This window comes from Rothia sp. HMSC069C04, assembly GCF_001812895.1.
In the GTDB taxonomy this organism is placed as follows: Bacteria; Actinomycetota; Actinomycetes; order Actinomycetales; family Micrococcaceae; genus Rothia.
The window spans coordinates 310,419-368,089 of record NZ_KV810736.1 but is presented as its reverse complement, the minus strand read 5'-3'; the positions used below and the strand labels follow the sequence as shown (position 1 = coordinate 368,089).

Below are 57,671 nucleotides of genomic sequence, written 5' to 3'. Positions count from 1 at the left end.
TGCAAACGCGTGGGCGGGGCTTTCAATACCGGTGTCGGTGGCGCTGCCGTGAACCCAGAGGCGGTAGCGGGTCGCGTCATCGCCCAGCTGGCGGACGGCGTGGTCGAAGAATGCGCTACCTACGCCTTGTCCGCGGTATTCGGGGGCGACGGCTGCCTCAATCACGCCGGTGTCTTCGTCGTTGGCGGGGGTGAGCGCCACAAAGACGGCAGCGAGGGTGCCGTTATCCTCGGCGACAAAGAAACGCGGAGGGGTCAGGGTGCTTTCGCGGAGTGCCTTACTCAGCTCAATGCGGGTCTGCTCAGAGAACGCCGAGACGCCGTCATGGCGGGCAACCTTCTGCGCGAAGGAATCGAAGCGTTCCAGCAGCTCTTCGGTGAGCTGCGGTTCTGCGTAGACCGGGGTGCTTGCAGTGGACAGGGTGGAGGAATCGGGTGTCTGGTTGTGTACCATCATCGCCTTCTTTCGTAGCCTTCTGATTCAACTCTACCGGGGATAGTTGCTCTTTGGAGAGTTTGTTCTCCGTCCTGGGCGAATATGACAAGAACCGGAACATTTACGCATTCTGGTACTCGGTGCAGTACCGGGGCAACTGGCAGAGTGGGTACACCAATTGAGTGGTTGGCGCCGCGAAATTTAGCGGGTGCTATTGAAGGAATACCCCACATTACGCACGGTCGAAATCATCTGCTCGTACTCGGTGCCGAGCTTGGAACGCAGACGACGCACGTGCACATCCACGGTACGGGTGCCGCCGTAGTAGGAGTCGTAACCCCACACTTCGGAGAGCAACTGGGCGCGGGAGAAGACCCGTCCGGGGTGCTGCGCCATGAATTTGAGCAGTTCAAACTCTTTGAAGGTCAGGTTCAGTGCGGTACCGGAAAGATGCGCGGAGTACGCCTGGGCGTCAATCACGAGGTTGCCTGCGCGTACCACTCGTTCCTGCTGGTTTTCTTCTTCAGCGGTTGCTTCCCTTTTGATGGCAAGACGCAGACGCGCATCCATTTCGGAAGGGGAGGCCTGGTCAGAGACAATATCGTCCACCTGCCAGGAGGCGGCAACAGCCGCCATGCCACCTTCGTTCAGGAGTGCGATGAGCGGCAACTGTACGCCGGCGGCGCGCAGTAGCTGGGCGCAGTGGCGTGCTTTAACGAGGGCGGTGCGGGCATCGACCATGAGCAGGTCGAATGTCTCGGTTTCGAGAGCCGTATGGGCGGTGTCGAGGGGGAAAACGTGTACCTTGTGGCTGAGTAGACTCAGCGAGGGAATCATATCCTGCGCGGCGGTATCGCTCAGAAGCGCAATACGGTACACACCCTCTCCTTTCCCAGGTATTTCCCGTGTAAAACTTTTGGCTCTTTCTAGTGTACTAGCCTGCCTGTGTTGTAGCTGTGGGAGCTGGTGTAGCCTGCGGCCGAATATCGTATTCCGGACTGTTCGTACAGGCTTCTCAGCTGGCTATGATAGGGCACCTACCCGGATTCTGCGGGGCTAATATTTTGCTGGCGCCGGGTGGGGCGTATGCCTGCTGAGAATCGTGCTGTTCACTATGTTTCTGCCGCTGATTCTGCGCCCTTTCGGGGCGGGTCTATGGTAGGTTTAAGGCATGGAAAACAATCTTATGGCTCTTGAAGCTCTCTTCATGTCGCTGATGGCTATCATCTCCGTGTGCATCGGTATCGGTGCATTCGCAGTGTTGCGTGGCCTCTTCAGCGGTCAGAAGTAGTCTTCCCGCACAGAGCAGAAGCATCGCCCACACAGGGCTTTAGGCGGTCGTACGGTTCGTACCGCCTCGCCAATGACGGCGTGAACCCCCACCCGGTCCCCTCCGGTTGGGGGTTTTCTTTATGCTGCCCGCCGTACCGTTTACTCTGCAGACGGCGGTGCTACCCCGTGCCGTGAGCGAACGAACAGGCTACTGTTGTACGCAGGGTACTAAAATGGAAGGTATGGCTATTGAAATCCCTACCAACCTAACCCCTGAACTTGTTCCCTTCGCATGGCTGCTCGGCACCTGGGAGGGTACCGGAACCATGTGGTACGAAGGCCAGGAGAATACCCCCTTCGGCCAGATTATTACTTTTGAGCAGGATGGTCTGCCCTTCATCGAATACCGCGCTGAATCTTTCCTCCTCGATGACGAGGGTCAGAAGCTGCGTCCCATCACCGTTGAGACCGGTTTCTGGCAGATTGACCGCCCCCTGACTGACGCCGACGGCGGCTTCGGTATCGTTCCCAAGGACGTTATTCCCGCCTTCGCTGACGCTGAGAGCGTTGAGACCCTGCGCAACGAGGACGACGGTTTCTCGCTGCTGGCAACCATCGCGCATCCCGGCGGCATTAGCGAGAACTATGTGGGCATGGTCAAGGGCCCGGTCATTCGCATGCAGACCGGTAACCTGCTCCGTGACGACATCTCCCACGAGTACGCGGGCTCCGTGCGCCTGTGGGGCCTGGTCAACGGCAACCTCATGTGGGACTGGGAGGTCGCAGACGCCGAGGGTAAGCTGCACAAGCACGCCTCCGCTGAGCTTCGTAAGACTTCCTCGATGACCGGCGATTCCCTGGGAACCTCGATGTTCGGTTCCCTGGACGGCGAAGAGCCCACCGGCGAGCCCGGCTCCGAGCCCACCGCCTAATACATTACTTATGTCTGCCCCGCTGAATGGCGGGGCAGACTCTTTGCGTGAAAGGTGCACCTTCCGTGACTGAATCTTCGCTTGAAGCCCCTCAGGCTGAGGCACCCCAGCCTGATGCCGCCCGCCCCGCGAGCCCCCTGCTGGGCCTGCACGGCGCTTTTGCCGCCTCCGGGCTGGACGCCGGCGTCGCCGCACACTACGGCAACCCCATGCTGGAACAGCGCGCCCTCAGCTTTGACCGCTCCGCCGAGGCAAGCGAACCGCTGGTGCTAGTGGACCGCTCCTCCATGGGCGTGGTGCGTGTTGAGGGGCCGGACCGCCAGACCTGGCTGACCTCCATCGCCTCGCAGATTCTGACCGGCATGACCGCCGGGGAGAGCCGCGAGTTCCTGCTGCTTTCCCCTCAGGGCCGTGTGGAGTACGCACCCGCCGCAATTGAAGACGGCGAGGCACTCTGGCTGATCGTTGAGGGCTACCAGGCTCAGCCGCTGACCGATTACCTAAACCGCATGAAGTTCATGATGCGCGTTGAGGTGCAGAACCTCAGCGACGAGTATGCGGTACTGGAGAGCGCCCGCAACCCGATCCAGCAGGACGGCTCGGTGCATCCGGCGCTCGCTGAGTGCAAGCCGCTGGTGTGGGAGGACCCTTGGCACACTCCGGCACCGGGTAGCTACCACTACGATGAGGCGGGTGACGCCCACCCCGGCGCGGACTATGTGCGTTTCTTGAGCATCGTGCCGCGCTCTGTTCTGCCCGCCCTGGCTGAATCTTCGGACGCGCGTTTTGCGGGTCTGTGGGCTGCGGAGGCTCTGCGTATTGAGGCGTGGCGCCCCCGCTATGGCACCGAGGCTGACGATAAGACCATCCCGCAGGAGCTGGATTACACCCGTACGGCGGTGCATTTTGATAAGGGCTGCTACAAGGGCCAGGAGACGGTGGCTCGCGTGCATAACCTGGGTCGCCCGCCGCGCCGCCTGGTGTTCTTGGATATTGACGGTTCGGAGCACACCCTGCCGGCGTCAGGTAGCGAGCTGTTCGTGGAGGGCAAGTCCCGCCCGGTCGGTCGTATTACCTCGGTGGCGTTGCATCACGAGGCGGGCCCGATTGCTCTGGCTGTGATTAAGCGCGGCGTTGACCCGCAGGCGCCTTTGCGTGCGGTTGATGGTGGTGACTTCCTGCCCGATGGTTCGCCAGCGCCGGCGACCGAGTACGCGGTGGCTCAGACGACGGTGGTTTCGCCGGAGTCCGGTGAGGTGGCGCGTCGTTCTTTGGCGGGTCAGGACTTCCTGAAGCGCTAGACGCTCCCGACCCAAAACCGCCTGAACTAGAACCCATCCCAACTAGAACCGCGGAGGCGGACACTCGTTGCGAGTGCCCGCCTCCGCGGTTTTAGTATGAGTGCTCAGCGAGCTTGCTGAGCTTGCTGAGCTTGCGGGGTTTAGCGGCCGAAGAGGACGGCTGCTTCTTCCCAACGTTCCTGAGGTACGGACTTCAGGCCGTCCAGTGCCTCTTCGAGGGGTACGTACTTGATTTCGGTGCCCTGAACGGAGACCATCTTGCCCCACTGCTTCTGTGCGACCATGTCGACTGCGCCCATGCCCAGGCGGGTTGCGAGCACGCGGTCGTAGCCGGTGGGTGCGCCACCGCGCTGGATGTGACCCAGGATGGTGTTACGGGTTTCGACGCCGGTCATCTTCTCGATTTCGTGGGTGATGTACTCACCGATACCACCGAGGCGGGGACGACCGTCCTTCTCGGTACCCTTGTTTGCCATGACGTCGTCGAAGCCTTCGGGGATGAAGCCCTCAGCAACAACAACCAGGGGAGAGCGGCCGCGGTCGTGTACTTCCTTGACCCATTCAGCAACCTGCTCCATGGAGACCTTGACCTCGGGGATCAGGATTGCGTGTGCGCCTGCAGCCATACCGGAGTGCAGTGCGATCCAGCCGACGTGGCGGCCCATGACCTCGGCAACCATGCAACGGTGGTGCGATTCACCGGTGGTGCGGATGCGGTCCATTGCCTCGGTCGCGATGGACACTGCGGTGTCGAAACCGAAGGTGTAGTCGGTTGCGCGCAGGTCGTTGTCGATGGTCTTGGGCACACCGATGACGGGCAGGCCTGCGTCTGCCAGACGCTTTGCGCCTGCGAGGGTGCCTTCACCACCGATAGCGACGATTGCGTCGATGCCGTGGCGTTCCATCATGATTTCGATGTTCTCGGGGCCACCGTTGGGGCCGTCGAAGGGGTTGGTGCGGGAGGTACCGATGATGGTGCCGCCCTGGGATGCCAGGCCGCGGACCTTCTGGCGGGGCAGGTCCATGTAGTCGCCTTCAACGACGCCTCGCCAGCCATCGCGGAAGCCGACGAACTCGTAGCCGTACTTCTTGACACCGTTGAGCACGGCGCCGCGGATGACAGCGTTCAGGCCGGGGCAGTCGCCGCCGGAAGTAAGCAGACCGATCTTCATATTGGCTCCTTGTTGATGTCTGCGCATTGGGGTGTTGTGCGCGCGTATATAACTATGACCTCCGCGATTTTGGCACGGGAATGTGTGCCGGTCGGGAGGTCGTTCTCTTGGTCTCTATTTTAGCGGTGTTTGGGTTGTGTTGGTAGTGGTGGAAAGGCGTGGGAATGCCCAAATCGCGGCATAAAAGTTCAGGTTTTTGAAACCTGTATGTTTGGGTTTGAAACACAAATAGCCGCCGCTTCCCACCTATGGCACCGAAGAGGCAAACGAGGCCTCCGCGCATCCGAAAAGATGCGGGAGGCCTCGAACGTTTTAAAAATATTTTTAAATCTTTGTGGGATTCCCGGTTTTTAGGACATAAAACGGTCAATAGCCCTGTGTTTGATTGTTTTGTGCCGGTTCACCCAACACCTAAACCGCACCTCCCGCCGGGGCAAGAGACGCGGTTCGGAGAGCTGCGAACTAGTCGCGTGCCTGACCGAGGAACTTCTGCAGGCGTGCCAGGCCCTCCGCCAGGTCCTCGTCGCTCAGGGCGTAGGAGAGGCGCAGGTAGCCGCTGGGACCGAATGCCTCGCCGGGAACTACGGCGACCTCAGCCTTTTCGAGGATGAGCTCAGCCAGCTCTGCGGTGGTCTGCGGGCGTACGCCTTCAATTTCCTTGCCGAGCAGTTCGCGTACGTCCGGGTAGGCGTAGAACGCGCCGGTGGGTACGGGGCAGTGCACGCCTTCAATAGCGTTCAGGCCATCTACGATGGTGCGGCGGCGGCGGTCGAAGGCGGCGTGCATGATTTCTACGTCGTCCTGCGGGCCGGTCAGTGCGGCAAGGGCTGCGCGCTGGGCGATGTTGTTGACGTTGGAGGTCATGTGGGACTGCAGGTTGGAGGCTGCGGCGATGACGTCGCGCGGGCCAATCATCCAGCCCACACGCCAACCGGTCATGGCGTAGGTCTTTGCCACACCGTTGAGGATGACGCACAGGTCAGCGAGCTCGGGCACCGCCTTCAGGATGGAGACTGCCTGAACACCGTCATAGGTGAGGTGCTCGTAAATCTCGTCGGTCAGCACGAAAATACCCTTAGACAAAGCCCATTCGCCGATGGCGCGGGTTTCCTCTTCGGTGTAGACGGCACCGGTCGGGTTGGAAGGGGAGACGAAGATGAGCGCCTTGGTGGCGGGGGTGTAGGCTGCTTCGAGCTGCTCGACGGTGACCTTGTAGTGCTGGTCGCTACCGGCGAATACCTCGATGGGGTTGCCGCCGGCCAGGCGGATGCACTCGGGGTAGGTGGTCCAGTAGGGTGCGGGCAACAGGACGTCGTCGCCTTCGTCGATGACGGTTGCGAATGCCTGGTAGACCGCCTGCTTGCCGCCGTTGGTGATGACAACCTGGGAGGGGTCAATCTCTACGCCGGAGTCGCGCAGGGTCTTTTCCGCGATTGCCTTCTTCAGTTCGGGAAGACCGGAGGCGGGGGAGTATCGGAAGTTCTTGGGGTCGTTGAGCGCTTCGCGTGCGGCGTCCACAATGTGCGCGGGGGTGGGGAAGTCCGGTTCGCCTGCGCCGAAACCGATGACGGGGCGTCCCTGAGCCTTGAGTGCTTTTGCCTTTGCGTCGACGGCAAGGGTTGCGGAGGGTGCGATGGCACCGATGCGGCTTGAAATACGCGCCATGGGGCTCTCTTCTCTTTCTTCTTGTGCGCTGCCGGCGTGAAGTCGACAAGGAAATAGGTGATGGGAATGCACGTGTGGGACCAATCTGCGCCTGATGGGCGCGGGTGTGTGCGGCATTCCTCTTATTAGGATACGGTCCACTAGTAGTGATGCGGAACCCTTCGTCAAGGTATCTCAAGAGGTTTTTCGAAAAATATTACATTCTGAAGTTGCATCGGCCCCGAAAGATGGTTTACAGTTAGTTCTGCACCCGCAAGGGTGTAATTGTTTGCCCCTCTAAAGCCCACGGCTTAGGAGGCAATGGAGGAGTAGACAAGTGAGAAGCAACTCTCACACCTGAAGTGAAAACTTCAAAGGGTGGTGGCTCAATTGGTAGAGCAGCGGTCTCCAAAACCGCAGGTTGCAGGTTCGAGTCCTGTCCGCCCTGCTTTTATTGCCTCAATAAATAATTTGTACGCCCGCACCCCGGGCGTACTTTTTTAGACTCAGAAAGGGGCAGAAGAAATGGCATCGTCTGCTACCGCCGAGAAGGTTGTTAAGCCCGGCGCATCGTCGAAGAGCGATAAGAAGCTCGGTTTCTTCGGCCGTATTTTTGCATTCCTCCGTGAAGTTATTGCGGAGTTGAAGAAGGTTACTACTCCCACCGGACGTGAACTGGTTGGTTACTTCTTCGGAGTTCTGTTCTTCGTCGTGGTGATGCTCCTTCTTATTTCTGGTCTGGATTATCTTTTCGGCCAGGGAGCATTCTGGATTTTCGGTAACGGAACCATTCAGCGTAACTAGTACTGGATGCATCCTTATTTGGGGTGCCCCATCAGTGATTTCCCTCAGCGCATTGGTGAGTGGGAGTCCCCTCTAGATGATTAACGATAGAAAGTAGGAGCGACGTGTCCGAGCAGGAACTGGTATCCGAGATTGAAGAGGTCGAGGTAGCCGCTGCTGAGGCTACTGAGGAGTCTGCAGCTATTGAGCAGCAGGCTGAGGAAGCTACCGAGGCTGTCGAGGTGGCTGAAGCAGCTGCTGAGGCGGCTGAGGAAGTCGACGCTCTGGAAGAATTCAAGTCCAAGCTGCGCCGTCAGGCGGGCGACTGGTACGTGGTGCACACCTACTCCGGTTACGAGAACAAGGTGAAGACCGGTATCGAGACCCGTATCCAGAACCTGGAAGCTGAAGATGAGATCTTCGAGGTTCAGGTTCCCATGGAGACCGTGGTTGAGTTCAAGAACACCGTGAAGAAGACCATCCGCCGCGTGCGCGTTCCCGGTTACGTTCTGGTGCGTATGGAACTGACCGACCACTCGTGGGGCGTTGTCCGCCACACCCCCGGTGTGACTGGCTTCGTGGGTCAGGATGCGTACAACCCGGTCCCGCTGCGCATGGACGAGGTTTTCGACATGCTCCTGCCGGTCTTCGAAGAGCAGCAGCAGAGCCAGGGCCTGCCCGTTTCCAAGCCCGTTATCGAGTCCGACTATACTGTGGGCGAGAACGTCCGTGTGAAGTCCGGTGCTTTCGAGGGCATGGATGCTACCGTTTCGGAGATCAAGGGCGAGTCCCAGCAGATTGTCGTGATGATTTCCGTCTTCGGTCGCGACACCCCGGTGACCTTGAGCTTCACCGAGATCGAAAAGATTTAACGCTTCTAGCGTGTGAATATGAGCCTCGCACTGTTGGTGCGGGGCTCATATTTTGTGTCGGCTTTGTAAGCGGCATTAGTTGTGCAGACGAGGTTTAATCTTTCTGCTAGCTGGCGCTGGATTAAGTCGCTGATTAACGCTAGAATATTGGTTTGTGTATGCGCATGTCACGCTTTCATGTGGATGCACGGGTGACCGCGCCACGGTCACCGTCTTGCCGGCGTACGCTCCTGTGCGTCGGTTCCCAGCTAAGAAAAGGACCCTACATTGGCTCCCAAGAAGAAGGTCACTGGCCTCATCAAGCTGCAGATCCAGGCAGGCGCCGCTAACCCGGCTCCCCCCGTCGGCCCCGCACTGGGCTCGCACGGTGTGAACATCATGGAGTTCTGCAAGGCATACAACGCTGCAACTGAGTCGCAGCGCGGTAACATCATCCCCGTTGAGATTACCGTCTACGAGGATCGCTCCTTCACCTTCATCACCAAGACCCCTCCGGCTTCCCAGCTGATCAAGAAGGCTGCTGGCGTTGCTAAGGGCTCCGCTGTTCCTCACACCACCAAGGTTGGTTCGCTGACCGAGGCTCAGGTGCGCGAGATCGCTGAGACCAAGATGCCCGACCTGAACGCAAACGACCTGGATGCTGCTTCCAAGATCATCGCAGGTACCGCTCGTTCCATGGGTATCACCGTCGAGTAATTTCGGCTCGCCGAATAGCCGAGTAATCGGCACCGTAGATTTTTCTACACAGAACTTGTAAATGCCCGTCGTATGGACGGGATGTGGCAGAGCCGAGCGCGGCTCACGAGACCACAACTGCATAAGGAGAAAAGCAGATGGCAAAGCGCAGCAAGGCGTACAAGGCAGCTGTAGCCAAGATTGAAGAGGGTAAGCTCTACACCCCCGCTGAGGCAGTTGCCCTGGCGAAGGAAACCTCTTCCACCAAGACCGACGCAACCGTTGAGGTTGCAATGCGTCTGTCCGTTGACCCCCGTAAGGCAGACCAGATGGTTCGCGGTACCGTGAACCTGCCCCACGGCACCGGTAAGACCGCTCGCGTGGTCGTTATCGCAGCAGGCCCCAAGGCTGCTGAGGCTGAGGCAGCTGGCGCTGACTACGTTGGTTCCGACGAGCTGATCGCAAAGATCGCTGGCGGCTGGACTGACTTCGACGCAGCGGTTGCAACCCCCGACATGATGGGCAAGGTCGGCCGCCTGGGTAAGATCCTGGGTCCCCGTAACCTGATGCCGAACCCCAAGACCGGTACCGTGACCATGGATGTTGCAAAGGCTGTTGCAGACATCAAGGGCGGTAAGATCGACTTCCGCGTTGACCGTAACTCCAACCTGCACTTCATCATCGGTAAGGCTTCCTTCACCGCTGAGCAGCTCGAGGAGAACTTCCAGGCAGCTCTGGAAGAGGTTAACCGTCTGAAGCCCTCTTCGGCTAAGGGTCGTTACATCTCCAAGGCAACCGTTGCTACCACCTTCGGCCCCGGCATCCCCGTTGATCCGGCTGCCGTTGCTGCCTAAGGTATGCACCTGTAGCTTCTAGCGTTAGCTAGTAATCGCCCCCGACGTTTAGGCGTCGGGGGCGATTTTTTATAGGCTTAAAATATGGAGCGACTTGCTGGCTCCGAGTCCTGGCTCCGGCTGGCTTTGGCCTTGTCCGTGTTCCGGGCTGTCGAAACACCTATTGGGGTTGCGTGCCCCCATCCTGCCCTACAACTATGAGAGGTAAAACCTAATGCCTTCTTCCCTTCAGAACGAGCAGAGCGCCCGTCGCGGTCTCAGCGTGCCGGTCAATTATTTTGCGGTGGCGCTGGGCACCGGTGCTTTGGGTGCTGCCTGGCGTACCGGTGCGTCGAAGGGAATGGCACCTGATTGGGTGGGGGAGAGTATCCTGGCTTTTAACGCTGTGGTGTGGCTGCTCCTTGTGGGGTTTTTGATTCATTCGGTGGTGAAGTACCGTGCGTGGGTGCGTAGTTTTTGGGAGCATCCGGCGCGTACCTGCTTCTTTTCGCTGATTCCGGCGACGACGGCGCAGGTGGGTGCGGCTCTCTACCCGTATGCGGAGGTTCCGGCGCTGACTCTGGTGGTGCTGGGAGCTGTGGGGCAGCTGTACTTTGCCTCTCACCGCATTGCCGGTACGTGGCGTGGTGGGTATGTGCCTGAGGCTGCCTCGCCGGTGCTGTATCTGCCGACTGTGGCGACAAATTTTGCGACCGCTACGGCGATGGGTTTTGTGGGGTGGCACGATATGGCGATGCTCTTCTTCGGTGCGGGTCTGATTTCGTGGTTCAGTGTCGAGGCCGCGATTCTGAGCCGCCTGCGCACCCTGGCCCCGCTACCTCAGGGGGAGCGCGGCATTATTGGTATTCAGATGGCGCCGCCTTTTGTGGGTGGTAACGCGTACCTGGCGGCTAATGGCGGTATGGTGGACTGGTTCTTTTTGGTGCTGACCGGTTATGGCATTCTGCAGTTGTTCTTCTTGATGCGTTTGCTCCCGTGGACTCTTGAGGGTGGTTTCTCGATGAGCATGTGGGGTTTCTCGTTCGGTATGGCTTCCATGGCGGCGAGCGGTATTCGCTTGACGGCTGCTGGCTCGCTGGGGTTGGTGGGTCCTGCGCTAACGGTGGCGGGTACGGCTTTCCTCATTTTCCTGTGGGTGGGTACGCTGCATTTGGCGTTGAAGGGGCGTTTGCTGGTACGACCGAGCTAGGGCGCTCACATGAGACTCTGGTGCGAGGTTCGCGCGCTGTTTTATGACGGTGCTTATCTTCTGCACGCGTGCCGGGCACAAGTTTCGGCGATAATGGGGGAATGACTTCTGCATCCTACTCTTCTGCCGCGGCGGAGCCTTTTGAAGGCCTGCGTATTCGAGGTGTCGCTAAGACCTTTGGCACTGATACGACGGTTCTGAATGAGATTGACCTGGATGTGCACCCCGGCGAGCTGATTTCCCTCGTGGGTTCTTCCGGTACGGGTAAGTCCACTCTGCTGCGTATTATTGCCGGTTTGGAGGAGCCGAGCGCCGGTCGGGTGACTTATGCCGGTCAGCCTCTGGAGCGCGGCTCGGTGGGTGTGGTGTTTCAGCGCCCTATTCTGTACCCGCATCTGAGCGTGAAGGACAATATTCTGTTCCCGACCCGGCTGGGCGCGTTCGCCGGTCGGGTTGACGCGGACTACTACCGTGAACTGCTGGAGGCTCTGAAGCTTGAGGGGTTGGAGTCTCGTAAGCCCTCGCAGCTATCGGGTGGTCAGGCTCAGCGTGTGGGTATTGCGCGTGCTTTGATTCGTCGTGCCCCGGTGGTTCTTTTTGATGAGCCGCTGGCGAGTGTGGATGAGCAGATGAGCGCGAGTATCCGTGCGGACATTGTGCGTCTGCACGAGCGCTACGGTTTTACGGGCCTGTACGTGACCCATGATCAGAATGAGGCGCTCATGCTGGGTCAGCGGGTGGCGGTGATGGATGCCGGTTACCTGGTGCAGGTGGATACTCCGGAGCGGTTGCTGGCGCATCCGCATACTCTGCAGGTGGCGAAGCTTTTGGCGGCGCCCGCACTGAACCTTTTGAATCTTGAGGATTCGGAGTCGCTTCCTGCCGGGTGCGAGTTGGCGATTCGTGCGACCGCTTTGTGCCCCGTGGCGGCAGACGCTGCTCATGCTCTGCCGGTGCAGGTGCTCGGTAGCCGCCATCTGGTGGGTGGCATGCTGTACCGCGCGCGTCTGTTGGATGCGGTGTCCCTGCCTCTGGAATCTCGGCGGGCTTCGGTGGATTCTGAGCCGAGTGACCGAGTGTATGCGCGAGTGCGTGCCGGTCAGGAGCTTGAGTTCTTTATTCCCGATGTGCAGAGTGCCACCTTGAGCGGCGCCTCCCCGAACAGTACCTTCCTGAGTGTGGGAGAGCGGGTGCACCTGGGTGTGGCTGCTGAGCGTTGCTTCTTGTTCTCGGGCGGAAAGCGTTTTTACCTCTAAAACGCGTCTTTACTGGCTTTTAGCTGGACCTTTCAGACGGGAGAAAGCGCGGGTTAATCGGCTTAAAGAGGAGCTTTAAGTGATTAACCCCGCTTAATCACGTTTTTAACTTGCGACTCGGGCTTTAACCTGAGATGATGAATAAACCAAAGACCGCCGGTCTAGAACTATGTCCTTTATCACCACCTCGGTGGAGACGAAGAACAGAGTTCTGATAAGAGCAGATTTCACTAGAAATCGCCGCCCGCGTAGGTAACTCGAAGTGAATAGTCGTTGCCCTCGTTCAGGGTGCCGTCTATCGTGCCTCGTACGCCTACGCGTCGGGGCATTTTTTATTGCTTGCAATAAATGCTTCGAGGCTCTACCGGCGACCTTACAAGAATCGGAAGAAGGAACTACCATGGCGACTCAGGAAAAGATCGCTGCAGTATCCGAGCTGAAGGAACTCTTCGAAGCTTCGAACGCAGTCATCCTGACCGAATACCGCGGTCTCACTGTTGCACAGCTCAAGGAGCTGCGCCGCGCACTCGGTGCAGAGACCGAATACGCCGTGGTGAAGAACACGCTGGCTGCTATCGCAGCTAAGGAAGCTGGCATCGACGCATTCGAAGGCCACCTCCAGGGTCCCTCCGCACTGGCATTCATCAAGGGCGACCTGATTGATGCTGCTAAGGGCCTGCGTGACTTTGCCAAGGCTAACCCCCAGCTGATTGTGAAGAACGGTTACTACGAAGGTGCCGCTCTGACCGAGGACGACGTCAAGCGCTACGCTGACCTGGAATCCCGCGAGGTTCTGCTGTCCAAGGTTGCAGGTGGTGCAAAGGCTACCATCGCACGCATCGCACAGGTTGTGGACGCACTGCGCGTCAAGCTGGAGGAGCAGGAAGGCGCAGCTCCCGCTGCTGCCGAGGAGGCTTCGGAAGAGGCATAAGCCCCTTTCGTGCTACTGCACCAGCGCTGAGATACTCAGCAGCGTGAACGCGAATAGCGTGTAACGCACCCTAAATTTGACCGACCCTTTCGGGGTAGGTACTGAAGATTTACACCGCGGGCGTCAGCCCGCACCAGATAGTGAAGGAGCCAAACAATGGCTAAGCTGTCCATCGAAGAACTCATTGCAGCATTCAAGGAACTGTCCCTCGTTGAGGTTTCCGAGTTCGTCAAGGCATTCGAGGAAGAGTTCGACGTCACCGCAGCTGCTCCCGTTGCAGTTGTAGCAGGCGGCGCAGCAGGCGAGGCTGCTGAAGAGAAGTCCGAGTTCGACGTTATCCTGGAGTCCGCTGGCGACAAGAAGATCGCAGTGATTAAGGAAGTTCGTGCCCTGACCTCCCTCGGCCTGAAGGAAGCAAAGGACCTGGTTGACAGCGCTCCCAAGGCTCTGCTCGAGGGCGTTTCCAAGGAAGACGCTGAGAAGGCTAAGGAGCAGCTCGAGGCTGCTGGCGCAACCATCACCCTCAAGTAATCGACTTCTTCTCGATTCTTACGCGGGCGGTGCATCCATTGGATGCGCCGCCTCGCGGCATTTAACAGCCCCGAACCTACTCCGGTATGAAGACTGGGGGAGGTGCGGGGCTTTGTCGTGCCAGCTCTTTTCTCCTGTAGCAAACGGGGTATGTGCCACATAATCGGCAGGTGGCGGTATAAGCCGCTGTGGCCGCCCTGTGCCTCGGATGAGAGAGGCTGAGAGCACTGTGGTGCCTCTCTCCTAGAGCCCGGCAACGGGTCAGAGGTGCCGTATGATGGGATGAGACAACCCAGACATTCCCCTTGCACGAAAACGGATAAGACATGAGCGAGCAGAAGAAAAAGAATCAGAAGTCCTCGCCCCGCCCCGCCCGTGACCTGGCGGCAGAGGCACAGCAGATCCTGGATGCTTTTGGTGCCGGAGTTCGTGAAGATCGCGACTACCCCGCCCTGCACCTGGCTCCTCCGGTCGGCCGCCTGAACGACCCGAACGGCCTTGTCTTTGACGGCAAGCGCTACCATGCTTTCTACCAATACTCGCCCCTGCACCCCGAGCGTATGGTCTACTGGCGTCACGCCGTGAGCGAGGACCTGACCCACTGGACCGATGAGGGTACCGCCCTGGTGCCCGATAGCCGCTACGATTCGCACGGCTGCTACTCCGGCTCGGGCATTAAGGTGCCCGGCGGTTTTGAGTTCTTCTACACCGGTAACGTGAAGGATGAAAAGGGCAACCGCGAAACCTACCAGATCCTTGCAACTGCGGGTGAGGACGCGAAGCCGACCCGTCAGCTGCCCCCGCTGATTTCTGGTCCTGAGAAGGGCTACACCGCGCACTACCGCGACCCGCACGTCTTTGAACGTAATGGCGAGTGGTGGATGGTCATCGGTGCTCAGCGTGAGGATCTGACCGGTGCTGTGGTCGCGTACACCTCTGCTGACCGCCGCGAGTGGACCTTCCGCGGCGAGCTGGGTATTAAGGATAAGAGCCTCAAGGGCACCTACATGTACGAATGCCCCTCCCTGCTGAGCATGCGCGATGAGCTGACCGGCGAGATTCGTGACGTGCTGATTTTCAGCCCGCAGGGCATGCAGCCCCTCGGCGAGAAGTACAACAACATTTTCCAGAGCGGCTACATTGTTGGCTCGCTGGATAACGAGACTCTCAAGTTCACTGTGGAGACCCCCTTCACCGAGCTGGATGCAGGTTTCGAGTTCTACGCACCGCAGACCATCTCCGGTACCGGCCTGACCGCCGACCCGAAGGCACCGCACGATGTATGCGGTGATGCCCCGGTGATGATTGCTTGGCTGGGCAATGCTGACCAGGACGACCTGCCCTCGTGGAGCCACCGCTGGGTGCACATGTTCACCTACCCGCGTGAGCTGCACCTGCGCAACGGCAAGATTTTCCAGCGCCCGGTTCCGCAGCTGAACGACGCGATGAAGATGACCCCGCTGTACCGCGAGGAGGAGAAGGGTAAGCTCGTCGAGCTGAAGAATGCCCTGACCTTCCGTCTGCGCGGCCGCGTGAACGTCTCTGACGAGTGCGTGAAGCTGAAGATCAAGGACACCCACGGCGTGGCACTGAGCATCGTTCTGGATAAGGACTTTGTGCAGATGGACCGTGGCGGTACCCGCTACACCGAGGGTGGCAGCCTGCGCCGTCGAACCCTGAAGCGTTCGAAGATTCGCGAGTTTGACCTGCTTGTGGACGGTTCGGCTACCGAACTGTACGTGGGTGGCAAGCTGGTTGCCTCCATGGGCGCTGAGGTTATGACCGCTCGCACCTTCTTCAAGGGCGATAAGCGCCGCGTCCGCCTGACCGGTGGCGAGGTGCTGTCCCTGGAGTATGGCCGCCTCTAAGCCATTTTCTAGGCGTTGGGAGCCGCCTATGCGGGTAGTTTCCGGTAATTTCTGAATATGTTTGAGAGCTCACTCTCCGTGTGGAGAGTGGGCCCTCGCTTTTAAGAACTTTCCCGTGATACCATGTTTTACATCTGATATGTCAAACGTATGACATATACATGACATGCACACACAGACATGTCACCCCACCCCATTTACAAAGCATCATACGGTGGTGCTCCAAACAAAGGAGAGCGAGCGTGGACCACAAGTCAGTGGCACAGCGCGTGCTGAAGGACGTCGGTGGCGCCGGCAACATCGTTGCAGCCGCACACTGCGCAACCCGCCTTCGCCTCGTCCTGAAGAACCAGGACAAGGTCGACCAGGCAGCAATCGACAACGACGAGGATCTTAAGGGCAGCTTCCTCAATGCTGGCCAGTTCCAGATTATCGTCGGCCCCGGCGACGTTAACGAGGTACACAAGCACCTTATCGCCGCTGGCGCACCCGAAGCATCTAAGGATGATCTCAAGGAAATCGCCTCCAAGCAGGGCAACATCGTTTCCCGCTTCATTAAGACCATTGCTGATATCTTCGTCCCGCTGATTCCGGTTCTGGTCGGTGGCGGTATGCTGATGGCAATCAACAGCGTGCTGACCTCCAAGGGTATCTTTGGTCCCGAGAGCTTCATCGCAATGCACCCCGAGTGGGCTGACTTCGCGGACATCGTCAACCTGCTCTCCGCAGCTCCCTTCGCTTTCCTGCCCGTGCTGGTTGGCTTCTCCGCAACCAAGGTCTTCGGCGGTAATCCTTACCTGGGCATGACCATGGGTGCCGCAATGGTCTCCCCGGCACTGATGAACGGCTACAATGTCGCTGCCTCTCTGGCAGGTGCCGAGGGTAGCGAACCGATGAAGTACTGGAACCTCTTCGGCCTGCAGGTCCAGCAGGCGGGCTACCAGGGTACCGTGCTGCCCATCATGCTGGTTGCCTTCATCCTGTCCCACATTGAGAAGTTCTTCCACAAGGTCCTCAAGGGCACCATCGACTTCATCTTCACCCCGACCCTCACCATCCTTATCACCGGCTTCCTGACCTTCATCTTGGTCGGCCCGCCGATGTTCCAGCTGGGTACCTGGCTGGGTGAAGGTATTAACTGGCTCTACACCGTTGCTGGCCCGCTCGGCGGTCTGATCTTCGGTACCTTCTACGCATTCATCGTGATGACCGGTATGCACCAGGCATTCCCGCCCATCGAGATGAGCCTGTGGGCAACCGGCGGTTCCTTCATCTTCGTCGTTGCCTCCATGTCTAACGTGGCGCAGGGTGCTGCCGCAGCCGGTGTCGCACTGACCACCAAGAACAAGAAGATCAAGGGTATTGCTTCGGCATCTGCACCCTCGGCATTCCTGGGTATTACTGAGCCCGCAATGTTCGGTGTGAACCTGGCTCTGCGCTGGCCCTTCTACATTGCTATTGTTTCCGCAGGTATCGGTGCAATGGTCGCTTCCATCCTGAATGTGAAGGCAATTGCTCTGGGCGCCGCTGGTTACATCGGCTTCCCCTCCATTAGCCCCACTACCGGCGCGGGCTGGGCTGGCTTCTTCGGCTGCCTCATCCTGACCACCGTCATCGCTTTCGTTGCCTCCTTCATCTGGGGTAAGAAGGTTGAGGCTGGCAACACTGAGGAGGCTGAGGCACCCGCCGCTCCTGTTCCCGCTACTCCCGCAGCAGCTGCTGCAGCTCCCGCTGCCGCTGTAGCAACTGAGGCTGGCGAGAGCGTCGAAATCGGCTCCCATATGGTCGGTTCCGTGGTTCTGCTGGCTGACGTCAAGGATCCCACCTTCTCCTCCGGCGCACTGGGTGCAGGCACCGCAGTGGAGCCCACCGAAGGTAAGCTCTACGCGCCGGCTGACGGCAAGATTACCGTTGCATTCCCCACCGGCCACGCATACGGTCTGCGCACCGAGGATGGCCTGGATCTGCTGATGCACATCGGCATGGACACCGTTGAGCTCGACGGCAAGCACTTCGAGCCCAAGGTTGCTAAGGGCGACACCGTTAAGCGCGGCGACGTCATCGCCGAGTTCGATATTCCCGCCATCAAGGCGGCAGGCTACCCGCTGGCAACCCCCATGGTGATTACCAATGCCAAGAAGGCAGCTGCCTCGGTTGAGGATGTCCAGGCTTCGGGCACATCTGTCACCAGCGCAGATTCACTCCTGAAGGTTGCACTGAAGGCAAAGGCTAACGCATAGTCTGCACTCTTAGTGAGTAGATAACCTCAACGTGATGTACACCCCGTACCGCTCTTCCTAGAGCTGGTGCGGGGTGTTCAAATTTTCCTGCAAAGTAATGCAAAAATAACATGAATAAATATTCGTAAAATTTATGCATATTGGTGCAATATAAGCTGGCACACATTCGATGCATGGCTATGAAAAATGTCTTGATAAGGCAGAATTTATTAGCCAGGAGTGAATAATCCAGCTAATATTTATGTATAGTTTCAAGCTTTTGTAAAGGGTGAATATGACCTCAGCTTCCTATACCGTCCGCACCGCCGAGTCTCATGAATATGCAGATGCGCTCGAGGTGCTGATTGCCGCATTCGACGGAGATCCCGCCATGATGGCAGTCATCGCAGGCGGTAGCCGCCGACAGGAACTTGCCAAGCTCCGCGCAATCATGACCCTGCAGGTCTACGGCAACTTCCAGGGCCGCGGACGTATCGACATCGCTATTGATAACTCCACCGGCAAGATTGTGGGTGTCTGCCTCTGGAACACCCCCGAATCTCACGAAGGTTCCTTTGCTAACGAGCTCAAGCAGTTTGGCGCCTACTACAAGGCTCTCGGTTGCAAGACTCTGCTGAAGGCAATCCTGATGGAGTTGCACCTGCTCAAGTACCGCCCCGCGTACAAGCACTGGTACCTCTTCAACATTGGTGTTCTTGAAGAGTATCGAGGTCGCGGTATCGGCTCCCGGCTACTCGATTACGGTACCGAACGCATCGGTGACTACCCCGCTTACCTCGAAGCATCGACCTACGACAGTGCACGCCTCTACGAGCGCCGCGGATTCTTCTCCCTCGGACCGCTCCACGGTATCTTCTCCAAGGCGCACGCCGTCGGTATGGTCTACCCCGGAACCGGCCCGACCGAGATTGTGCAGCGCGCCTCCTAAACTTCCGGACGCGCACAAAACCGATAAATGTATATGCAAAATCCGCCCCACCGTGAGCACTCGCACGGTGGGGCGGATTTTTATCGTCAGAAGAGGAGCTTCTTATTGGAGCTCGTCTATTGGAGCTCGTCCGGGGCGGAGGTGTCAGGCTGAATCTGATCCAGATTCGGGATAGAACGCACCGTAGCCCCCAGATGGAGCTCAACCGGGAGTACATCCTCGGGCTGGGTAATTGGGGGAGTGGTCTTCTCTGAGGAATCCTCCTGCTGTAGCTCAATGAGCTCCAGCAGACGCTGCGCGGTACGCTCTGCCATGCCCTCAATCGGCTGAACCACGGTCGCCAACTCCGGCATGAGCAGCTGAACGCTCTGCGTGCCATCGTAACCAATCACCTGGAAATCCTCCGGAACACGAATAGCGCGTGCGCGCGCCCAGCCCAGCGCCAACGCGGCGTAATTATCGTTGGAGGCAAAGACCGCATCCACCGGCTCCGGACTATCGGCGCGTTCATCAAGGTAGCGGTAGAGCACCTCACGTTTAATACCCAGTGAAGGACGGAAGCCCAGCTCCAGGAACTCCGGCATGAGTCCGGCTTCGAGCATTGCCTCACGGTATCCGCGCTGACGCTCATTGTGCTCACCCAGGGTTGATGTCACGTGCACAATATTCTGCGCACCCGTGGCGATGAGGTGCTCCGTGGCGGCGCGAGCGCCTCCGTAATTATCGGAGCGGACATTCGGGTAAAAGCCGCTTTCGAGGCGGTCCACGGTCACCAGGGGAGCCTGGGCGTGCGGAATATTCACCAGCGCGTCAGAGTGCGCGCCGCTGATAATGCCGTCCACCTGGTTGGAGAAAAGCATCTCCAGGTAGCGCTTCTCTTGTTCGGGGTGGTCATCGCTATTGCAGAGAATGACCCGGTAGCCTGCTTCGGCAAGGTAACTTTCGAGGCGGTACACCATCTCCCCGTAGAAGGGGTTTGCGACCGTGGGGAAGATGAGGCCCACCATCTGCGAGCGCTGGCCCTGCAGGCTGCGGGCGATGGCGTTGGGGCGGTAGCCGAGTTCCCGCATTGCCTCGTGGACCTTGGTGCGGGTGCTTTCGCTCAGGTAGCCGCGGTTGTTGAGCACGCGGGAGACCGTGGTGGGGGAGACTCCCGCCAGGGCTGCAACGTCGCTGAGTTTGGGCTTAGCCACGGGGGCTCCCTTCGGTATGCTAAACGATTGACATATCTCTCTACTATACCCCGACCGCATACCGCATAAACATTTCAACGCCGGAAAATAGCGCCTTACTACAGCACCGGAATAATCGGAACCCGAGCTCCCACCTCATGGGCAGAACCCCGAACCGAAGAATCATCCAACACCGCGCAGTGAGTAGCCGCCGCCAACGAGGACAGCATATGCGACGCCGACTTCGGCAGAGGATACGCCACACCATCATGCACCGACACAGGAAGCAGACGAGCCCCCGCCGGCTTACGCAAAGTATCAACAGGCTCACCCAGAACCGCCGAATCCAGCTCCGGCAGAGGCATGTCCCTCATGCCAGCCAGAAGCGGCGGCAAATACGAATACAGGGCAGTGTAAGCCGCCAAAGGATTACCCGGCAGACCCAGCACAAAACGCTCACGACCCGAATTCGGGCCAGTCTCCGGAACCGGCAGACGCGCAGCCAATGCCGGATGGCCCGGACGCACATCCACCGACTCAAACAGGTACGTCGCACCCATATCGTTGAGCACCTTACGCACCAAATCAACACCCGAGGTGCTCGACCCGCCCGTAAACACCAGCACACGAGCCGTCGACGTGGACAAGAACGTGCGGAACTCAGACTCAACATCCGCCAGGCGAATTGACGGGCGCGCCTCGCAGCCAGCAGAAATAATCGCATGTTCCATAAAGCCGCCAAACGCATCACGCACCTGACCAGGCGCAGGCACACCAAAGGTAATGACCTCATTACCCGTAAACGCGCAACGCACCGGAATCGGGGCGTACACCGGCAACTCATCAAAACCATTCATGCCCAAAAACGCCGCCATACGCGCAGAAATACGGTCACCGTGGCGCGCCAACAACTCGCCACGCTCCAGCTCAACACCAGCATGGCGAATATCAGCACCCGGCGCCGGAGGCTCAAAACCCTCCGCCATATCCAGGTAATGAATACTGGACTGAGTCTCCAAATGAGCAGCTACACCAGGGCGAGACGAAGCCTCCGCACCCTCATACAGGCGCGAATGCTCCTCGCGCACAATCGCCTCAGCGCCCTCAGGGAGCAAACCACCCGTCAAAATCGGGGTCGCCTCGCCCGGAGCAATCGGCACCGTCAGACGGTGAATATTAGCGCGAGAATCCTCCGGATACGCCGGAGTCACCAGACGCCACGGAGGTGCACCCGCCACAGCGTAACCGTCCATCGCCGAGGAGCTATAGTGGGGCACCGGCATCACCGAATAAACATCATCCGCCAAATAGTGGTCAATTGTCGCCAGCAGCGGCAAAGACTCCGTCTTCACATGGTGTGCAATCTCCAGGCCCTGCTCATGCAAAATCTGGCGGGCCTGCTGCCACGAAACAGAAGGAATATGGTGAGACATCGTACCTCGTAAAAGTGTGTGCGGGACGCGCAACAGCGCGCGAGCTCAAAAACGCTACATGTACACGGTATCTAAAGCCAAGACTTATCACCTAGGGTACTCGTAGTCAGGCCCTAATATCACACTGCGGTAGCTCAGCTACTAATAGCTTGACCAAAGCGACGTCGTATAACCCAGCGCCTGCGCCTGCTCCCACGTATCAACATCGGCGGTATCAGCGGCAGACATCTGAACCGCAGTAGGGTTCAGACGACGCAAAAAAGAACGAACAGAAGCGTTGGTGGTGCCGGCCGAAAAGACCGAACGAATTGCCTCAAAACGGTAAATACCCACCAGCGGCTGATAGATACCCTCAGAAACACCCCAGAAACCTGCAGATGATTCAGCACCCTCAAATGATTCAGAATCAGTAGGGGAGAAGCCCGCCGTGCGCTCAGCACTTTGCGCCGCAGTAATCAGCTGTTGAACCGCCGGGGCAATACGCGGAGTATCCACACCCAAAATCAGGCACCAGTCGGGCACAGGAATCTGCGAGCGCTCGCAATCGGCCGCAATGCACTCCAAACCGGCATGAATCGCCGCGGCAGGACCCGAAAACGGCGGATCCTCACGAGTACGCAACACCCCCGACGGCAAGGGTAGGCTCTCAGGACCCACCACCACGCGCGGGGATGCGGCGGCCACCGCCTCCAGAGCACAATCCAGCAGAGTATTCGTACCATCAGACAGGGACGCCTTCGGCACGTGGTTCAGGCGGCGAGAAGCACCTCCGGCAACAACGACCGCGGCGCACGAAAAATCGCCCTCAGTAGGGGGCACGGAACCGGGCATTTTATCCGCCCGCATTATCCACCCGCAAAGGGAGGCAGAACGTCCACACGGTCGGCATCCTGCAGGGGCGCCTGCGTATCCGAGCGGGCACCATTGACCAGGAACGAGCACTGCTCCATGACCTGCGCAAGAGTCAGACCCGACGGGGTCGTACCCTCCAAGCTCTGACCCAGATGCTCAACGAGCGCGCCAAGAGTTGTCGACGGTAACTCAGCCAAAGGTACCGACAGCTGCGTGGTGCCCGCCGCAGAACGTGCGGCAGCGAAAAAATGAACCTGCATAATGCTCCTCAATCCTAAGTCAGGGGACAGCCGAAAATCACGGGCGCAAGATGCCAATAAAAAGCCTTATCCGCGCACCTTCGGCTGATGAATCAGCGGCTTTCCTAGCCACCAATAGCGCTCATCGAGCGGCTCGCCTTAGCGAACTCCTCAATATCGAAGTCAGCGTCTTCCTTACCGTGGGCGCGCGGCTTAAACCACATGCCCTCACGCCAGCGCAGAGCCAGCTGCTTATCGTCAGCACCGGAACGCAGAAGCTGCATCAAATCAGTCTCGGTGTCGGAGAACAAGCAGGAACGAATCTTACCGTCCGCCGTCAGGCGGGTGCGGGTGCATGCATTGCAGAACGACTCCGTGACCGAGGCGATAATACCCACACGGCCCAGCGACTCGGTACCGTCAGCAGGGAAGCCCGCCTCATCCAGGGCAGTACCGAGCGGGTACACCTCCCACAGCTGAGCGGGGGAGTCGCCGCGCGCCTCCGCCACCGAACCCAGAACATACTCAGCCGACAGTTTCTCGCGAATCTCAGCGGCGGTAATCGTGCCCTCACGGGTCCAACGGTTATCAGCATCCAGCGGCATCTGCTCAATGAAACGCAGCTGATAGCCGCCCGCCAACGCCCAACGCAGAAGCTCCGGAGCCTGATCATCATTCAGACCCGGCATCAGCACAGCATTAATCTTGATCGGCCACAGGCCAGCCTCCGCTGCACCATCGATGCCCTTGAGCACGGCGTCGAGCTTATCGCGGCGGGTCAACTCGGCAAAGGTTTCACGGCAAATCGTATCCAGAGAAACATTGATGCGGGTCAGGCCAGCCTCCGCCAGGGCGGTGGCACGTTTCTCCAAACCAATACCGTTCGTTGTAATAGCAAGCGGAACATCCGGATGCGCCTGATGGATACGGGCAATAATGTCCACCAAATCGGCGCGCACCAGCGGCTCGCCACCGGTAAAGCGGATCTCCTCAACGCCCAGTTCAGTAATCGCAATATCGGCAAGGCGCGCGATCTCCTCGGCGGAGAGCAGATTCTCCTTCGGGAGCCACTGCAAACCATCCGCCGGCATGCAATAAATGCAACGAAGATTACATTTATCGGTCAGAGAGATACGCAGATCCGTCGCCACGCGACCCCAACGGTCCAAGAGCGGACCGCTGTTCGTAATATTCGGGAGTTTACGCTGGGCCTTTACGCCACTCTCAGATTTTTGGGGCGTCACAAAAGCAGCCCCGTTACCCTCCGCAGAAGATAAGGTGCTTAACATTGGGCCCGCAATGAGCTCAGAAGAAGCTGAATTTGCCGTGTACGCCATGTAAAACCTATGTGGAAAATTTGCATATTTCAGGTGACAATATGATTATTCCATGTTCCGGCGCCCCGCACATAGTGTGTGCAGGGTAAGTTACAACTGCGCCACCGCAGACCACGTGACGAAAACAACGTGTACAAGCTAGGGGTGTACACAAAACTTCACACAGAGCCCGAACAGGAAAACACCTCACCACCGCAAGAGTACGAACCACCAAGGAAACAAATTTCATGAAGACCCCCCTCGCAGCCCTCAGCGCGCTCGCCGCCGCAACCCTCGCCCTCACCGGATGCGGCGCCACCCAGAGCTCCTCTTCGTCCACTGCCTCCGCATCGAGTAGCCAGGCTGGCTCCGGCAAGGTCGAAGTCTTTGCCGCCGCCTCCCTGAACAACGCAGGTGCAGACCTTGAAAAGGCATACGAAGCCGCCAACCCCGGCGTGGACGTCACCTTCGTCTACGAAGGCTCCGCAAAGCTCGTCAACCAGATTGAGCAGGGCGCAACCCCCGACCTGCTCATCACCGCAGACACCAAGAACATGGACAAGGCAAAGAAACTCGACCAGTTCTCCGACTCCGAAACCAACGTTCTGGTCACCAACAAGCTCGTTCTCGTCACCGCCGAAGGCAACCCCGGCAAGATCAACAGCCTCGACGACCTCAAGACCACCGACGGCGTCGTCGCAGTCTGCAAAGAAGACGTCCCCTGCGGCACCATCGCCCACCAGGAACTGAAGAAGCACGACATCACCCTCAAGAACGCAACCACCGAAAGCAAGGTCACCGACGTAGCCACCAAGGTCACCACCGGTAACGCCGATGCGGGCTTCATCTACACCACCGACCTCGCCGCCGCCAAGAAGAAGGGCGTCAACCTCGGCTCCGTCGAGCTGACCGATGTGGAACGCAACGAATACCCCGCGGCGCTCAGCAAGACCGGCTCTTCTTCCGAAACCGCGAAGAAGTTCAACGAATGGCTGAAGAACTCCGACGAGGCGAAGAAGATCCTCACCGAGTACGGCTTCAACACCGCACAGTAATTCAACACCGCCACAGTAGGGAACAACCCGCGTCTCATCACCCATGACAGACACTACCGCTACCCATCGCAACGCCGGAACCTCACGCACACCCGGAAGCAGGCTCTTCGCCTCCGTGCCCGTGCTCTTCCTGGTTCCGGCGTCGCTGGGTGTTTTCCTCATCGCCGGGCCGCTCCTCGGGCTCTTCCTCAATATCCCCTGGAACCAGCTCGGCAGCATCTTCACCCCGCAGGTGCTCGGGGCGGCAAACCTCTCCCTCAGTACTGCCGCCGCCTCCACCCTCATCTGCGGGCTTCTCGGTGCACCCCTGGCGCTCGTGCTCTCCAAAGTGCTCAACCGCTCGCGGCTGCACCGATTCGGGTCAGTTCTCTACGCCATCATCTACACCCCGGTGATTCTCTCGCCGGTTGTTTCCGGCCTCGGGCTGCTCTTCTTCTGGGGACGCAAGGGAATGATCGGCACCTACCTCTACCAGGCAGGAATCTCCATCCCCTTCACCCCCAACGCGGTGATTATCGCCCAGGTCTTCGTCGCCCTACCCTTCTTCGTTGCCACCGCAGTCACCACCCTGCAGGCTATTCCCCGCGAATACGAAGAAATCGCCCTCGTCGAAGGCGCTAAACCCGCAGAAATCACCTTCAAAGTGCTCCTGCCCCTCGCCGCGCCCGGCCTCGCCACCGCCTTCCTTCTCTCCTTCGCCCGAGCGCTTGGTGAATACGGCGCAACCGTCACCTTCGCCGGCAACGTCCAAGGAAAAACCCAAACCATACCCCTCGCCATCGACCTAGCCATCAACAGCAGCGACATCCCCAGCGCCCTCGGAAGCGCCCTGATACTCATCAGCCTCTACTTAGGAATCTTCGGGGTCCTCGGCCTGATCCGTGCCCTCAAAAAACTACGCGAAAGCACCCGATAAGCCGCTTCGTCACTTGCCCCACATACCGGCCGGCACATACCGGTCCTTAGGCGAAACTGCATTTACCAGCCCACAAAAACACACCTACACTAGTCATAACCGCCGCCGCACGATTGGAACCGCCATGATTGCCCCCGAATTCAACGGAACCCCCAGCACCGAGGAATACCGCGCCTACCTGGCGCTACTGCTGCGCGAAGTCTTCATCGGCACCGCAGAAACGGTTCCCCTCTACCACGCGGCAGGACGCATCCTCGCCCAAGACGTCACCGCACGCATGGACGTACCCAGCTTCGACAACTCCCAAATGGACGGCTACGCCCTCACCGCCGAAGCCGCAGAACGCGAAGACCGCATCTTCACCGTCGGACGCGAAATCCCCGCTGGCCGCCCCCTCCAACGTTCCCGCTCCTCTGACGACCTGACCTACCCCATCATGACCGGCGCGCCCATGCCTAAGGGCTACGACGCCGTCATCCCCGTCGAACAGTCTGAACGCATCGAATATCCCGACCTACCCGAGTCCTTCGGCCGCCCCAGCGAAAAGGTCAAACTCGCCCCCGGCAAGCCCGGACAATTCGTGCGCCGCCGCGGCGAAGACGTCGTCACCGGCCAGGTCCTCGCACGCGCCGGTGAACGCATCACCCCCGCCATGCTTGGTGCGCTCGCATCCCAGGGCTACGCACGCCTGACCGTTGCGGCTGGTCCTCGCGTGCTCGTGTGCACCGGCGGCGACGAGATCCTCTCCGGCGTTGAAGAAGATGGAAGCGCCACCACTCAGGAACTTGGCCAGGGCCAGATTTTTGACGCCAACGGACCCATGCTCACCGCCATGCTCCGCGAAGACGGAGCGGAGGTGCGCCGCATCGCTATCGGTGACGACCCGGTAGAGCTGGTGCACCGCCTCGTAGCAGAGTACGAGAGCTTCAAACCGGACATCATCATCACCTCGGGTGGTATTAGCCACGGCAAATACGAGGTGGTCCGTAACGCCATCGCCAAGGCACACGAAGCCGATATTCTGGTGCCCGTCTCCTGGTTTGGCCACGTCAGCCAGCAGCCCGGCGGCCCCCAGGGCGTGAACCTGCTCGACTTCAAGGGCCACCGCGTGCCCATGATCTCCTTCCCCGGAAACCCAGTGAGCACGCTCATCTCGTACGCGCTGATTCTGCGCCCCTACCTGCGTGCTGGCGGTCCCTACGGTGTGCCCTACGCGGTCGCCTCCGAACAAGCGACCTTGAATAACGCACCGCGAGGCGTGCTCGTCACCGAAACCCCGCTCACCGCACCGGCGGCCAAACGCCAGTTCCTGCGCGGCACCCTCGCCATGGTCGAGGTGGAACCCGGAACCTACCGGGTGGAGCTCTACCCGGACGTCCTCTCAGGCTCGCACCTGCTGCACCGCGCCGCCCAGGCGGACGTGCTCATCGAGCTGGCGCCCGGAACCACCTACACCGGGGGAGAGGCAGTGCCCTACCACCGCATTCGCCTCACCGATAACTAAGCGAAACACACCCGCGTTCTTCCTTGCGTGAACGACAAGGAATAATTGAGACTCATACTAAGTAACGATTCGCGGCAGAAGAATACCGCGCTGAAGCCAGGAGAAACGATGACCTCTACCTCGCAGCCCAACCAGGAACTGACCCACGTGCGCGCCGACGGCTCGGCGCACATGGTGGACGTTACGGAGAAGTCGGTCACCACCCGCACCGCTCTGGCTGAGGCGACCGTGCGCACCCGCGAAGATGTTATCGCCATGATTTTTGACGCTGACCTGCCCAAGGGTGACGCGCTTCCGGTTGCACGTGTTGCCGGCATCATGGGCGCTAAGCGCACCCCGGAAATCATTCCCCTCTGTCACCCGCTGCCCCTGGGCAAAATCACGGTGGACTTTGAGCGCGGCACTGATTTCGTGCGTATTGAGGCTTCCGTGAAGACCCGCGGCGTCACCGGCGTAGAGATGGAGGCGCTCACCGCCGTCTCCTCGGCAGCGCTGACCGTTTTCGACATGATTAAGGCAGTCGATAAGCACGCCGTCATCACCGATATCCGTGTTCTGGAGAAGAGCGGCGGCAAGTCCGGCGACTGGTCCGTCCGCGATAACTCCTAAGCTACGGCGGCACACCCCCTCGTCACCTGATAGATACAGAAAAGGAATTCCAATGAGTAGCGAAGACTACACCATGCCGGAGAACCTCACCGGCCTGGTCATTGTCGCCTCCACCCGCGCAGCCCGCGGCGTGTACGAGGATAAGTCCGGTCCCATCGCCGTGGAGTGGTTGCGCTCGCGCGGCTTTGACACCCCGGACGCCGTGGTCATTGAAGATCGCGATATTGTCGAGTACTTCAACACCCTGGTGGCCGAGGGCAAGAAGAACGGTAACCTGCCGACGTTCATCCTGACCAGCGGCGGTACCGGTCTGAACTCTGATGACCAGACCGTGGAGGCGGTTCGCCCTCACCTGGATAAGGAAGTTCCCGGCATTATGCATGCCTTCTGGATGAACGGTTTGAAGAACGTTCCTGCGGCGGTGCTTTCACGCGGCGTGGCGGGCGTCATTGACCGTACCTTCGTGATGACCCTGCCCGGTTCGCGCGGTGGCGTGAAGGACGGCGTGGCGACCCTCGACCCGCTTGTTGAGCACATTTGCCGTCAGATGGAGGACTACCATGACCACTAAGCCGCAGAAGGAAGAATCCCTGGACCACTCGGGCGCGCACGGTGCTGAGCCGAGCGGCTCGACCGTGGTGTTCACCGATATTACGGAGGCGCCCCTCGAGCCGCTGTACGCGGCGGCTAAGGCTGAGGTCATGACCGACGCTATGGGTGCCCTGGTAATTTTCGACGGCATTGTGCGCAACCACGATCACGGTAGTGCGGTACGCGGGCTGTCCTATAGCGAGCATCCGCAGGCTCGTGAGTATATTGCCGAGGTTGCCGCTGAGGTTGCCGCCGAGCTGGATGGCGTGCGTCTGTGGGCTGTGCACCGCGTGGGTCCGATTGCTATTGGCGAGTCGGCTCTGACCGTGATGGCGGCGGCTGCTCACCGTGGTCGCGCGTTTGATGCCTGCGAGCTGGTGGCTGACCGGGTGAAGGCTCGCGTGCCGATTTGGAAGGAACAGGAACTGCTCGATGGAAGCATCGAGTGGGTTGGCGTGGATACTTCGTCCGTCTAGCCTTCTGAATATTCTGAATATAAGCCTGTCAGGGGGATTTCTCTCGGGCAGGCTTATTCTCCTTGAAGCTTGGACCCCTAAAATTCAAACCATCTCTACTATTTGATGCGAGGAACCCCTATGTCTTCTCACACCTCTCGTAGCGCGAGCGAGCTCTCTGCCGCTGAGCGTGCGTTCTACTCTCGTCAGCTGATTCTGCCCGAAATGGGGTACGAAGCTCAGCTGGCACTCAAGCGTGCGCGAGTGGTGGTGCTTGGCGCTGGCGGTTTGGGTGCTCCCGCGCTGCTGTACCTGGCGGGTGCCGGGGTCGGTCAGATTGTGGTGGTTGATGATGACGTCGTGGATGCTTCGAATCTGCACCGCCAGGTGATTCATACGCACGCCAGGGTGGGTAATTCTAAGGCTGACTCTGCCGCTGAGTCTTTGCGCTCGCTGAATCCTTTTATTGAGGTTGTGCCGGTGCGTGAGCGTTTAACGGAGGCGAATGTTGATGATTTGCTGTCTGGCGCTGATTTGGTGCTGGATGGTAGCGATAATTTTGAGTCGCGTTATATGGTGTCGGCGGCGGCGGCGCGTGCTGGGATTGCGCATGTGTGGGCTGCGATTCTTGGCTTTGATGCGCAGTTGAGTGTGTTTTGGGCGGGACACGGTCCGGTGTATGAGGATTTGTACCCTCATGCTCCTGCTGCCGGTAGTGTGCCTTCGTGTAGTACTGCTGGCGTGGTGGGTGCTATGGCTGGCGTGGTGGGTGCTGCGATGGCCATGGAGGCAGTGAAGCTGCTGACCGGGGTGGGGGAGCCGCTCATGGGTGAGGTTGGCCTATATTCGGCATTAAGCGGAAGGTGGGAATATATACCTCTTGTAGCTAGCGTGCAAGCTGTACCTAAGAAAAGCGCTGTTTTGCCCCAAGAAACGAGTCATAAGCCCAAAAATCATGTAACAATTCGTAATATTTCTCAGGATTTTACAAGCTCTTCTGCTGACTCGAAACCCCGCTCGATGAGCGCTCAGGACCTTAAAAAGATGTCATCGGGTGAAAATATTGCCCTTTTGGATGTCCGTGAGCAGGTGGAGTTCAATGCCTTTGCGATTGACGGTGCCATTAACCTGCCCCTCACTGAATTGCTTGAAGCGGCTCGAAATGACTCTCTCAAAGCCCTGATTGAGCGTAAAATCCCCGCAAATGCCCAGAAAATCGTTATTTACTGCACCGGATACACCCGAACGGTTGAGGCGGCTCGTGAAATAGCGCCCCTGGAGGAGCGTTCTGTGTACATGCTTGAGGGTGGAATTTCCGCCTGGCTTACGGTCTAAAGCACCCTTATTTCGTATGAATTAGGCAAGGTTTTTATCTCGTATTTTCCATGCCAAATTTCCGATATATTGGGCAGTATGGAACAAGCATCACAGATTAAGGGCCCGGACGGCCCCCTTACCGATCAGCTGATTAAGTTCGGTAAGTTCTTCTCCCGCTGGGATGAGACTGAAGACGGCCGCGCCGTCTTCCGTGAAGGCGGCCGTGAAGGTGACGCCTTCTACCGCGACCGTTGGAGCCACGATAAGGAAGTTCGCTCTACCCACGGCGTGAACTGCACCGGCTCCTGCTCCTGGAAGGTGTATGTCAAGGATGGCATTATCACCTGGGAAGCACAGGAAACCGATTACCCCTCGGTTGGTCCCGACCGCCCCGAGTACGAGCCCCGCGGCTGCCCCCGCGGTGCAGCATTCTCGTGGTACACCTACTCTCCCACTCGCGTTAAGTACCCCTACGTTCGCGGTCTCCTGCTGGAGATGTACCGCGAAGCGAAGGCAATCCACAACGATCCCGTGGACGCCTTCCACTCCATCGTGTCCGACCCCGCCAAGCGTGCACGCTACGTTAACGCACGTGGTAAGGGTGGTCTGGTGCGCTCGACCTGGGCTGAGGCTCTCGAGCTGATGGCTGCTGCTCACGTGCACACCATTAAGTACTACGGTCCCGACCGCAACACCGGCTTCACCCCGATTCCGGCAATGTCCATGGTCTCCTTCAGCGCGGGTGTTCGCTACATCCAACTGATGGGTGGCGTGATGACCAGCTTCTACGACTGGTACGCCGACCTCCCCGTGGCTTCCCCGCAGGTCTTCGGTGACCAGACTGACGTTCCCGAGTCCGGTGACTGGTGGGACGCTGCATACCTCATCATGTGGGGTGCAAACGTTCCGCTGACCCGTACCCCGGATGCCCACTGGGTCTCCGAGGTCCGCTACCGCGGTACCAAGGTTGTCACCGTGAGCCCCGACTACGCCGACAACACCAAGTTCGCTGACGAGTGGCTGCCCGCACAGGCAGGTACCGACGCAGCGCTGGCAATGGCTATGGGCCACGTCATCCTTAAGGAGAACTACGTCGACCAGCGTGTCGAGTTCTTCGAGGACTTCTCCCTGACCTACACCGACCTTCCCTTCCTGGTCACCCTGGAAACCCGTGAAGACGGCATTAAGGTTCCCTCCAAGTTCCTGACTGCAGCTAAGCTCGCTGGCGAGGCTGAGCAGCCGAACGCTGACTTCAAGCCCGTCCTGATGGACCGCGAGACCGGCGAGGTCTTCGTGCCCAACGGCACCATGGGTCACCGTTACGCTCAGGAAGACCAGGGCAAGTGGAACCTGGACCTGCAGGGTCGTAAGCCGATTCTGTCGATTCGCGACCTGCCTCAGGGCCAGACTGCAGCTGCAGAGATCAAGATGCCGACCTTCGACAACCCGAAGGGCCACGGCGACGTCATTACCCGCGGCGTGCCCGTAACCTACGTTGATGGTCACGAAGTTACTACCGTCTTCGATATCATGCTGGCACAGTACGGTGTGGGTCGTGAGGGTCTGCCCGGTACCTGGGCTAAGGACTACGAGGACTGGAACGTTCAGAACACCCCGGCATGGCAGGAGCAGATTACTTCTGTCCCCGCCGAGGCTGTTATTCGCGTTGCCCGCGAGTTCGCCAAGAGCGCCCTGGATTCCGGCGGCCGCTCCATGGTCATCTTCGGTGCAGGTATCTGCCAGTGGTACCACGCTGACACCACCTACCGCGCTATCCTCGCTCTGCTGAACCTGACCGGTTGCCAGGGTCGCAACGGTGGCGGTTGGGCTCACTACGTGGGCCAGGAGAAGGCACGTCCGCTGACCGGTCTGACCAACATTGCGAACGCTCTGGACTGGAGCCGCCCGCCGCGTCACATGATCGGTACCGGCTTCTGGTACATGCACACTGACCAGTTCCGTCAGGACGCATACTCCACCGACTACCTGCAGTCCCCGCTGGCTAAGGGCGAGCTGCGCGACGTTCACACTGCTGACGTTGTGGCACGTTCTACCCGTATGGGCTGGATGCCGTTCTACCCGCAGTTCCCCGAGAACTCGCTGGATCTGGCAGACAAGGCAGAGCAGGCAGTGGCACGCGGCGAGGCTTCCTCGAACGCGGACTACATTGCACAGCGCCTGAACTCCGGTGACCTGGAGTTCTCCGTTGAGGACGTTGACAACCCCGTCAACTGGCCTCGTACCCTGACCCTGTGGCGTTCGAACCTGTTCGGTTCCTCCGCTAAGGGTGAGAGCTACTTCCTGAAGCACCTGGTCGGTAGCATGGACAACGTCCAGGGCTCCGACTCGGAGAAGCTGCCGAACGAAGTGAAGTGGGTTGAGGACGCGCCTCAGGGCAAGCTGGATCTGCTGGTCACCTCGGACTTCCGTATGACCTCCACGACCCTGCTGTCTGACATCGTTCTGCCGACTGCTACCTGGTACGAGAAGCACGATATCTCCTCGACCGATATGCACCCGTTCCTGCACGCGTTCTCCCCGGCAATTGACCCGCCGTGGGAGGCAAAGACCGACCACGAGACCTTCAAGGCACTGGCGTTTGAGTTCAGCCGCCTGGCTAAGAAGCACCTCGGCGTCCGTAAGGACATCGTTTCGGTCCCGCTGTTGCACGACACCCCCGGCCAGATTGCTCAGCCCGGCGGTCACGCACCCGACTGGAAGAACACCCCCGGTATGGTGGGCGTACCCGGCAAGAACATGCCGAACTTCGTCACCGTCGAGCGCGACTACGGCGCACTGTACGACATGTACACCACCGTTGGCCCGCTGTTCGATAAGCTCGGTGCAACCACCAAGTTCATCACTTACGACCTGAAGGACGAAGTCGCGAAGATGGCTAAGGAATTCGGCGTGATGGACTCCGGTAAGGGCGCAGGCCGTCCGGCACTGGATACCGACGTGAAGATTTCTGAAGCAATCCTCATGATTTCCGGTACCTCCAACGGTGAGGTCGCTGTCAAGGGCTTCAAGGAGCTTGAGAAGCAGACCGGTCTGCACCTGATGGACCTGGCAGAAGGTAACGAGGAACGTCGTATCACCTTCCCTATGACCCAGGCCGCACCGCAGCCCGTGATGACCTCCCCCGAGTGGTCCGGTTCGGAGACCGGTGGTCGCCGTTACGCTCCGTTCACCGTCAACATCGAGAAGAAGAAGCCGTTCCACACCCTGACCGGCCGTATGCACTTCTTCCTCGACCACGACTGGATGCACGAAATGGGCGAGGCTCTGCCGATTTACCGTCCGCCGCTGGATATGACCGGCCTGTACAACGAGCCTGAGCTCGGTACTACCGATGGTGTTTCGGTTGCTGTTCGCTACCTGACCCCGCACAACAAGTGGGCAATTCACTCGCAGTACTTCGATAACCACTACATGCTGAGCATGTTCCGTGGCGGTCCGACTGCATGGATGAGCCCGCAGGACGCTGAGAAGATTGGCGTCAAGGATGGCGAGTGGATTGAGTGTGTGAACACCAATGGTGTCTTCGTCGGCCGTGCGGTTGTTTCGCACCGTATGCCCGAGGGCGTTTGCTACGTCTACCACGCTCAGGAGCGTATGGTTAGCCCGAAGTCTGAAGTCACCGGTAAGCGCGGTGGTATTCACAACTCGGTGACCCGTATTCTTCTGAAGCCCACCCACATGATTGGTGGCTACGCTCACCAGGCGTTCGCCTTCAACTATCTTGGACCGACCGGTAACCAGCGAGACATCGTCTCGTACATCCGTCGCCGTAAGTCCCAGGAGGTAACTTTCTAATGCGCGTTATGGCACAAGTTGCTATGGTGATGGCGCTCGATAAGTGCATCGGCTGCCACACCTGCTCCGTGACCTGTAAGCAGGCATGGACGAACCGAGCCGGTACCGAGTACGTCTGGTTCAACAACGTTGAGACTCGTCCCGGCCAGGGTTACCCCCGCCGTTACGAGGATCAGGAGAAGTGGAAGGGCGGCTGGGTGCTGAACAAGCGCGGTCGTCTGGAGCTCAAGAGCGGTAACCGCTTCCAGAAGCTCTTCACGATCTTTGCTTCCCCGATTCAGCCCGAGCTGAACGACTACTACGAGCCCTGGACCTACGATTACCAGAACCTGACCAGTGCTCCTCTGGGTGATGACTTCCCGGCTGCTAAGCCGGTCTCCCTCATCACCGGTGAGGACACCAAGGTCGAGTGGGGTATGAACTGGGACGACAACCTGGCTGGTGCGACCGAGTACGGTCACCTGGACCCGCTGGTTGAGAAGGTTCGCAAGAAGGCTGAGGACAAGATTAAGTTCGAGTTCGAGCAGACCTTCATGTTCTACCTGCCTCGTATTTGTGAGCACTGCTTGAACCCCTCCTGCATGGCTTCTTGCCCCTCCGGCGCTATCTACAAGCGCGCTGAGGACGGTATCGTTCTGGTTGACCAGGACCGTTGCCGCGGTTGGCGTCAGTGCATCACCGGTTGCCCCTACAAGAAGGTGTACTTCAACCACAAGACGGGTAAGGCTGAGAAGTGTACCTTCTGCTACCCCCGTATTGAGGCTGGTATTCCGACCGTGTGTGCTGAGACCTGTGTTGGTCGTATGCGCTACATCGGTATCTTCCTCTACGATGCAGACCGCGTGACTGAGGCTGCTTCGGTTGAGGATGAGAAGGACCTCTACGAGGCTCAGCTGTCGCTGATGCTTGATCCTTCGGATCCGGCTGTGATTGAGCAGGCTCGTAAGAACGACATCCCCGATGCGTGGATTACTGCAGCTCAGAAGTCGCCCGTATACAAGCTGGCGAAGGAGTGGAAGGTGGCTCTGCCCCTGCACCCCGAGTACCGCACCATGCCGATGGTTTGGTACGTGCCGCCGCTGTCTCCGATTGTTGACCTGCTCAAGGAACAGGGCCACGATGCAGAGAACAGCAACAACCTGTTCGGCGCTATTGAGTCTCTCCGTATTCCGGTTGAGTACCTGGCTGAGTTGTTCACCGCTGGTGACACTGAGGTTGTTACTAACGTTCTGCGCCGCCTGGCTGCGATGCGTTCGTACATGCGTGACATCAACCTCGGTGGCGAAGGCAACGAGGAGATTGCTCAGGCAGTTGGCATGACTGGTCAGCAGGTGTACGAGATGTACCGCCTGATGGCTATCGCTAAGTACAACGAGCGTTACGTCATTCCGAAGGCTCACATGGAAGACGCCCACAACCTTGAGGAAATGGGCTGCTCCCTGAGCGTGGATGGCGGACCCGGCATGTACGGCGATGCGTTCAACGACATGGAGGGTCGCCCGACCCCCGTGTCTACCGGTGTCTACGAGGCTAACAACAAGGTCAGCTTGTTCAGCTGGGATGGTTCTTCCCGTCCTGACGGCCTCTTCCCGAATACCACCGGAAAGAAGTAATAAGTGGCTGGATTCTTTTCCAAGCTCATGGGCAAGGCCGGTTCCGAGGCTACTGTCTCGGAGCCGGCTCAGCCGGAGAACCCGTTTGATATCGATTACGGTCCCGGCGAGGATAAGGACTCGGTGATTTACCAGGTGAGCGGTATGCTCCTGGGCTACCCCGATGAGGAGACTCTGAAGGTTCTGCCTGAACTGGTGGAGATTACCGCTTCCACCCAGGATGAGGCTTTCATTGCTGCCGTTGATGCGGTTCAACAGTGGCTGACTTCTAAGGACCTGGAGGATGTGCAGTCCGAGTACGTGCAGGAGTACGACCTTTCGCGTCGTCATTCTCTGCATCTGTCCTACTGGACCGATGGCGATACCCGCCGCCGTGGTGAGACTCTTCTGCGTTTTAAGCAGATGTACCGCGACTCCGGTATGTTGACCGTTTTGAATGGTGAGCTTCCGGACTACCTGCCGCTGGTGCTGGAGTTCTGTGCGTTGGTGGATCGCCGTAAGGGCCGTTCCGCTTTGCAGGCGTACCGTCCGTCCCTTGAGCTTCTTCGTCTGTCCATGAAGGACGGAAATCTGCCCCACTACGGGTTGTTGCAGAGCATCTGCGATACCCTTCCTGGCGTCTCTCCGGAGACTCAGGAGGAGGTCCAGAAGATGGCTGGCTACGGCCCTCCCGTCGAGACTGTTGGCCTGAATGGCTACGCTGATCATCAGCTGCTCCAGCAGGCTTCGGCTCGTTCTAACTAGTTTTATCCCTTGTGAGGAGACAACACGTGTACGTACTTGCTTCTGAGAACGCAGGACATGCTGCACAGGCTGTAGCCGATCCGGGTATTGTTGACATCCTGCTGTGGGGCGTTCTGCCCTATGTTGCACTGGTCATTCTGATTGGTGGCACCATCTGGCGTTACCGTACTGACCAGTTCGGATGGACTACCCGCTCGTCCCAGGTCTATGAATCGAAGCTGTTGCGCATCGCTTCGCCCCTGTTCCATTACGGTCTTGCGGCCGTTTTCCTTGGCCACGTTGGTGGTCTGGTGGTGCCTAAGGCATTCACCGACCTGGTCGTTTCGGATGACACTTACCACATTGTGGCGCTGGTCGGCGGTTCTGTTGCTGCGGTCGCAACCATTGTTGGTATGTTCGTTCTGATTGGTCGCCGTGTTTCGAACTCTCGTGTGCGTTCGGCTACCACTCGTAATGACGTTTTCATGTATGTCGTTTTGGTTCTGGTGATTCTCGCCGGTACTGCGGCTACTCTGATTTCGGCAGTGAACCCCTCGGGCGGTTTGCCTCCGGTGAATGGTCACGAGGTTCACTTCAACTACCGTGAGACCATTTCTGTGTGGTTCCGTTCGCTGTTCTACTTCCACCCTGAGGTAGCTTTGATGGTGAATATTCCCGTGGCTTTCAAGATTCACATCGTGGTGGCTATGGTTCTGTTCATCATTTGGCCCTTTACCCGCCTGGTGCACGCACTGACTGTGCCCCTGCACTACCTCTTCCGCCCCTACACCGTGTACCGCTCTCGTGGCGGCCAGCGTGTTGGTGCACGTCGAGGTTGGGATCCGGTAGGTACTCTCCCGCGTGAGCGCGCCGACCGCTAATACACATATCCATATTGCAAAAGAGGAAATATGAGCACCCCTGTTGCACCGAGCTACGACCTGAAGAATGGTCAGCTCCGTAACGTTCTGCTGGCAACGTTCATCTCGACCATTGGTTTCTGGGCATGGACCATCGTTGGCCCGCTGGCGAAGATGTACGCAAAGCAGATGCACCTGGACGCTGGTATGACCAGCCTTCTGGTTGCTATGCCGATTTTCATCGGCGCTATCGGCCGTATTCCCGTTGGTGGTCTGACTGACCGCTACGGTGGTCGTATTATGTTCACCGCTGTTCTGGCGATTAGCGCACCCCTGGTCTTCCTGGTTGGTGTTGCTGGTCAGATGAACTCGCTGCCCATGCTGCTTGTTGTGGCGTTCTTCCTGGGTATTGCGGGTACCGTGTTCGCTGTGGGTATTCCCTTCAGTTCCGCATGGTATGACGCTTCCAAGAAGGGTTTTGCGACCGGTGTGTTCGGTGCCGGCATGGTGGGTACTGCAATTTCTGCATTCGCTACCCCCCGCCTGGTGCAGGGTATTGGTTACTTCCAGACTCACGTTCTGATTGCTGTTATCTGTGCTGTAACCGCTGCTATCTCTTTCTTCTTCTTGAAGGATTCTCCGGCAACCATCGGCCGTGAGGTTACTCCGCTGATGCCGAAGATTGTTCAGGCATTCAAGGTGAAGACCACTTGGCAGCTGTGCTTCCTCTACGCTGTTGTGTTCGGTGCGTTCGTGGCATTCTCGAACTACCTGCCCACTTACCTGAGCAACATCTACAACTTCAACGCTAACGACGCTGGTATGCGTGCGGCTGGCTTCGCGGCTGCTGCCGTGATTGCTCGTCCCTTCGGTGGTGTGCTGGCTGATAAGTTCGGTCCGAAGATTATCACCCTCATCTCCCTGGGTGGTGTGGTGATCCTGGCAGTTATTACCGCGTTCCAGCCTGATGCTGAGCACGTGTATGGTGCTGTTTTCATCCTGATGGCTGCTCTTCTGGGTCTGGGCCACGGCTCGGTCTTCGGCTGGGTGGCTCGTGCGGCTGATCCGAAGAACGTTGGTGCGGTGTCCGGTGTGGTTGCTGCTGCTGGCGCTCTGGGTGGTTTCTTCCCGCCGCTGGTGATGGGTGCAACCTACAACCAGGCTGAGAACAACTACTTCATCGGTCTGATGCTGCTGGCCGTGACCGCGTTCCTCGCCTTCCTGTCGGCATTCCTCGTGCCGCACGGTGGCAAGCCTAACCACGCTAAGTAGGGTCTTCTAGTACATCCTTCTGCAGGGTGTATATGAAGTTTGCTTTGACTGAGTCCGGCTCGTTTTCTCTTCGGAGGGAACGAGCCGGACTTTGTGCTTTTCTGCTGTTTTGTCCTCTAACAGGGGTGGGCTTTGGCGGGGCAGAAGAGTTTGATGTTTGGGCATGTCGAATGTTGGTAAAGCTGGCGAAACTTTGTGGAGATGTGGGACACTTTAAAGTGTTCGACTCGTCGCAATAGCGCGACGTGACCCCTCTACGGTTTGCGCCGACCAATAGGAGAATCCTATGTCCTTTATTGATCGTCATCTCGGCCCCCGTTCCGCAGACGCAGAGCAGATGCTCGAAACCCTGGGATACTCTTCCCTGGATGCGCTGATGGACGCTGTCGTCCCCTCCCAGATTCGCCTTGACGGCGAATTGCAGCTGCCTGCTCCGCTGTCGGAGCATGAGGCTCAGGCAAAGATTGCCGGCTACGCTGCGAAGAATAAGGTTCTCGCCCAGATGATTGGTGCCGGATACTATGACGCTGTAACTCCCGCGGTTCTGCGCCGTAACATTCTGGAAAACCCCGGTTTCTACACTTCTTACACCCCGTACCAGGCTGAGATTTCTCAGGGCCGCCTGGAGGCTCTGCTGAACTTCCAGAACACCGTGATGGAGCTGACCGGCCTGGAGATTGCAAACTCCTCCCTGCTGGATGAGGCGTCCGCAGTGGCTGAAGCAGCTGTCATGATGCACCGTGCAAACCGCAAGGTGAAGAACGGCTTCTTCGCTATTGACTCCCGTTGCCTGCCTCAGGTTATTTCGGTGACTCGTGGACGTGCAGAGATGCTCGGCATTCCTTTCGTGATTACTGATTTCTCTGAGGGTCTGCCCGAGGGTGACCTGTACGGTGTCATCCTGGCGTACCCCGGCAATGAAGGCGATATCCGCGATATTGAGCCGTTGATTAAGGCTGCTAAGGAGCGTAACGCTCTGGTTACCGTTGCTGCTGACCTGCTGGCTCTGACCCTGCTGAAGTCCCCTGGTGAGCTGGGCGCTGATATCGCTGTGGGTAATACTCAGCGTTTCGGTCTGCCTTTCTTCTTCGGTGGCCCCCACGCTGCGTACATGGCTGTTCACAAGGGTATGGAGCGTACCATGCCTGGCCGTCTGGTGGGTGTTTCTAAGGACTCTGCCGGTAAGCCTGCTTACCGTCTGGCTCTGCAGACTCGTGAGCAGCACATCCGCCGTGAGAAGGCTACTTCCAATATTTGTACTGCTCAGGCTCTGCTGGCGATTGTTGCTGGCGCTTACGCGATGTACCACGGTCCTGAGGGCCTGCGCGCTATCGCGAACCGCCTGCACACCAACGCCGCTCGTGTTGCTACCGCGCTGAAGGCTGCGGGCTACGGTATCGCCCACGATACTTTCTTCGACACCGTTGTGGTGGAGGCTGCTGGCCGTGCTGACGAGCTGGTTGCGAAGGCTCTGGAAGCTGGCGTGAACATCCGCCGCTTCGACGAGAACCGTGTTGGTATTTCCGTGGGTGAGTCTCATGGTGAGGAGCTGCTCAAGGGCCTGGTTGAGGCTCTGGGCGGCACCCTGGGTGAGGCAGATGCACAGTACGATCTGCCCGCTGAGCTGCTGCGTACCGATGAGTACATGCAGCACCCGATTTTCCACAAGTACCGCTCCGAGACCGAGATGATGCGCTACCTGCGTCACCTCGCTGATAAGGACCTGGCACTTGACCGCACCATGATTCCGCTGGGTTCGTGCACCATGAAGCTGAACGCGGCCGCTGAGATGGAGCCCATCTCCTGGCCTGAGTTCGCGAACATCCACCCGCTGGTCCCGGAGGACCAGGCAGAGGGCTGGCACGAGCTGATTAAGGATTTGAGCGAGTGGCTGGTTGCTATTACCGGTTACGATGCTATCTCGCTGCAGCCGAACTCGGGTGCGACCGGTGAGTACGCTGGTCTGCGCGCTATCCGTTCCTTCCATGAGGCTAACGGTGACCACGAGCGCGATACCGTCCTGATTCCGCTGTCTGCTCACGGCACCAACGCGGCATCTGCTGCTCTGGCTGGTCTGAAGGTTGCCGGTGTGGCAACTGCGGCTGACGGTTCGATTGATGTTGACGACCTGAAGGCAAAGATTGAGAAGTACGGCCCCAAGGTTGCCGGCATCATGATTACCTACCCTTCCACTCACGGTGTGTTTGAGGAGCAGGTTGCTGAGGTTTGCCAGCTGGTTCACGAGGCTGGCGGCCAGGTGTACCTGGATGGCGCGAACCTGAACGCTCAGATGGGCTTCGCTCAGCCCGGTAAGTTCGGCGGCGACGTTTCGCACCTGAACCTGCACAAGACCTTCTCCATTCCTCACGGTGGTGGCGGCCCCGGTGTTGGCCCGCTGGCTGTTCGTGAGCACCTGGCGAAGTTCCTGCCCGGCGACGCATACCGCGCTGATGCTGAAGGTAAGCTCCCCAACGATGCTGCACTGCCGATTTCTCAGGCGTTCTTCGGTTCTGCCGGTGTTCTGCCGATTAGCTGGATGTACATTGCGATGACTGGTGCTCAGGGTCTGAAGGACTCTTCGCAGTACGCGGTGCTGAACGCTAACTACATTGCGAAGAAGCTCAACGACAAGTACCCGGTGCTGTACACCGGCCCCGGCGGTCTGGTCGCTCACGAGTGCATCCTGGACCTGCGTCAGCTGACCGATCAGTCTCACGTGACTGCTGAGGACGTCTGCAAGCGTCTGATGGACTTCGGCTTCCACGCTCCGACTCTGGCGTTCCCGGTTCCGGGCACCCTGATGGTTGAGCCGACTGAGTCTGAGTCGAAGGAAGAGCTGGACCGCTTCATTGAGGCAATGGAGACCATCTACGACGAGATTATCGAGGTGGCTGAGGGCAAGGTCGCTGTGGATGATTCGGTTCTGCGCAACGCACCGCACACCGTTGATGTGGTGAGCGCTGATGAGTGGGATCGCCCCTACAGCCGTACTCAGGCAGCTTTCCCTGTCCCGAGCCTGCGCGCTAACAAGTACTTCACCTCGGTGGGTCGTATTGATGGCGCTGGCGGTGACCGTAACTTCGTGTGCGAATGCCCCCCGATGGAGGCTTTCGACCTGGAAGCATAAGGAGCCTGTAACGCTCCTGGGTAGGCTGTAGCGGTCTACCTGCCTCACCCGTCCTCAGGTTTCTGGGGGCGGGTGGGGGTCGCCTCCGCAGCGTATCTCGTGTCTGTGGGGGTGAACTAAATCTACGACGATTGAACGATAACAGCACAAGGCTGTGCGTGAGGAGAACCTAATGTCCCCCAAGAAGACCTCCCTGTACCCGGTTCACGAGAAGCTGGGCGCTTCTTTCACCGACTTTGGTGGCTGGGATATGCCCCTGAAGTATGCTAACGACGTTGCTGAGCACGAGGCTGTCCGTACTCGTGCCGGTATTTTCGACCTGTCTCACATGGGTGAGTTCCGTGTGACCGGCCCGGATGCGGGTGCGTTCCTGGATTACGCTCTGGTGTCGAACATGTCCGTTCTGAAGGTTGGTAAGGCGAAGTACTCGATCCTGGTCAACGATAAGGGCGGCGTGATTGACGACCTGATTACTTACCGTCTGGGCGATGAGGAATTCATGGTCGTTCCGAACGCTTCGAACATTGACACTGACTTCGCGGCGATGAGCGAGCGCCTGGGCGATTTTAACGTTGAGTTTGTGAATGAGTCGGATCAGACTTCTCTGGTGGCTGTTCAGGGTCCTCGTGCTGAGGAGATTCTGCTGGCTGCTGGTGTTTCTGATGAGGAGGCTGTCCGCGAGCTGAAGTACTACGCTTCGGTGCCGCTGACTGTTGCCGGTGTTGATGTTCTGCTGGCTCGTACCGGTTACACCGGTGAGGACGGCTTCGAGCTGTTCGTTCCGAATGAGAACGCTGTTGAGCTGTGGGATAAGCTGGCTGCTGCTGGTGAGCCTTTCGGTATGATTCCTGCCGGCCTGGCCTCTCGTGACTCCCTGCGTCTTGAGGCTGGTATGCCGCTGTACGGTCATGAGCTGGGTCTTGAGATTACTCCGTTTGAGTCCGGTCTGGGCCGTCTGGTCGAGATTGCTCTGGAGAAGAAGGCGGCTGACTTCGTTGGTCGTGAGGCTCTGACTGAGCTGGCTAAGAGCGAGTCGAAGCGCATCCTGGTTGGTTTGAAGGCTCAGGCGAAGCGTCCTGCTCGTGCCGGTTCTAAGCTGGTGGATGCTGAGGGCAATGAGATTGGTGAGGTTACCTCCGGTATTCCTTCCCCGACTCTGGGCTTCCCGATTGCTATGGCGCTGGTGAACCGTGAATTCTCTGAGGTTGGTTCTACTGTGGATGTTGATATCCGCGGTAAGCGTGCTCCGTTTGATGTTGTGGCTCTGCCGTTCTACAAGCGTGAGAAGTAAGAGTTTTTCTGCAGGTAATCTGTAGGGTAGAGGCGTCGTGTCCTGTGTGGGCACGGCGCCTTTTCTGCGCCGTGAGGTGGGCATTGAACGGTGGGGGAGAGCGCGAGGTGTTCTGAGCCTTAGTTTGTGCTGGTTCTGAAGTGCGTTAGGATTAGAGCGGCCAGTCAAGGGTGATTGTCCGCACTTATAGACCGCAGATTGATGTGTGGTTCCTCCGTTGAGGGGCGCGTATCTTTTGGTGCGGTGCACAGACATTTTTATTTGAAGGACAGAACGTGGCTATTAACCAGAGCGCGCCCAGTAGCGTGCAGAAGAAGGCAGAGGCTCTGCCGTATGACATCAGTGTTTTTGAGATGTTCAGCATTGGCGTGGGTCCTTCGAGCTCGCATACGGTCGGTCCGATGCGTGCTTCGAATCGTTTTGTGGCGGAGCTGATTGATGAGGGCCTGCTGAATCGTGTGACGGGTGTGCACGTGGATCTTTATGGTTCGTTGGCGGCTACGGGTGCCGGTCACGGCACGATGAGCGCGGCGTTGAAGGGTCTGTGCGGTTTTGTGCCTGAGACGATCAATATTGCTGATTCTGAGGCGATGATTGAGCGCAATAGCGTGGATGGTACTTTGCCGCTTGCTGGTTATCCGTCCTCTGCGTACGGTGTGACTGCGCCCGGTGGTGAGGAGCAGAAGGTGTACGGCCCGGTGGTGAATTACCGTGAGCTGGATATGACTCTGCGTCCATTGACGGTTCTTCCGCGCCATACGAACGGTATGAAGATTGCGGCGTTTGCGGGTGAGCAGCTGCTGTTGGAGCGCACTTACTATTCGATTGGTGGTGGATTCATTGTTGAGGGTGATGAGGAGGCGACCGGCGGTGCGTCACTGATGAACCCTCCGTATCCGTTTGGTTCGGCTACTGAGCTGCTGGAGATGGCGAATGAGTCTGGTCTGTCGATTGCGCAGTTGAAGATGACGAATGAATGTTCTCTGCGTTCGGAGCAGGAGGTCCGTGATGGCATCTTGCATATCTACCGTGTGATGAAGGAGTGCATTGGCTCTTCTCTGGCGCGTGTGGGTTATTTGCCGGGGCCTCTGAAGGTGCGTTGCCGTGCGGGTGCGTGGCATCGTGATTTGATGGTGGAGGATCCTTCGAAGTCTCCTGAGTTCGCTATTGACTGGGTGAACCTGATTGCTTTGGCGGTCAATGAGGAGAACGCTTTTGGTGGTCGTGTGGTGACTGCTCCGACGAATGGTGCTGCGGGTATTATTCCTGCGGTGCTGCATTACGCGATGAATTACACGCAGGGTATCCGCCATTGCGGTCAGGCTGCTCGTGATCAGGCGGTTGTTGATTTCTTCTTGGCGTCTGCTGCTGTGGGTGTGCTGTATAAGAAGCGCGCGTCGATTTCTGGTGCTGAGGTGGGTTGCCAGGGTGAGGTGGGCAGTGCCTCCTCGATGGCTGCTGCTGGTTTGGCGCAGGTGATGGGTGGTACTCCCGAGCAGGTCGAGAATGCGGCTGAGATTGCGATGGAACACAACCTGGGTCTGACGTGTGACCCGGTGGGTGGTTTGGTGCAGATTCCGTGTATTGAGCGTAATGCGATGGCTGCGTCGAATGCTGTGACGGCGGCTCGTATGGCGTTGCGTGGTGATGGTACGCACCGTGTGTCGTTGGATCAGGTGATTGAGACGATGCGTCAGACCGGTTTGGATATGTCTCACCGTTATAAGGAGACGTCCATGGGTGGTTTGGCTGTGAATGTGGTGGAATGCTAGGTGCACGCTGCGGCAGGTTTGCACTCCTGATGAGGGTGTGGTAGACAGAAGGGCTTTCTTCCTGTATCGTTAGTATTTACGCTTTCCCTAACCTTTGTGCCTTCATATAGCGGTGGGCACGGGCTGAAGGTGACGTTTTTCCGTCCGACTCTATAGCTTCGAGCACCGTTTTATTCGGGGGCTGAGGTTGTCGTGTCGCCGGTAATGTCGCCGGGAGGCTGATTGCTAACAGACATGTCTGTGGAAGGATCCCCATTTTGGTCGCTTCGAGCACCTCTAACCATGACGCCGCTAACGGCGCAGAGAACGTCTCGCGCCGAATTTCATTCGCGAAGATTAACGAACCGCTGAAGGTTCCCAACCTGCTTGCTATCCAGACCGATAGCTTCGACCGCCTCGTTGGTAACGAGCGCTGGGCGGAGCGTCTGGAGAAGGCGCAGGCTGCTGGTGACACTTCTGTCCCCGCTCAGTCCGGTCTGGCTGAGATTTTTGAAGAAATCTCCCCGATTCGTGACTTCCAGGAGACTATGCAGCTCTCCTTCTCTGAGCCTGAGTTTGCTGACCCCAAGTACTCTGTTGAGGAGTGCAAGGACCGTGACGCAACCTACTCGGCTCCGCTGTACATTAAGGCTGAATTCATGAACCTCGCTACCGGCGAGGTCAAGCAGCAGACCCTGTTCATGGGTGACTTCCCCCTGATGACCGAGGCCGGTACCTTCGTTATTAACGGTACTGAGCGTGTGGTCGTTTCTCAGCTGGTGCGTTCCCCCGGTGCTTACTTCGAGAAGGCTCCGGACCGTACCTCCGATAAGGACATTTACTCTGCCCGCGTGATTCCTTCCCGCGGTGCATGGTTCGAGCTTGAGATTGATAAGCGCGACCAGGTTGGCGTGCGTCTGGACCGCAAGCGTAAGCAGTCCGTGACTGTTCTGCTGAAGGCTCTGGGCTGGACCGAGTCCAAGATCCTGGCTGAGTTCGGTCAGTACGACTCCATCCGCGCAACCCTGGAGAAGGACTCCGTCAAGGACCGCGACGAGGCTCTGCTGGACATCTACCGCAAGCTGCGTCCGGGTGAACCCCCGACGGTTGAAGCTGCCCAGGCTCTGCTGGACAACATGTACTTCACCCCGCGTCGCTACGACCTGGCGAAGGTTGGCCGTTACAAGCTGAACCGTAAGCTCGGTGTGGACGTTCCCATGGATTCTCCCGAGGCTTCCGTTCTGAGCCAGGACGACATCGCTCAGATGATTCGTTACCTCTGCGCTCTGCACGCAGGCGAGACCAGCATCCCCGGCGTCCGTGACGGCGAGGAGATCTCCCTCAAGATTGATATCGACGACATCGACCACTTCGGTAACCGTCGTATCCGCACCGTGGGCGAGCTGATTGAGAACCAGATCCGTACCGGTCTGTCCCGTATGGAGCGCGTGGTTCGCGAGCGCATGACCACCCAGGACGTGGACGCTATCACCCCGCAGTCCCTGGTGAACATCCGCCCCGTCGTGGCGGCTATCAAGGAGTTTTTCGGTACTTCTCAGCTGTCGCAGTTCATGGACCAGAACAACCCGCTGGCAGGTCTGACCCACAAGCGTCGTCTGTCCGCACTGGGCCCGGGCGGTCTGTCCCGTGACCGTGCAGGCATGGAAGTTCGAGACGTCCACCCCTCGCACTACGGTCGTATGTGCCCCATTGAAACCCCTGAAGGCCCGAACATTGGTCTGATTGGTTCGCTGGCAACCTACGGTCGCATCAACTCCTTCGGTTTCATTGAGACCCCCTACCGCGTGGTGACTGATGGCCGCGTGACCGATGAGGTCCGCTACCTGACTGCTGACGACGAGAAGTCTGTTGTTATCGCACAGGCAAACGCACCGCTGAACGCTGACCGCACCTTCGCTGAGAACGAGGTTCTCTGCCGTGCGGGCGATGGTTCTGGCGAAGCTGTTCTGGTTGCTCCCGGCGCCGTTCAGTACATGGACGTCTCCCCGCGCCAGATGGTGTCTGTGGCTACCGCCCTGATTCCTTACCTGGAGCACGACGACGCTAACCGAGCACTGATGGGTGCTAACATGCAGCGTCAGGCTGTGCCCCTGCTGGAGTCTGAGGCTCCCGTGGTCGGTACCGGTATGGAGAAGTACGCAGCACTGGACTCCGGTGACTCTGTGCTCGCGAAGAAGCCCGGTGTGGTTTCCTCCGTGGACGCTAAGACCGTTATCGTCCGTAACGACGACGGCTCTGTCTCCACCTACCCGATCATGAAGTTCTCCCGTTCGAACCCGGGTAACTGCTACAACCAGCGCGTTGTGGTGAAGGAAGGCCAGCGCGTCGAATACCGCGACGTTATCGCTGACGGCCCCTCCACCGACGGCGGCGAGCTGGCACTGGGTAAGAACCTGCTCGTGGCATACATGCCGTGGGAAGGTCTGAACTACGAGGATGCGATTATCCTCTCCCAGCGTATGGTTTCTGAGGACGTGCTGACCTCGATTCACATTGAGGAGCACGAGATTGACGCCCGCGACACCAAGCTGGGCCCCGAGGAGATTACCCGCGACATTCCGAACGTGTCCGAGGATGTTCTCTCGGCTCTGGACGAGCGCGGCATCATCCACATCGGTGCTGAGGTTGAGGCTGGCGACATCCTCGTCGGTAAGGTCACCCCCAAGGGCGAGACCGAGCTGACCCCCGAGGAGCGCCTGCTGCGCGCAATCTTCGGCGAGAAGTCTCGCGAGGTTCGCGACACCTCCCTGAAGGTTCCTCACGGCGAGTCCGGTACCGTCATCGGTATCCGCATCTTCGACCGCGAGAGCAACGATGAGGACGATCTGCCCCCGGGCGTGAACCAGCTGGTCCGCGTGTACGTGGCTCAGAAGCGTAAGATTACCGACGGCGACAAGCTTGCAGGCCGCCACGGTAACAAGGGTGTTATTTCCAAGATTCTGCCGATTGAGGATATGCCCTTCCTGGAAGACGGTACCCCCGTGGATGTCATCCTGAACCCGCTGGGCGTGCCCGGTCGTATGAACATTGGTCAGGTTCTGGAAGTCCACACCGGTTGGCTGGCTAAGCAGGGTTGGAAGATTGAGGGCGAGCCCGAATGGCTCAAGCACATGCCGAACTTCCCGAAGGAATCCGGCCCGACCCGCCTGGCAACCCCGGTGTTCGACGGTGCCCACGAGGACGAACTGTTCGACCTCATGGATCACTCGAACCCGAACCGCGATGGCGACCGTCTGATCAACCGTTCCGGTAAGGCACGTCTGATTGACGGCCGTTCCGGTGAGCCGTTCCCGGACCCGATTTCGGTTGGTTACCAGTACATCCTGAAGCTGCACCACCTGGTGGATGACAAGATTCACGCTCGTTCCACCGGTCCGTACTCGATGATTACCCAGCAGCCCCTGGGTGGTAAGGCGCAGTTCGGTGGTCAGCGCTTCGGTGAGATGGAAGTGTGGGCGCTGGAGGCATACGGCGCCGCATACACCCTGCAGGAAATCCTGACCGTCAAGTCCGATGACGTGGCGGGCCGTGTGAAGGTTTACGAGGCTATCGTGAAGGGCGAGAACATCCCTGAGCCGGGTATCCCCGAATCCTTCAAGGTTCTTATCAAGGAAATGCAGTCTCTGTGCCTGAACGTCGAGGTGCTCTCCACCGACGGCAAGATTATTGAGATGAGCGACTCGGAGGAAGAAGGCTTCCGGGCAGCAGAAGATATGGGCGTGAGCCTGACCCACGACGAGCCTAGCTCCGTCGACGAGGCATAAGCACCGCCTCCTTCTAGGGTGGGGAACCCCGCATGCGCTCGCGTGCGTTGTGGGGTTCCCGCCCGCTAACCCAAGTCTTCAGAAACTTACAGAAAGAGATTAGGACCGATATGTCCAACGAATCTTCGCTTGGTTTGATGCGAATTGGCCTCGCCACCGCCGACGACATCCGTCGTTGGTCCTTTGGTGAGGTTAAGAAGCCCGAGACCATCAACTACCGTACCCTGAAGCCCGAGAAGGACGGCCTCTTCGACGAGCGTATCTTCGGCCCCACCAAGGACTGGGAGTGCTACTGCGGTAAGTACAAGCGCGTGCGCTTCAAGGGCATTGTGTGTGAGCGCTGTGGTGTTGAGGTGACCCGCTCTAAGGTACGTCGTGAGCGTATGGGTCACATTGAGCTGGCTGCTCCTGTTACCCACATTTGGTACTTCAAGGGTGTTCCTTCCCGCCTGGGTTACCTGCTGGATCTGGCTCCGAAGGACCTGGAGAAGGTCATTTACTTCGCTGCGTACATGATCACTAAGGTTGACGAGGAAGCTCGTCATGAGGATCTGCCGATGCTGCAGGCTGCTCACGACCGTGAGAAGCAGGAGCTTGAGGCTGCTCTGAACGCTGACGTGAACGCTATTAGCCGTGAGGTTGAGGCGGAGCTGGCTCGTATTGAGGCTGAGGGCGGCAAGGCTGCTGAGAAGCGTAAGCTGCGCGATAACGCTGAGCGTCAGCTCGCGTCGGTGCGTAAGCGTTACGAGCGTGAGGCTGAGCACCTGGAGCGCGTGTGGGATCGCTTCAAGAACCTGAAGGTCGCTGACCTTGAGGGCGATGAGGCGCTGTACCGTTCCATGATTGATAAGTACGGCCTGTACTTTGAGGGCGCGATGGGCGCAGAGGCTATTAAGAAGCGTCTGGAGTCCTTCGACCTGGAGGCTGAGGCTGAGGCTCTCAAGGAGATCATTCAGACCGGTAAGGGTCAGAAGAAGACCCGCGCTCTGAAGCGTCTGAAGGTTGTTAACGCCTTCCTGACCACCGATAACTCCCCGTTGGGTATGGTTCTGGATGTTGTTCCGGTTATTCCGCCGGAACTGCGCCCGATGGTTCAGCTGGACGGTGGCCGTTTCGCGACCTCCGACCTGAACGACCTGTACCGTCGTGTGATTAACCGTAACAACCGTTTGAAGCGTCTGCTGGAGCTGGGTGCTCCCGAGATTATCGTGAACAACGAGAAGCGTATGCTGCAGGAAGCTGTGGACTCGCTGTTCGATAACGGTCGTCGCGGTCGCCCGGTGACTGGCCCCGGTAACCGCCCCCTGAAGTCTCTGTCTGACATGCTGAAGGGTAAGCAGGGTCGTTTCCGTCAGAACCTGCTCGGTAAGCGTGTTGACTACTCGGGTCGTTCCGTGATTGTGGTTGGTCCTCAGCTGCAGATGCACCAGTGTGGTCTGCCCAAGCAGATGGCTCTGGAGCTGTTCAAGCCCTTCGTCATGAAGCGTCTGGTGGAGCTGAGCCACGCTCAGAACATTAAGAGCGCTAAGCGTATGGTTGAGCGTTTCCGCCCGCAGGTTTGGGACGTTCTGGAAGAGGTTATTGCTGAGCACCCGGTTCTGCTGAACCGTGCACCTACCCTGCACCGCCTCGGTATTCAGGCGTTTGAGCCGAAGCTGGTTGAGGGTAAGGCTATTCAGCTGCACCCGCTGGTTTGCTCTGCGTTCAACGCTGACTTCGATGGTGACCAGATGGCAGTTCACCTGCCGCTGTCTCCCGAGGCTCAGGCTGAGGCTCGTATCCTCATGCTGTCCTCGAACAACATCCTGAAGCCGTCGGATGGCCGCCCTGTGGCTGTTCCTTCGCAGGATATGATCATTGGTCTGTACCACCTGACTACTCCTCGCGAGGGCCAGAAGAACGAGGGTCACGCATTCTCTTCGGTGTCTGAGGCTCTGATGGCGATGGATCGTCACGAGATTGAGCTGTACACCAAGGTGAAGATTCGCCTTGAAGGTGACCAGTTTGTTGCTCCTGAGGGCTGGGAAGCTCCTGAGGGTTACAAGGCTGGCGACCCCGTGCTGCTGGACTGCACCGTTGGTCAGGTTCTGTTCAACCAGGCTCTGCCGAAGGATTACCCCTGGTTCTCCGGTGTGGCAGATAAGAAGGGCCTGGGTAGCCTGATTAACGATCTGGCTGAGCGTTACCCAATGGATGTTGTGGCTCGTGCTCTGGACAACCTGAAGAACTCCGGTTTCTACTGGGCTTCTCGTTCGGGCGTGACCGTGGCTGTTTCCGATATTGCTACTCCCGCTGAGAAGCCGGCAATTATGGAGCGCTACGAGAAGCAGGCTGCTGCAATTCAGGACGACTTCGAGATCGGTACCATCGATGACGAAGAGCGTCGTCAGGAGCTGATTAAGGTTTGGACCGAGGCTACCGACGTGGTTGCAGAGGCTATGCGTGAGAACTTGAGCTCTCACGGTGGTCTGAACACCATTTACCGTATGGTGACCTCCGGCGCACGTGGTAACTGGATGCAGGTCCGTCAGATTGCGGGTATCCGTGGTCTGGTGTCGAACCCGAAGGGTGAGATTATGCCTCGCCCGATTAAGTCCTCGTACCGTGAGGGCCTGTCGGTTCTGGAGTACTTCATCGCGACCCACGGTGCACGTAAGGGTCTGGCTGATACCGCGCTGCGTACCGCTAACTCGGGTTACCTGACTCGTCGTCTGGTGGACGTTTCGCAGGACGTTATCGTTCGCGAGCACGACTGTGGCACTCGCCGCGGTTTGGTTCTGCCTCTGATTGATGAGGATGGCGGTCTGCACCAGGATGTTGAGACTTCGATTCACGGTCGTACCCTTGCGGTTGACGTGAAGGACGAGGCTGGCAACGTTCTGGCTGCTGCTGGTTCCGATGTCTCTGATGAGCTCATTGAGAAGCTCTTCAAGGCAGGCGTGAAGGATGTTCGCGTCCGTTCGGTTCTGACCTGTGAATCCGCTATTGGTGTGTGTGCACTGTGCTACGGCCGTTCGATGGCTTCGAACGTTCTGGTGGACATTGGTGAGGCTGTTGGTATTATTGCGGCTCAGTCGATTGGTGAGCCCGGTACCCAGCTGACCATGCGTACCTTCCACACCGGTGGTGTGGCTTCGGCTGACGATATTACTCAGGGTCTGCCCCGTATTCAGGAGCTGTTCGAGGCTCGTACTCCCAAGGGTGTTGCCCCGATTTCTGAGGTGTCTGGTCGCGTGACTATTGAGGATACCGAGAAGTCCTACAAGATTGTGGTGACCCCGGACGATGGTTCCGAGCCCCAGTCCTACACTGTTCTGCGTCGTGCAGCTTCTAAGCTGCAGAACGGCGATCACGTTCAGGTTGGCGATCAGCTGGCTACCGGTTCTGTTGATCCGAAGGAGGTTCTGCGTATTCGTGGTCCTCGTGAGGCTCAGAAGCACCTGGTGAGCGAGGTTCAGGGCGTGTACAAGTCGCAGGGTGTGGAAATCCACGACAAGCACGTTGAGGTTATTGTTCGCCAGATGCTGCGTCGCGTGACCGTGATTGAGTCCGGTGATACCGATCTGCTGCCTGGTGAGCTGGTTGATAACATTGCTTTCCAGACTGCTAACCGTAAGGCACTGGTTGAGGGTAAGAAGCCCGCAGCTGGCCGTCCGGAAATGATGGGTATTACCAAGGCTTCGCTGGCTACCGAGTCCTGGCTGTCGGCGGCCTCCTTCCAGGAGACCACCCGCGTCCTGACTCAGGCTGCTATGGAGGCGAAGACTGACCCGCTGCTCGGCCTGAAGGAGAACGTGATCATCGGTAAGCTGGTTCCCGCCGGTACCGGTCTGGCACGTTACAACGATATTGAGGTTGAGCCCAGCGCCCAGGCTACTGCTGAGCGTATGCAGGCTCTGGACACTTTCGGTGGTTACCAGAGCGCATTCCAGATGGATAACGAGGTGTACACTTACGGCAACGGCGGCTTTATGGCTGTTTCGCTGGATGAGTACGGTCGTGGTCTGGACTAAGGCTTCTGCCGTGAGGGGCAGGTTGAGGGTTTAGAGCCCCGGCCTGGTCCTTGATAAAGAACGCGGATACTCGAGTTGTCTCGGGTATCCGCGTTCTGTGTTTAACGAATAGGTGGGGGAGGGGTGGCGTTCCTTTAAATGGTACTTTAATATTCTTTATCCTTCAGGGGAAGGTTGTATATTTTTTGCCTAGTGGACGAATTTATTTATAAAAAATCATTGGAGCGCATTATTTTTCAAACTGGGAAAATTTCTTGACTGGGCAAGAAGCTAGGTGGTGGTCAAATATTGTGGGACCCCTTGTAATCCGCCCCAATATCGCCATAAATAGAATATTTGCTCGTTTTCTTTTGGGGTTTAAAAATAATGAACGTTCTTCATTTGAACAATGCTAATTCAACTTGGAAAGCCTTTTGACTAGGTTCTATTCTTGAAGGCATGCATATCACTCCAATCTCTTCCGGACGGGTGACTACTGGTGGCACCCGACTGTCTTCCGGGGCGGCACAGTCTCACGAATCTGAACAGAACCCCTCCTCGACTGCAGGGGAGCAAAAGCGCTCCTCTGTTTTTTCGCGCTTTAAGACGCCCGTGCATTCTCTCGCTCGTATTGGTGCGGCATGCCTTATTGCGGCTTCCGCAGTTCTTCCTGCCGGTCAGATTGCGACCGCAGCCCCTGCTTCTCAGAGCTCTAGCGCCACCCCCTACCTGGTGGGTGCGGGGGCAGCGGATATTACCGGTGAGCCCGGTGAGGTCGGCTTCATGGGTTACGGTGAGACCTCTCAGAAGGGTAGCGGTGTGCATACTCGCCAGTACGCACGCGCTTTCATCGCTGTGGATCGAGCTTCGGGTAAGCGCAACCTCATTGTTGTACTCGATACGTTGACCAGTTGGCAGTCTTTGCGTGATGAGCTGGTGAAGCGTATCCGCGCTGAGTTTGGTTCTGCGTACGATGAGTCGAACATTATGATTACCGCTACCCACACCCATGCGACCCCCGGTGGTATTACGCACCAGAGCCTGTACAACATCACCACTCTGGGTTTCCATCAGGACACTTTCAATGCTCAGGTGGATGGTTCGCTGAAGGCAATCCGCCAGGCAACTAAGGACCTGGCTCCGGGTAACCTGACGATTTCTTCTTCGAAGCTGACCGGTGTTGGTGCTAACCGTTCCCGCGAGGCGTTTAATCTGGATTCTCCCCAGTTGCGTTCTAAGTTGCCCGGCGGTACCGATCCGACCAATATGACTCTGCGTCTGGAGCGCAACGGTAAGACTCGTGCGGTGTTGAACTGGTATGCGATTCATCCGACGTCTTTGACCTCGAAGAATACTCTGATTTCGAGTGATAACAAGGGTTATGCGGAGTATCTGCTGGAGACTCAGGATCATGGTGTTGATCGCAATGTTCCCGGTAGCGGTGATGGTTTCGTTGCGGCGTTTGCAAATGCTAATGCTGGTGATGTTTCCCCGAATACTTGGTTGAGGCCTGGTCAGGGTCCCACTAATGACCAGTTCAAGAATGTGAAGATTCAGGGTGAGAAGCAGGCTAATGCTGTGCGTTCTCAGCTCAAGAGCGCGGGTACTCCGGTGGGTAAGGGTCTGGATTCGCGTATTTCGTACTTCAATTTCTCGGGTATGAACGTGGATGCCAAGTACACCGGTAGCGGCCATAATGAGCGCACCTGCCAGGGCTTCCTGGGTACTCCGTTTGGTGCCGGTTCCACTGAGGACGGCGGTGGTGGTTGGGCTGTTTATAAGGAAGGCTCTGGTCGCCCCTCTATTCTGGGTACTTTGGTGTTCACTCCGAGCGCCGCGCAGGCGCGTTGCCAGCAGCCGAAGGGTATTCTCTTCTCTGCAAAAAATGGAACGATCATTCAGGAAAAGTATCCGGTGCAGATTATGCGCTTCGGTGACTACTACCTGCTGGGTATGCCCGGTGAGTTCACCGGTGCGGTAGGTGTGCAATACCGCCAGGATGCTGCCAAGCTTTTCGGTGTTCCCGAATCGCATATTATTCTGCAGGGCTACACCAACGCCTACGACCACTACGTGACGACCCCTGAAGAATATGACTCTCAGCAGTATGAAGGTGGCGCGACCCTCTTCGGTCGTTACACCTCCAGCGCGTTCCGCCAGACCATTAATATTGTCGGAACTTCGCTCAAGAATGGCACTCCGCTGGGTATTGGTGACCGTCCGAATGATCGTCGCCCGGTAGCCAGCCTGCAGGGTAAGGTCGTCTACGATACCCCCATGTTCGGTATGCGTTACGGCCAGGTCACTCAGCAGCCTCAGGACGCTATTGCCGGCCGCGAAGAGGTAACGGCTCGTTTTGCGGGTGCTCACCCGAATAACAATATTCATCACGACGGTAGCTATTTCGTGATTGAGCGTCGTGTGGGTAATACCTGGAAGTACTACACCGGGGATAACAACCCGGATACCTTCTTTGAATGGAAGCGCATTGGCGTTTCGGCGTCTCAGGTGACGGTTCGCTGGAAGGTGCCGGCTAATACTCCTAAGGGGCAGTACCGCATCCGCTACTACGGCAATGCTAAGAAGAATTCGAAGACTATCACCCCGTTTGAGGGGCAGACTCGAGTCTTCCAGGTGGCGTAGTCCAGTAGCTGCTGTGGCGGACCTATAACTGAATATTCTCTTGCGGGAGGCGGGCGCGGTTCTGTGCTCGCCTCCCGCAAGTATTGAAGCCGTCAAGAATCGTGTGTGTGATTCTTGGCGGCTTTCTGCTTTGGATCGCCTCAGAGAGGGTGCAGGGGAGGGGTGAATCCCAACAATGTAATTTAAGTGAGGCAAATCATCAGCTTTTACCCTTGGATGGGGGCTTAAAAGCAAAGAATCTCCGCTCTGGCGCTAGATTAAGCGGGATTTAACCTGTATAGTCTTATCCGAAGTACTTGAGCTCGGTGCACAAGGATCCACCCCCGGTGGGTTTACGCGGGATATTTCCCGAGGGCACGGGCATGATGAATCAATGGCAGTATGGATACCGTCCTTTGGCGTTGCTTTTTGCTGACGCCTAAATGCCATTTTTAAGCGTGCCCAAAAACTTTTTCACCTCTGATGGTGGGGAATTTTAGCCCTGAGAACTCGCCGAGATGTCGAGGAACCTATAGAAACCAACCGGATATGCATCCGAGCGTTTCTGATAACCGAGAGCACCCATCCAACGTGATGGGGGCCAGTAAGTTTATACGGGCTTCTCTAACGAGAAACCTGATCAAGCAACGGAGAAAACGTGCCTACTATTCAGCAGCTGGTCCGCAAGGGCCGGACTCCCAAGGTCGTTAAGACCAAGGCGCCCGCACTGAAGGGCAACCCCATGAAGCGTGGCGTGTGCACCCGTGTGTACACCACCACCCCGAAGAAGCCGAACTCGGCACTGCGTAAGGTCGCTCGTGTCAAGCTCAACGGCGGCGTCGAGGTTACCGCATACATCCCCGGTGAGGGTCACAACCTGCAGGAGCACTCGATTGTGCTCGTTCGCGGTGGTCGTGTGAAGGACCTCCCCGGTGTTCGCTACAAGATCGTTCGTGGCGCTCTGGATACCCAGGGTGTTAAGGGTCGCGGCCAGGCTCGCTCCCGCTACGGCGCTAAGAAGGAGAAGAAGTAATGCCTCGTAAGGGTCCCGCTCCCAAGCGTCCCCTCGTAAACGATCCTGTTTACGGTTCCGCTCTGGTCACCCAGCTGATCAACAAGGTTCTGCTGGACGGCAAGAAGTCCGTCGCAGAGCGCATCGTCTACGGTGCCCTCGAGGGCGTCGAGAAGAAGACCGGTTCTGACCCGGTCGCAACCCTGAAGAAGGCTATGGACAACATTAAGCCTTCTCTCGAGGTTCGCTCCCGCCGCGTTGGCGGTGCAACCTACCAGGTTCCGGTTGAGGTTCGCCCCGGCCGTTCCACCGCTCTGGCTCTTCGCTGGCTCGTTGGCTTCTCCAAGCAGCGCCGCGAGAAGACCATGACTGAGCGTCTGATGAACGAGATCCTGGATGCATCCAATGGTCTCGGTGCCGCTGTGAAGCGTCGCGAGGACACTCACAAGATGGCCGAGTCCAACAAGGCCTTCGCACACTACCGCTGGTAATTCTCCGTTTAGAGCCTGCCGAGTCGATTCGAGTCGGCAGGCTTTCGGAGTATCTCATTTAGGGAGAATAACGTGGCACTTGACGTGTTCACCGACCTTAACAAGGTCCGCAACATCGGTATTATGGCGCACATCGACGCCGGTAAGACCACCACCACTGAGCGCATTCTGTTCTACACCGGTATTAACCACAAGATTGGTGAGACTCACGACGGCGCTTCCACCATGGACTGGATGGCTCAGGAGCAGGAGCGAGGTATTACCATTACCTCCGCAGCAACCACCTGCTTCTGGAAGGACAACCAGATCAACATTATCGACACCCCCGGTCACGTCGACTTCACCGTTGAGGTTGAGCGCTCCCTGCGCGTCCTCGACGGCGCAGTTGCTGTGTTCGACGGCAAGGAAGGTGTTGAGCCCCAGTCTGAGACCGTTTGGCGCCAGGCTGACAAGTACGATGTCCCCCGTATCTGCTTCGTCAACAAGATGGACAAGATGGGTGCTGACTTCTACTTCACCGTTCAGACCATCATCGACCGCCTGGGCGCACGCCCGCTGGTTGTTCAGCTCCCCATCGGCGCTGAGAGCGACTTCCTCGGTGTTGTTGACCTGCTCGAAATGAAGGCATACGTCTGGCCCGGCGACGCCAAGGGTGACGTGACCATGGGCTCCTCTTACGAGGTTCAGGACATTCCTGCTGACCTGGTTGAGAAGGCTGAACAGTACCGCGCTGAGCTGGTTGAGGCTGTTGCTGAGGCTAGCGAAGAGCTCATGGAGAAGTACCTCGAAGAGGGCGAGCTGACCATCCCCGAGATTAAGGCTGGTATCCGTCAGCTGGTTATCTCCGGTGAGGCATTCCCCGTTCTCTGTGGTTCTGCATTCAAGAACCGCGGTGTTCAGCCCATGCTGGACGCTGTGATCGAGTACCTGCCCTCCCCGCTGGACGTTCCGGACGTTGTCGGCTCCAACCCCTC

43 protein-coding genes and 1 tRNA gene (2 of these 44 cut by a window edge) are annotated in these 57,671 nt (G+C 58.2%); 35 read left to right on the top strand and 9 right to left on the bottom strand.

Annotated features, from left to right (window positions below):
* Positions 1–456 carry the 5' portion of a mycothiol synthase gene (gene mshD / locus HMPREF2879_RS04190; protein ID WP_049360528.1) on the bottom strand. It extends 609 nt beyond the left edge of the window, so only the first 456 of its 1,065 coding nucleotides appear in the window; its start codon is at positions 454–456; its stop codon lies beyond the left edge, outside the window.
* Between the two features lie 180 nt (positions 457–636).
* A complete protein-coding gene (locus HMPREF2879_RS04185) occupies positions 637–1,314 on the bottom strand; it encodes a winged helix-turn-helix transcriptional regulator (protein ID WP_080977137.1) in 678 nt (225 codons plus the stop codon).
* Between the two features lie 635 nt (positions 1,315–1,949).
* Between HMPREF2879_RS04185 and HMPREF2879_RS04180 the strand changes: the two genes are divergently transcribed.
* Positions 1,950–2,639, top strand: a complete 690-nt coding sequence (locus HMPREF2879_RS04180) for a heme-binding beta-barrel domain-containing protein (RefSeq protein ID WP_070634875.1) — start codon at positions 1,950–1,952, stop codon at positions 2,637–2,639.
* 65 nt (positions 2,640–2,704) lie between these two features.
* Positions 2,705–3,940: a CAF17-like 4Fe-4S cluster assembly/insertion protein YgfZ gene (locus tag HMPREF2879_RS04175; RefSeq protein WP_083309630.1), complete on the top strand. Its 1,236-nt coding sequence runs from the start codon at positions 2,705–2,707 to the stop codon at positions 3,938–3,940.
* Positions 3,941–4,080: 140 nt separating this feature from the next.
* On the opposite strand, the gene HMPREF2879_RS04170 is transcribed toward HMPREF2879_RS04175, so the two are convergent.
* Together HMPREF2879_RS04170 and HMPREF2879_RS04165 are read right to left on the bottom strand one after the other, a co-directional pair.
* Complete coding sequence (locus HMPREF2879_RS04170; RefSeq protein WP_049347329.1) at positions 4,081–5,112, bottom strand: 6-phosphofructokinase; 1,032 nt, start codon at positions 5,110–5,112, stop codon at positions 4,081–4,083.
* Between the two features lie 462 nt (positions 5,113–5,574).
* Entirely contained in the window at positions 5,575–6,777 is a 1,203-nt protein-coding gene (locus HMPREF2879_RS04165; RefSeq protein WP_005508355.1) for a pyridoxal phosphate-dependent aminotransferase, read from the bottom strand.
* Positions 6,778–7,131: 354 nt separating this feature from the next.
* Between HMPREF2879_RS04165 and HMPREF2879_RS04160 the strand changes: the two genes are divergently transcribed.
* From HMPREF2879_RS04160 to HMPREF2879_RS04105, 12 genes are all read left to right on the top strand, one after another.
* Positions 7,132–7,204: transfer RNA gene (locus HMPREF2879_RS04160), tRNA-Trp, on the top strand.
* Positions 7,205–7,281: 77 nt separating this feature from the next.
* Positions 7,282–7,560 (top strand): preprotein translocase subunit SecE, encoded by a 279-nt coding sequence (gene secE / locus HMPREF2879_RS04155; RefSeq protein WP_012903011.1) that lies wholly within the window; start codon positions 7,282–7,284, stop codon positions 7,558–7,560.
* 104 nt (positions 7,561–7,664) lie between these two features.
* Positions 7,665–8,411 carry a transcription termination/antitermination protein NusG gene (gene nusG, locus HMPREF2879_RS04150; RefSeq protein ID WP_012903012.1) on the top strand — a complete coding sequence of 249 codons (747 nt, stop codon included), beginning with the start codon at positions 7,665–7,667 and terminating at the stop codon, positions 8,409–8,411.
* 267 nt (positions 8,412–8,678) lie between these two features.
* The gene (gene rplK / locus HMPREF2879_RS04145; RefSeq protein ID WP_005504870.1) at positions 8,679–9,107 is read left to right on the top strand and encodes a 50S ribosomal protein L11; all 429 of its coding nucleotides are present in this window, start codon (positions 8,679–8,681) and stop codon (positions 9,105–9,107) included.
* A 137-nt stretch (positions 9,108–9,244) separates the two neighbouring features.
* Complete coding sequence (gene rplA, locus HMPREF2879_RS04140) at positions 9,245–9,940, top strand: 50S ribosomal protein L1 (protein ID WP_005504876.1); 696 nt, start codon at positions 9,245–9,247, stop codon at positions 9,938–9,940.
* 214 nt (positions 9,941–10,154) lie between these two features.
* A complete protein-coding gene (locus tag HMPREF2879_RS04135; protein ID WP_049347325.1) occupies positions 10,155–11,129 on the top strand; it encodes a TDT family transporter in 975 nt (324 codons plus the stop codon).
* Positions 11,130–11,230: 101 nt separating this feature from the next.
* Positions 11,231–12,385, top strand: a complete 1,155-nt coding sequence (locus HMPREF2879_RS04130) for an ABC transporter ATP-binding protein (protein WP_070634873.1) — start codon at positions 11,231–11,233, stop codon at positions 12,383–12,385.
* Between the two features lie 400 nt (positions 12,386–12,785).
* The gene (gene rplJ, locus HMPREF2879_RS04125; RefSeq protein ID WP_005504882.1) at positions 12,786–13,316 is read left to right on the top strand and encodes a 50S ribosomal protein L10; all 531 of its coding nucleotides are present in this window, start codon (positions 12,786–12,788) and stop codon (positions 13,314–13,316) included.
* Between the two features lie 156 nt (positions 13,317–13,472).
* A complete protein-coding gene (gene rplL, locus HMPREF2879_RS04120; RefSeq protein WP_005504884.1) occupies positions 13,473–13,847 on the top strand; it encodes a 50S ribosomal protein L7/L12 in 375 nt (124 codons plus the stop codon).
* Positions 13,848–14,173: 326 nt separating this feature from the next.
* The gene (locus HMPREF2879_RS04115) at positions 14,174–15,715 is read left to right on the top strand and encodes a glycoside hydrolase family 32 protein (protein WP_070634872.1); all 1,542 of its coding nucleotides are present in this window, start codon (positions 14,174–14,176) and stop codon (positions 15,713–15,715) included.
* Between the two features lie 242 nt (positions 15,716–15,957).
* A complete protein-coding gene (locus HMPREF2879_RS04110; protein WP_070634871.1) occupies positions 15,958–17,955 on the top strand; it encodes a PTS sucrose transporter subunit IIABC in 1,998 nt (665 codons plus the stop codon).
* Between the two features lie 274 nt (positions 17,956–18,229).
* Entirely contained in the window at positions 18,230–18,883 is a 654-nt protein-coding gene (locus HMPREF2879_RS04105; protein WP_044150184.1) for a GNAT family N-acetyltransferase, read from the top strand.
* 116 nt (positions 18,884–18,999) lie between these two features.
* Here the strand turns inward: HMPREF2879_RS04105 and HMPREF2879_RS04100 are convergent, their stop codons facing one another.
* The 5 genes from HMPREF2879_RS04100 to moaA all read right to left on the bottom strand — a co-directional run bounded on the left by HMPREF2879_RS04100 (position 19,000) and on the right by moaA (position 23,916).
* Positions 19,000–20,076: a LacI family DNA-binding transcriptional regulator gene (locus HMPREF2879_RS04100; protein WP_049341102.1), complete on the bottom strand. Its 1,077-nt coding sequence runs from the start codon at positions 20,074–20,076 to the stop codon at positions 19,000–19,002.
* A gap of 98 nt (positions 20,077–20,174) precedes the next feature.
* The gene (locus tag HMPREF2879_RS04095) at positions 20,175–21,488 is read right to left on the bottom strand and encodes a molybdopterin molybdotransferase MoeA (RefSeq protein ID WP_049341104.1); all 1,314 of its coding nucleotides are present in this window, start codon (positions 21,486–21,488) and stop codon (positions 20,175–20,177) included.
* A 141-nt stretch (positions 21,489–21,629) separates the two neighbouring features.
* On the bottom strand, positions 21,630–22,334 hold the full coding sequence (locus HMPREF2879_RS04090; RefSeq protein ID WP_070634870.1) for a molybdenum cofactor guanylyltransferase: 705 nt from the start codon (positions 22,332–22,334) through the stop codon (positions 21,630–21,632).
* Positions 22,334–22,600: a MoaD/ThiS family protein gene (locus HMPREF2879_RS04085; RefSeq protein ID WP_049353355.1), complete on the bottom strand. Its 267-nt coding sequence runs from the start codon at positions 22,598–22,600 to the stop codon at positions 22,334–22,336. Before HMPREF2879_RS04085 ends, HMPREF2879_RS04090 begins: the two co-directional genes overlap by 1 nt.
* 104 nt (positions 22,601–22,704) lie before the next feature.
* Positions 22,705–23,916 carry a GTP 3',8-cyclase MoaA gene (gene moaA / locus HMPREF2879_RS04080; protein ID WP_049353354.1) on the bottom strand — a complete coding sequence of 404 codons (1,212 nt, stop codon included), beginning with the start codon at positions 23,914–23,916 and terminating at the stop codon, positions 22,705–22,707.
* Positions 23,917–24,143: 227 nt separating this feature from the next.
* Between moaA and modA the strand changes: the two genes are divergently transcribed.
* From modA to fusA, 21 genes are all read left to right on the top strand, one after another.
* Positions 24,144–24,950, top strand: a complete 807-nt coding sequence (modA, locus tag HMPREF2879_RS04075) for a molybdate ABC transporter substrate-binding protein (protein ID WP_049353353.1) — start codon at positions 24,144–24,146, stop codon at positions 24,948–24,950.
* A gap of 115 nt (positions 24,951–25,065) precedes the next feature.
* On the top strand, positions 25,066–25,866 hold the full coding sequence (locus HMPREF2879_RS04070) for an ABC transporter permease (protein ID WP_239662370.1): 801 nt from the start codon (positions 25,066–25,068) through the stop codon (positions 25,864–25,866).
* 124 nt (positions 25,867–25,990) lie between these two features.
* Entirely contained in the window at positions 25,991–27,370 is a 1,380-nt protein-coding gene (locus tag HMPREF2879_RS04065) for a molybdopterin molybdotransferase MoeA (protein ID WP_044150194.1), read from the top strand.
* Positions 27,371–27,478: 108 nt separating this feature from the next.
* Entirely contained in the window at positions 27,479–27,979 is a 501-nt protein-coding gene (moaC, locus tag HMPREF2879_RS04060) for a cyclic pyranopterin monophosphate synthase MoaC (protein WP_049353351.1), read from the top strand.
* Between the two features lie 52 nt (positions 27,980–28,031).
* Complete coding sequence (locus tag HMPREF2879_RS04055; RefSeq protein WP_005508377.1) at positions 28,032–28,550, top strand: MogA/MoaB family molybdenum cofactor biosynthesis protein; 519 nt, start codon at positions 28,032–28,034, stop codon at positions 28,548–28,550.
* Entirely contained in the window at positions 28,540–29,046 is a 507-nt protein-coding gene (locus tag HMPREF2879_RS04050; RefSeq protein ID WP_049353350.1) for a molybdenum cofactor biosynthesis protein MoaE, read from the top strand. Before HMPREF2879_RS04055 ends, HMPREF2879_RS04050 begins: the two co-directional genes overlap by 11 nt.
* 120 nt (positions 29,047–29,166) lie before the next feature.
* Positions 29,167–30,360 (top strand): ThiF family adenylyltransferase, encoded by a 1,194-nt coding sequence (locus tag HMPREF2879_RS04045; RefSeq protein WP_070634869.1) that lies wholly within the window; start codon positions 29,167–29,169, stop codon positions 30,358–30,360.
* Positions 30,361–30,438: 78 nt separating this feature from the next.
* The gene (locus HMPREF2879_RS04040) at positions 30,439–34,158 is read left to right on the top strand and encodes a nitrate reductase subunit alpha (protein ID WP_070634868.1); all 3,720 of its coding nucleotides are present in this window, start codon (positions 30,439–30,441) and stop codon (positions 34,156–34,158) included.
* Complete coding sequence (gene narH / locus HMPREF2879_RS04035) at positions 34,158–35,771, top strand: nitrate reductase subunit beta (protein WP_005504921.1); 1,614 nt, start codon at positions 34,158–34,160, stop codon at positions 35,769–35,771. Before HMPREF2879_RS04040 ends, narH begins: the two co-directional genes overlap by 1 nt.
* A 3-nt stretch (positions 35,772–35,774) precedes the next feature.
* Positions 35,775–36,515, top strand: a complete 741-nt coding sequence (gene narJ / locus HMPREF2879_RS04030) for a nitrate reductase molybdenum cofactor assembly chaperone (RefSeq protein ID WP_070634867.1) — start codon at positions 35,775–35,777, stop codon at positions 36,513–36,515.
* Between the two features lie 26 nt (positions 36,516–36,541).
* Complete coding sequence (narI, locus tag HMPREF2879_RS04025; RefSeq protein WP_049347293.1) at positions 36,542–37,375, top strand: respiratory nitrate reductase subunit gamma; 834 nt, start codon at positions 36,542–36,544, stop codon at positions 37,373–37,375.
* A gap of 30 nt (positions 37,376–37,405) precedes the next feature.
* Entirely contained in the window at positions 37,406–38,626 is a 1,221-nt protein-coding gene (locus HMPREF2879_RS04020; protein ID WP_049347292.1) for an MFS transporter, read from the top strand.
* A gap of 286 nt (positions 38,627–38,912) precedes the next feature.
* A complete protein-coding gene (gcvP, locus tag HMPREF2879_RS04015; protein WP_049356342.1) occupies positions 38,913–41,753 on the top strand; it encodes an aminomethyl-transferring glycine dehydrogenase in 2,841 nt (946 codons plus the stop codon).
* 172 nt (positions 41,754–41,925) lie between these two features.
* Positions 41,926–43,044, top strand: coding sequence for a glycine cleavage system aminomethyltransferase GcvT (gcvT, locus tag HMPREF2879_RS04010; RefSeq protein WP_070634866.1), 1,119 nt, complete (start codon positions 41,926–41,928; stop codon positions 43,042–43,044).
* 275 nt (positions 43,045–43,319) lie between these two features.
* Positions 43,320–44,816 carry an L-serine ammonia-lyase gene (locus tag HMPREF2879_RS04005; RefSeq protein WP_053087935.1) on the top strand — a complete coding sequence of 499 codons (1,497 nt, stop codon included), beginning with the start codon at positions 43,320–43,322 and terminating at the stop codon, positions 44,814–44,816.
* Between the two features lie 257 nt (positions 44,817–45,073).
* Positions 45,074–48,580 carry a DNA-directed RNA polymerase subunit beta gene (gene rpoB, locus HMPREF2879_RS04000; protein WP_070634865.1) on the top strand — a complete coding sequence of 1,169 codons (3,507 nt, stop codon included), beginning with the start codon at positions 45,074–45,076 and terminating at the stop codon, positions 48,578–48,580.
* Between the two features lie 110 nt (positions 48,581–48,690).
* A complete protein-coding gene (locus HMPREF2879_RS03995; RefSeq protein ID WP_049353347.1) occupies positions 48,691–52,593 on the top strand; it encodes a DNA-directed RNA polymerase subunit beta' in 3,903 nt (1,300 codons plus the stop codon).
* Positions 52,594–53,184: 591 nt separating this feature from the next.
* Positions 53,185–55,215: a neutral/alkaline non-lysosomal ceramidase N-terminal domain-containing protein gene (locus HMPREF2879_RS03990; RefSeq protein WP_070634864.1), complete on the top strand. Its 2,031-nt coding sequence runs from the start codon at positions 53,185–53,187 to the stop codon at positions 55,213–55,215.
* Between the two features lie 637 nt (positions 55,216–55,852).
* On the top strand, positions 55,853–56,227 hold the full coding sequence (rpsL, locus tag HMPREF2879_RS03985) for a 30S ribosomal protein S12 (protein WP_005504939.1): 375 nt from the start codon (positions 55,853–55,855) through the stop codon (positions 56,225–56,227).
* A complete protein-coding gene (rpsG, locus tag HMPREF2879_RS03980) occupies positions 56,227–56,697 on the top strand; it encodes a 30S ribosomal protein S7 (RefSeq protein ID WP_005504941.1) in 471 nt (156 codons plus the stop codon). The genes rpsL and rpsG overlap by 1 nt, the downstream gene beginning before the upstream one ends.
* 72 nt (positions 56,698–56,769) lie before the next feature.
* Positions 56,770–57,671, top strand: the 5' end (the start) of a protein-coding gene (fusA, locus tag HMPREF2879_RS03975; RefSeq protein WP_049347282.1) for an elongation factor G. 1,213 nt of this gene lie beyond the right edge of the window; the window shows 902 of its 2,115 coding nt (coding positions 1–902); its start codon is at positions 56,770–56,772; its stop codon lies off the right edge, out of view.

Excerpts from the sequence above, each read along its gene's own strand:
- rplA (WP_005504876.1), top strand. The coding sequence starts at position 9,245 with ATGGCAAAGCGCAGCAAGGCGTACAAGGCAGCTGTAGCCAAGATTGAA.
- HMPREF2879_RS03995 (WP_049353347.1), top strand. The coding sequence starts at position 48,691 with ATGTCCAACGAATCTTCGCTTGGTTTGATGCGAATTGGCCTCGCCACC.
- HMPREF2879_RS04090 (WP_070634870.1), bottom strand. The coding sequence starts at position 22,334 with ATGCGGGCGGATAAAATGCCCGGTTCCGTGCCCCCTACTGAGGGCGAT.
- HMPREF2879_RS04045 (WP_070634869.1), top strand. The coding sequence starts at position 29,167 with ATGTCTTCTCACACCTCTCGTAGCGCGAGCGAGCTCTCTGCCGCTGAG.
- modA (WP_049353353.1), top strand. The coding sequence starts at position 24,144 with ATGAAGACCCCCCTCGCAGCCCTCAGCGCGCTCGCCGCCGCAACCCTC.
- rplJ (WP_005504882.1), top strand. The coding sequence starts at position 12,786 with ATGGCGACTCAGGAAAAGATCGCTGCAGTATCCGAGCTGAAGGAACTC.
- HMPREF2879_RS04135 (WP_049347325.1), top strand. The coding sequence starts at position 10,155 with ATGCCTTCTTCCCTTCAGAACGAGCAGAGCGCCCGTCGCGGTCTCAGC.
- HMPREF2879_RS04095 (WP_049341104.1), bottom strand. The coding sequence starts at position 21,488 with ATGTCTCACCATATTCCTTCTGTTTCGTGGCAGCAGGCCCGCCAGATT.
- HMPREF2879_RS04170 (WP_049347329.1), bottom strand. The coding sequence starts at position 5,112 with ATGAAGATCGGTCTGCTTACTTCCGGCGGCGACTGCCCCGGCCTGAAC.
- HMPREF2879_RS04050 (WP_049353350.1), top strand. The coding sequence starts at position 28,540 with ATGACCACTAAGCCGCAGAAGGAAGAATCCCTGGACCACTCGGGCGCG.
- moaA (WP_049353354.1), bottom strand. The coding sequence starts at position 23,916 with ATGGCGTACACGGCAAATTCAGCTTCTTCTGAGCTCATTGCGGGCCCA.
- moaC (WP_049353351.1), top strand. The coding sequence starts at position 27,479 with ATGACCTCTACCTCGCAGCCCAACCAGGAACTGACCCACGTGCGCGCC.
- gcvT (WP_070634866.1), top strand. The coding sequence starts at position 41,926 with ATGTCCCCCAAGAAGACCTCCCTGTACCCGGTTCACGAGAAGCTGGGC.
- HMPREF2879_RS04115 (WP_070634872.1), top strand. The coding sequence starts at position 14,174 with ATGAGCGAGCAGAAGAAAAAGAATCAGAAGTCCTCGCCCCGCCCCGCC.
- gcvP (WP_049356342.1), top strand. The coding sequence starts at position 38,913 with ATGTCCTTTATTGATCGTCATCTCGGCCCCCGTTCCGCAGACGCAGAG.
- HMPREF2879_RS04055 (WP_005508377.1), top strand. The coding sequence starts at position 28,032 with ATGAGTAGCGAAGACTACACCATGCCGGAGAACCTCACCGGCCTGGTC.
- HMPREF2879_RS04065 (WP_044150194.1), top strand. The coding sequence starts at position 25,991 with ATGATTGCCCCCGAATTCAACGGAACCCCCAGCACCGAGGAATACCGC.
- rplL (WP_005504884.1), top strand. The coding sequence starts at position 13,473 with ATGGCTAAGCTGTCCATCGAAGAACTCATTGCAGCATTCAAGGAACTG.
- HMPREF2879_RS04165 (WP_005508355.1), bottom strand. The coding sequence starts at position 6,777 with ATGGCGCGTATTTCAAGCCGCATCGGTGCCATCGCACCCTCCGCAACC.
- narH (WP_005504921.1), top strand. The coding sequence starts at position 34,158 with ATGCGCGTTATGGCACAAGTTGCTATGGTGATGGCGCTCGATAAGTGC.
- HMPREF2879_RS04040 (WP_070634868.1), top strand. The coding sequence starts at position 30,439 with ATGGAACAAGCATCACAGATTAAGGGCCCGGACGGCCCCCTTACCGAT.
- secE (WP_012903011.1), top strand. The coding sequence starts at position 7,282 with ATGGCATCGTCTGCTACCGCCGAGAAGGTTGTTAAGCCCGGCGCATCG.
- HMPREF2879_RS04020 (WP_049347292.1), top strand. The coding sequence starts at position 37,406 with ATGAGCACCCCTGTTGCACCGAGCTACGACCTGAAGAATGGTCAGCTC.
- HMPREF2879_RS04180 (WP_070634875.1), top strand. The coding sequence starts at position 1,950 with ATGGCTATTGAAATCCCTACCAACCTAACCCCTGAACTTGTTCCCTTC.
- HMPREF2879_RS04085 (WP_049353355.1), bottom strand. The coding sequence starts at position 22,600 with ATGCAGGTTCATTTTTTCGCTGCCGCACGTTCTGCGGCGGGCACCACG.
- HMPREF2879_RS04130 (WP_070634873.1), top strand. The coding sequence starts at position 11,231 with ATGACTTCTGCATCCTACTCTTCTGCCGCGGCGGAGCCTTTTGAAGGC.
- HMPREF2879_RS04105 (WP_044150184.1), top strand. The coding sequence starts at position 18,230 with ATGACCTCAGCTTCCTATACCGTCCGCACCGCCGAGTCTCATGAATAT.
- rpsG (WP_005504941.1), top strand. The coding sequence starts at position 56,227 with ATGCCTCGTAAGGGTCCCGCTCCCAAGCGTCCCCTCGTAAACGATCCT.